The 57,671-nt window shown below is 62.4% G+C and carries 49 protein-coding genes (2 of these 49 cut by a window edge); 26 read left to right on the top strand and 23 right to left on the bottom strand.

The annotated features are described in order from the left end of the window. Window positions 1–1,530, top strand: partial view of an ABC-F family ATPase gene (locus ACZ445_RS13810; RefSeq protein ID WP_028616043.1) — the 3' portion only. The gene continues 57 nt to the left of window position 1, outside the view; 1,530 of the gene's 1,587 nt are visible here — the last part of the coding sequence; its start codon lies off the left edge, out of view; the stop codon is at window positions 1,528–1,530. 314 nt (window positions 1,531–1,844) lie between these two features. Next, a complete protein-coding gene (locus tag ACZ445_RS13805; RefSeq protein WP_058426152.1) occupies window positions 1,845–3,020 on the top strand; it encodes an MFS transporter in 1,176 nt (391 codons plus the stop codon). Here ACZ445_RS13805 and ACZ445_RS13800 read toward each other — a convergent pair. Together ACZ445_RS13800 and ACZ445_RS13795 are read right to left on the bottom strand one after the other, a co-directional pair. Beyond that, window positions 3,014–4,051, bottom strand: coding sequence for an alpha/beta hydrolase family protein (locus ACZ445_RS13800; RefSeq protein ID WP_058426151.1), 1,038 nt, complete (start codon window positions 4,049–4,051; stop codon window positions 3,014–3,016). The genes ACZ445_RS13805 and ACZ445_RS13800 overlap by 7 nt on opposite strands. Before the next feature lie 206 nt (window positions 4,052–4,257). After that, on the bottom strand, window positions 4,258–4,869 hold the full coding sequence (locus ACZ445_RS13795; RefSeq protein WP_464708463.1) for an FMN-dependent NADH-azoreductase: 612 nt from the start codon (window positions 4,867–4,869) through the stop codon (window positions 4,258–4,260). Window positions 4,870–5,071: 202 nt separating this feature from the next. Here ACZ445_RS13795 and ACZ445_RS13790 point away from each other — a divergent pair, with 202 nt between their 5' ends. Both ACZ445_RS13790 and ACZ445_RS13785 read left to right on the top strand, forming a co-directional pair. Beyond that, entirely contained in the window at window positions 5,072–5,980 is a 909-nt protein-coding gene (locus ACZ445_RS13790) for a LysR substrate-binding domain-containing protein (protein WP_179028650.1), read from the top strand. Continuing rightward, window positions 5,977–6,333, top strand: a complete 357-nt coding sequence (locus ACZ445_RS13785) for an MmcQ/YjbR family DNA-binding protein (RefSeq protein WP_179028651.1) — start codon at window positions 5,977–5,979, stop codon at window positions 6,331–6,333. Before ACZ445_RS13790 ends, ACZ445_RS13785 begins: the two co-directional genes overlap by 4 nt. Here the strand turns inward: ACZ445_RS13785 and ACZ445_RS13780 are convergent. After that, window positions 6,322–6,705: a DUF1294 domain-containing protein gene (locus tag ACZ445_RS13780; protein ID WP_058426147.1), complete on the bottom strand. Its 384-nt coding sequence runs from the start codon at window positions 6,703–6,705 to the stop codon at window positions 6,322–6,324. The two genes, ACZ445_RS13785 and ACZ445_RS13780, sit on opposite strands and share 12 nt — an antisense overlap. Then, window positions 6,702–7,532, bottom strand: coding sequence for an undecaprenyl-diphosphate phosphatase (locus tag ACZ445_RS13775; RefSeq protein ID WP_071495794.1), 831 nt, complete (start codon window positions 7,530–7,532; stop codon window positions 6,702–6,704). Before ACZ445_RS13775 ends, ACZ445_RS13780 begins: the two co-directional genes overlap by 4 nt. 219 nt (window positions 7,533–7,751) lie before the next feature. On the opposite strand from ACZ445_RS13775, the gene ACZ445_RS13770 reads away from it, so the two are divergent. The 3 genes from ACZ445_RS13770 (at window position 7,752) to ACZ445_RS13760 (ending at window position 10,655) form a co-directional block, all read left to right on the top strand. Continuing rightward, the gene (locus tag ACZ445_RS13770; RefSeq protein ID WP_058426145.1) at window positions 7,752–9,386 is read left to right on the top strand and encodes a methyl-accepting chemotaxis protein; all 1,635 of its coding nucleotides are present in this window, start codon (window positions 7,752–7,754) and stop codon (window positions 9,384–9,386) included. 160 nt (window positions 9,387–9,546) lie between these two features. Beyond that, window positions 9,547–10,110, top strand: coding sequence for a nicotinamide riboside transporter PnuC (gene pnuC, locus ACZ445_RS13765; protein WP_010210641.1), 564 nt, complete (start codon window positions 9,547–9,549; stop codon window positions 10,108–10,110). Next, window positions 10,107–10,655 carry an AAA family ATPase gene (locus tag ACZ445_RS13760; protein ID WP_464708610.1) on the top strand — a complete coding sequence of 183 codons (549 nt, stop codon included), beginning with the start codon at window positions 10,107–10,109 and terminating at the stop codon, window positions 10,653–10,655. The genes pnuC and ACZ445_RS13760 overlap by 4 nt, the downstream gene beginning before the upstream one ends. Here the strand turns inward: ACZ445_RS13760 and ACZ445_RS13755 are convergent. Next, complete coding sequence (locus ACZ445_RS13755) at window positions 10,617–11,057, bottom strand: MarR family winged helix-turn-helix transcriptional regulator (protein ID WP_464708462.1); 441 nt, start codon at window positions 11,055–11,057, stop codon at window positions 10,617–10,619. The two genes, ACZ445_RS13760 and ACZ445_RS13755, sit on opposite strands and share 39 nt — an antisense overlap. A gap of 74 nt (window positions 11,058–11,131) precedes the next feature. On the opposite strand from ACZ445_RS13755, the gene ACZ445_RS13750 reads away from it, so the two are divergent. Further along, the gene (locus ACZ445_RS13750) at window positions 11,132–12,253 is read left to right on the top strand and encodes an FAD-dependent oxidoreductase (protein WP_310863106.1); all 1,122 of its coding nucleotides are present in this window, start codon (window positions 11,132–11,134) and stop codon (window positions 12,251–12,253) included. On the opposite strand, the gene ggt is transcribed toward ACZ445_RS13750, so the two are convergent. Continuing rightward, window positions 12,247–13,971 (bottom strand): gamma-glutamyltransferase, encoded by a 1,725-nt coding sequence (gene ggt, locus ACZ445_RS13745; RefSeq protein ID WP_464708460.1) that lies wholly within the window; start codon window positions 13,969–13,971, stop codon window positions 12,247–12,249. The genes ACZ445_RS13750 and ggt overlap by 7 nt on opposite strands. Window positions 13,972–14,131: 160 nt before the next feature. Between ggt and ACZ445_RS13740 the strand changes: the two genes are divergently transcribed. Next, on the top strand, window positions 14,132–14,779 hold the full coding sequence (locus ACZ445_RS13740; protein WP_179028656.1) for a TetR/AcrR family transcriptional regulator: 648 nt from the start codon (window positions 14,132–14,134) through the stop codon (window positions 14,777–14,779). Window positions 14,780–14,899: 120 nt separating this feature from the next. On the opposite strand, the gene ACZ445_RS13735 is transcribed toward ACZ445_RS13740, so the two are convergent. The 4 genes from ACZ445_RS13735 to ACZ445_RS13720 all read right to left on the bottom strand — a co-directional run bounded on the left by ACZ445_RS13735 (window position 14,900) and on the right by ACZ445_RS13720 (window position 20,733). Then, on the bottom strand, window positions 14,900–18,433 hold the full coding sequence (locus ACZ445_RS13735; RefSeq protein ID WP_464708459.1) for a molybdopterin cofactor-binding domain-containing protein: 3,534 nt from the start codon (window positions 18,431–18,433) through the stop codon (window positions 14,900–14,902). Beyond that, a complete protein-coding gene (locus tag ACZ445_RS13730) occupies window positions 18,433–18,915 on the bottom strand; it encodes a (2Fe-2S)-binding protein (RefSeq protein ID WP_058426138.1) in 483 nt (160 codons plus the stop codon). Before ACZ445_RS13730 ends, ACZ445_RS13735 begins: the two co-directional genes overlap by 1 nt. Before the next feature lie 142 nt (window positions 18,916–19,057). Next, window positions 19,058–19,492 carry a MarR family winged helix-turn-helix transcriptional regulator gene (locus tag ACZ445_RS13725; protein WP_179040838.1) on the bottom strand — a complete coding sequence of 145 codons (435 nt, stop codon included), beginning with the start codon at window positions 19,490–19,492 and terminating at the stop codon, window positions 19,058–19,060. A gap of 188 nt (window positions 19,493–19,680) precedes the next feature. Further along, window positions 19,681–20,733, bottom strand: a complete 1,053-nt coding sequence (locus ACZ445_RS13720) for a 2,5-dihydroxypyridine 5,6-dioxygenase (RefSeq protein WP_179040744.1) — start codon at window positions 20,731–20,733, stop codon at window positions 19,681–19,683. Between the two features lie 307 nt (window positions 20,734–21,040). Between ACZ445_RS13720 and ACZ445_RS13715 the strand changes: the two genes are divergently transcribed. The 6 genes from ACZ445_RS13715 to ACZ445_RS13690 all read left to right on the top strand — a co-directional run bounded on the left by ACZ445_RS13715 (window position 21,041) and on the right by ACZ445_RS13690 (window position 27,105). Then, window positions 21,041–22,174, top strand: a complete 1,134-nt coding sequence (locus tag ACZ445_RS13715) for an FAD-dependent monooxygenase (RefSeq protein WP_179029500.1) — start codon at window positions 21,041–21,043, stop codon at window positions 22,172–22,174. Beyond that, window positions 22,171–22,968 carry an alpha/beta fold hydrolase gene (locus tag ACZ445_RS13710; RefSeq protein ID WP_310863111.1) on the top strand — a complete coding sequence of 266 codons (798 nt, stop codon included), beginning with the start codon at window positions 22,171–22,173 and terminating at the stop codon, window positions 22,966–22,968. Before ACZ445_RS13715 ends, ACZ445_RS13710 begins: the two co-directional genes overlap by 4 nt. Window positions 22,969–22,982: 14 nt before the next feature. Further along, window positions 22,983–23,735 (top strand): maleate cis-trans isomerase family protein, encoded by a 753-nt coding sequence (locus ACZ445_RS13705; RefSeq protein WP_016977977.1) that lies wholly within the window; start codon window positions 22,983–22,985, stop codon window positions 23,733–23,735. A 160-nt stretch (window positions 23,736–23,895) separates the two neighbouring features. Continuing rightward, entirely contained in the window at window positions 23,896–24,528 is a 633-nt protein-coding gene (locus ACZ445_RS13700; protein WP_179040941.1) for an N-carbamoylsarcosine amidohydrolase, read from the top strand. Between the two features lie 161 nt (window positions 24,529–24,689). Continuing rightward, window positions 24,690–26,000, top strand: a complete 1,311-nt coding sequence (locus ACZ445_RS13695) for an MFS transporter (RefSeq protein WP_464708457.1) — start codon at window positions 24,690–24,692, stop codon at window positions 25,998–26,000. Between the two features lie 28 nt (window positions 26,001–26,028). Further along, complete coding sequence (locus ACZ445_RS13690) at window positions 26,029–27,105, top strand: nucleoside hydrolase (protein ID WP_310863113.1); 1,077 nt, start codon at window positions 26,029–26,031, stop codon at window positions 27,103–27,105. Window positions 27,106–27,343: 238 nt separating this feature from the next. Here ACZ445_RS13690 and pdxR read toward each other — a convergent pair whose 3' ends face one another. Continuing rightward, window positions 27,344–28,717, bottom strand: a complete 1,374-nt coding sequence (gene pdxR / locus ACZ445_RS13685; RefSeq protein ID WP_179040843.1) for a MocR-like pyridoxine biosynthesis transcription factor PdxR — start codon at window positions 28,715–28,717, stop codon at window positions 27,344–27,346. Window positions 28,718–28,848: 131 nt separating this feature from the next. Between pdxR and ACZ445_RS13680 the strand changes: the two genes are divergently transcribed. From ACZ445_RS13680 to ACZ445_RS13660, 5 genes are all read left to right on the top strand, one after another. Beyond that, entirely contained in the window at window positions 28,849–29,325 is a 477-nt protein-coding gene (locus ACZ445_RS13680) for a carboxymuconolactone decarboxylase family protein (RefSeq protein WP_179029624.1), read from the top strand. Then, complete coding sequence (locus tag ACZ445_RS13675; protein ID WP_179029623.1) at window positions 29,318–29,758, top strand: GNAT family N-acetyltransferase; 441 nt, start codon at window positions 29,318–29,320, stop codon at window positions 29,756–29,758. The genes ACZ445_RS13680 and ACZ445_RS13675 overlap by 8 nt, the downstream gene beginning before the upstream one ends. Further along, window positions 29,755–30,348 carry an FMN-dependent NADH-azoreductase gene (locus tag ACZ445_RS13670; protein WP_179029622.1) on the top strand — a complete coding sequence of 198 codons (594 nt, stop codon included), beginning with the start codon at window positions 29,755–29,757 and terminating at the stop codon, window positions 30,346–30,348. Before ACZ445_RS13675 ends, ACZ445_RS13670 begins: the two co-directional genes overlap by 4 nt. Window positions 30,349–30,408: 60 nt before the next feature. Beyond that, window positions 30,409–31,560, top strand: a complete 1,152-nt coding sequence (locus ACZ445_RS13665; RefSeq protein ID WP_310863114.1) for a MalY/PatB family protein — start codon at window positions 30,409–30,411, stop codon at window positions 31,558–31,560. Between the two features lie 87 nt (window positions 31,561–31,647). Beyond that, a complete protein-coding gene (locus tag ACZ445_RS13660; RefSeq protein ID WP_179029621.1) occupies window positions 31,648–34,998 on the top strand; it encodes a hypothetical protein in 3,351 nt (1,116 codons plus the stop codon). 37 nt (window positions 34,999–35,035) lie between these two features. On the opposite strand, the gene ACZ445_RS13655 is transcribed toward ACZ445_RS13660, so the two are convergent. From ACZ445_RS13655 to ACZ445_RS13640, 4 genes are all read right to left on the bottom strand, one after another. Next, entirely contained in the window at window positions 35,036–35,251 is a 216-nt protein-coding gene (locus ACZ445_RS13655) for a TOBE domain-containing protein (protein WP_003173733.1), read from the bottom strand. A 138-nt stretch (window positions 35,252–35,389) separates the two neighbouring features. Beyond that, the gene (locus tag ACZ445_RS13650; protein WP_179029620.1) at window positions 35,390–36,316 is read right to left on the bottom strand and encodes a FecR domain-containing protein; all 927 of its coding nucleotides are present in this window, start codon (window positions 36,314–36,316) and stop codon (window positions 35,390–35,392) included. Continuing rightward, window positions 36,313–36,831, bottom strand: coding sequence for a sigma-70 family RNA polymerase sigma factor (locus ACZ445_RS13645; protein ID WP_092250260.1), 519 nt, complete (start codon window positions 36,829–36,831; stop codon window positions 36,313–36,315). The genes ACZ445_RS13650 and ACZ445_RS13645 overlap by 4 nt, the downstream gene beginning before the upstream one ends. Before the next feature lie 92 nt (window positions 36,832–36,923). Continuing rightward, window positions 36,924–37,541 (bottom strand): LbetaH domain-containing protein, encoded by a 618-nt coding sequence (locus ACZ445_RS13640; protein WP_464708455.1) that lies wholly within the window; start codon window positions 37,539–37,541, stop codon window positions 36,924–36,926. 113 nt (window positions 37,542–37,654) lie between these two features. Here ACZ445_RS13640 and ACZ445_RS13635 point away from each other — a divergent pair, with 113 nt between their 5' ends. After that, a complete protein-coding gene (locus tag ACZ445_RS13635) occupies window positions 37,655–38,620 on the top strand; it encodes a threo-3-hydroxy-L-aspartate ammonia-lyase (RefSeq protein ID WP_058426909.1) in 966 nt (321 codons plus the stop codon). Next, window positions 38,617–38,997, top strand: a complete 381-nt coding sequence (locus tag ACZ445_RS13630; RefSeq protein WP_464708454.1) for a RidA family protein — start codon at window positions 38,617–38,619, stop codon at window positions 38,995–38,997. The genes ACZ445_RS13635 and ACZ445_RS13630 overlap by 4 nt, the downstream gene beginning before the upstream one ends. Here the strand turns inward: ACZ445_RS13630 and ACZ445_RS13625 are convergent. Further along, window positions 38,985–39,611 (bottom strand): helix-turn-helix transcriptional regulator, encoded by a 627-nt coding sequence (locus tag ACZ445_RS13625; RefSeq protein WP_058426907.1) that lies wholly within the window; start codon window positions 39,609–39,611, stop codon window positions 38,985–38,987. The genes ACZ445_RS13630 and ACZ445_RS13625 overlap by 13 nt on opposite strands. 70 nt (window positions 39,612–39,681) lie before the next feature. Here ACZ445_RS13625 and ACZ445_RS13620 point away from each other — a divergent pair, with 70 nt between their 5' ends. After that, window positions 39,682–40,785: a DSD1 family PLP-dependent enzyme gene (locus tag ACZ445_RS13620; RefSeq protein WP_464708453.1), complete on the top strand. Its 1,104-nt coding sequence runs from the start codon at window positions 39,682–39,684 to the stop codon at window positions 40,783–40,785. 42 nt (window positions 40,786–40,827) lie between these two features. On the opposite strand, the gene ACZ445_RS13615 is transcribed toward ACZ445_RS13620, so the two are convergent. The 7 genes from ACZ445_RS13615 to ACZ445_RS13585 all read right to left on the bottom strand — a co-directional run bounded on the left by ACZ445_RS13615 (window position 40,828) and on the right by ACZ445_RS13585 (window position 50,278). Beyond that, window positions 40,828–42,441 (bottom strand): GMC family oxidoreductase, encoded by a 1,614-nt coding sequence (locus ACZ445_RS13615; RefSeq protein WP_464708452.1) that lies wholly within the window; start codon window positions 42,439–42,441, stop codon window positions 40,828–40,830. 27 nt (window positions 42,442–42,468) lie between these two features. Further along, window positions 42,469–43,686, bottom strand: coding sequence for a mandelate racemase/muconate lactonizing enzyme family protein (locus tag ACZ445_RS13610; protein WP_464708450.1), 1,218 nt, complete (start codon window positions 43,684–43,686; stop codon window positions 42,469–42,471). Between the two features lies 1 nt (window position 43,687). Next, window positions 43,688–44,998 (bottom strand): MFS transporter, encoded by a 1,311-nt coding sequence (locus ACZ445_RS13605; protein WP_464708449.1) that lies wholly within the window; start codon window positions 44,996–44,998, stop codon window positions 43,688–43,690. 76 nt (window positions 44,999–45,074) lie between these two features. Then, the gene (gene aldA / locus ACZ445_RS13600) at window positions 45,075–46,499 is read right to left on the bottom strand and encodes an aldehyde dehydrogenase (RefSeq protein WP_179029617.1); all 1,425 of its coding nucleotides are present in this window, start codon (window positions 46,497–46,499) and stop codon (window positions 45,075–45,077) included. A 122-nt stretch (window positions 46,500–46,621) separates the two neighbouring features. Continuing rightward, complete coding sequence (locus tag ACZ445_RS13595) at window positions 46,622–48,067, bottom strand: mechanosensitive ion channel family protein (protein WP_058426901.1); 1,446 nt, start codon at window positions 48,065–48,067, stop codon at window positions 46,622–46,624. Window positions 48,068–48,135: 68 nt separating this feature from the next. Continuing rightward, entirely contained in the window at window positions 48,136–48,996 is an 861-nt protein-coding gene (locus tag ACZ445_RS13590) for a pirin family protein (RefSeq protein WP_058426900.1), read from the bottom strand. 76 nt (window positions 48,997–49,072) lie between these two features. Next, on the bottom strand, window positions 49,073–50,278 hold the full coding sequence (locus ACZ445_RS13585; RefSeq protein WP_464708448.1) for a multidrug effflux MFS transporter: 1,206 nt from the start codon (window positions 50,276–50,278) through the stop codon (window positions 49,073–49,075). Between the two features lie 101 nt (window positions 50,279–50,379). On the opposite strand from ACZ445_RS13585, the gene ACZ445_RS13580 reads away from it, so the two are divergent. The 3 genes from ACZ445_RS13580 to ACZ445_RS13570 all read left to right on the top strand — a co-directional run. Beyond that, window positions 50,380–51,486, top strand: coding sequence for an efflux RND transporter periplasmic adaptor subunit (locus ACZ445_RS13580; RefSeq protein WP_179029616.1), 1,107 nt, complete (start codon window positions 50,380–50,382; stop codon window positions 51,484–51,486). Window positions 51,487–51,488: 2 nt separating this feature from the next. Continuing rightward, the gene (locus ACZ445_RS13575) at window positions 51,489–54,572 is read left to right on the top strand and encodes an efflux RND transporter permease subunit (RefSeq protein ID WP_464708447.1); all 3,084 of its coding nucleotides are present in this window, start codon (window positions 51,489–51,491) and stop codon (window positions 54,570–54,572) included. Window positions 54,573–54,706: 134 nt separating this feature from the next. Then, window positions 54,707–57,671, top strand: the 5' portion of a protein-coding gene (locus tag ACZ445_RS13570) for an RHS repeat-associated core domain-containing protein (protein WP_464708608.1). Its footprint extends 1,676 nt past the window's final position; 2,965 of the gene's 4,641 nt are visible here — the first part of the coding sequence; it begins with the start codon at window positions 54,707–54,709; its stop codon lies off the right edge, out of view.

The following is a 57,671-nucleotide window of genomic DNA, read 5'->3' as shown; positions in this document are numbered from 1 at the left end:
GTCTCGGTCAAGTTCGGCGCTGGCAACCGTTATGGTTTGATCGGTGCCAACGGTTGCGGCAAGTCGACCTTCATGAAAATCCTCGGTGGCGACCTCGACCCGTCCGGCGGCCAGGTCATGCTGGAGCCGAACGTACGCCTGGGTAAACTGCGCCAGGACCAGTTCGCCTACGAAGAATTCACTGTGCTCGACACCGTGATCATGGGTCATGAAGAGCTGTGGAAGGTCAAGGCCGAGCGCGACCGCATCTACTCGTTGCCGGAAATGAGCGAAGAAGACGGCATGGCCGTGGCCGAGCTGGAAACCGAGTTCGCCGAGATGGACGGCTACACCGCCGAATCCCGCGCCGGTGAACTGCTGCTGGGCCTGGGCATTCCCCTGGAACAGCATTTCGGCCCGATGAGCGAAGTGTCTCCAGGCTGGAAACTGCGCGTATTGCTGGCCCAGGCGCTGTTCTCCGACCCGGAAGTACTGTTGCTCGACGAACCGACCAACCACCTGGACATCAACACCATCCGCTGGCTGGAAAACATCCTGACCCAGCGCTCCAGCCTGATGATCATCATCTCTCACGACCGTCACTTCCTGAACAGCGTGTGCACCCACATGGCTGACCTGGACTACGGCGAGCTGCGCCTGTTCCCGGGCAACTACGACGAGTACATGACCGTGGCGACCCAGTCCCGCGAGCAACTGCTGTCGGACAACGCCAAGAAGAAGGCGCAGATCTCCGAACTGCAATCCTTCGTCAGCCGCTTCTCGGCCAACGCCTCGAAAGCCAAGCAGGCCACCTCCCGTGCCAAGGCGATCGACAAGATCCAGCTGGCCGAAGTCAAGCCGTCGAGCCGGGTGAGCCCGTTCATCCGTTTCGAGCAGAACAAGAAGCTGCACCGCCAGGCCGTCATGGTCGAAAAAATGGCCAAAGGCTTCGACGGCAAACCGCTGTTCAAGGACTTCAGCTTCCAGGTCGAAGCGGGCGAGCGCGTGGCGATCATCGGCCCGAACGGTATCGGCAAGACCACCCTGCTGCGCACCCTGGTCAACGAACTGACCCCGGACGCCGGCAGCATCAAGTGGACCGACGCCGCGGAACTGGGCTACTACGCCCAGGACCATGCGCATGACTTCGAAGACGACGTGACCCTGTTCGACTGGATGGGCCAGTGGACCCAAGGCGAGCAAATGATCCGTGGCACCCTGGGTCGCATGCTGTTCTCCAACGACGAGATCCAGAAGTCGGTCAAGGTGATTTCCGGTGGTGAGCAGGGCCGCATGCTGTTCGGCAAGCTGATCCTGCAAAAGCCGAACGTGCTGATCATGGACGAACCGACCAACCACTTGGACATGGAATCCATCGAAGCGCTGAACCTGGCGCTGGAGAACTACCCGGGCACGCTGATCTTCGTCAGCCACGACCGTGAATTCGTTTCGTCCCTGGCCACCCGCATCATCGAGTTGAGCGCCACCGGCGTGATCGACTTCAGCGGCACCTATGACGATTACCTGCGTAGCCAGGGTGTGGTGTTCTAAAACACTCGATTTATTGTAGTGAACGAGCCTGTTGTGACGAGCGGGCTTGTTGTGGCGAGCGGGCTTGCCCCGCGTTGGGGCGCGAAGCGGCCCTAAAAAAACACCGCGCTCTGTCTGACAGAACGCGGTGTTTTCTATTGGGGCTGCTTCGCAGCCCAACGCGGGGCAAGCCCGCTCGCCACAATAAGCCCGCTCACCACAACAGCATCGTTTACCGCACAAAGCCTGTTCATCAGACAAAGTAGTTAGCCAGCTTCCTTTTCCCCCGCGCCCTTGCCATCATGCCCGCACCGCCCGCCCGCGAACGAGTGCCCATGTCTGCCGCCGCCCCCAGTTCGATATCGATCACCCTGCAGATCGTCTCCATCGTCTTCTACACCTTCATAGCATTTATCTGCATCGGCCTGCCGATTGCGGTCATCCCTGGCTATGTGCACGAGCAACTGGGTTTCAGCGCAGTGGTGGCCGGGATCACCATCGGTTCGCAGTACCTGGCGACGCTACTCAGCCGCCCCATGGCCGGGCGCATGTCAGACAACGTCGGCACCAAGCGTGCGATCGTGCTGGGCCTGGCCGGGATTCTGCTGAGTGGCGTACTGACGTTCTTCGCCACGCTGGTGGCAAGCCTGCCAACGTTGAGCCTGGGTATCCTGATCGTCGCGCGACTGCTACTAGGTGTGGCCCAAGGGCTGATCGGCGTGGGCACCATCAGTTGGTGCATGGGCGCGGTGGGTGCGGAACACACCGCACGATCGATCTCGTGGAATGGCATCGCCTCCTACGGTGCCATCGCCATCGGCGCGCCGCTTGGTGTGGTGATGGTCGCGGAATATGGCTACAACAGCCTCGGCATCGCACTGACAGTATTGTCCGCACTCGGGTTGCTGCTGATCCGCAATAAACCCTCGGTGCCAGTGGTGCGCGGCGAGCGCCTGCCGTTCTGGGCGGTGTTCGGACGTATCGCGCCGTTTGGCGCCAGCCTGTGCCTGGCCTCGATTGGCTACGGCACCCTCACTACCTTTATCACCCTGTACTACCTCAATCGCGGCTGGGCCGGCGCAGCGTACTGCCTCACGGTATTCGGCGTGTGCTTTATCCTTTCGCGACTGGTGTTTATCTCTGCCATCAGCCGTTTCGGCGGTTTCCGCGCAGCCATTGCGTGCATGACCATCGAGACCCTCGGCCTGACCCTGCTGTGGCTGGCGCCGTCTACCGGTGTAGCATTGATTGGCGCCGGCCTGACCGGCTTCGGCTTGTCGCTGGTGTACCCGGCGCTGGGTGTGGAAGCCATCAAGCAGGTGCCCAATAGCAGCCGTGGCGCGGGACTGAGTGCGTATGCGGTGTTTTTTGACCTGGCCCTGGCGATTGCCGGGCCGTTGATGGGTGCCGTGGCGCTGAACCTCGGCTACGGCTGGATTTTCTTCTGCGCGGCGCTGTTGTCGGTCACCGCCCTGGGCGTGGCCCTGCTGCTCATGCGCCGCGCTTACTGATCAGCCGTCTGCAAGCCTGCGCGGGTGGATTGGCCGAGGGTGTGACTGAAGAACCGTCCCGCCTCGGAGATCAGGTCGCGGTGAATGCCTTCGCGGTCGACCCCGTCGGCATCGGTGCAAATCGCCGGCATCGTTGCCAACTGATCGCTGTCACACGGTGCCATGAACACGAAGTGCCCTGCCCCGGCCAAGAGTTTGAAGTCCGGTGGTTCCGGCAGTTTGCGCGCCAGTGCAGCCGCGTTCTTATCCACCGCCACCAACTTGTCGCCATCGCCACTGTAAAGCAGCACCGGCACATGCACATCGGCCAGGGTGTGGCGACCGAACATCAGGCTCAGCGGTGCCATCAACATCAGGGCATGGATGCGCGGGTCGGATTGCGGTTGCAGGTCATCACGGTCTACCACCAGTTCGCCCTTGGTAGTGCAGGCGTCGCGATCTTCCGGACGTTCCTGGCAATACCGGCGCAGGCGGTCGAAATCCGGCTTGGCGCCGGCCAGAATCAATGCGGTCTCGCCCCCGGCTGAGTAACCAATGACACCCACCTGGTCCACGTTGACGAACGGCGACAGCATCGGGTCGCCGAGGGTGGCGGTGATCGCTTCGGAAATCTGGATCGGCCGACCATACAGGTTGCTCACTGTGCCCAGGCGGCTGTGATCCTTGTAGTTGTCACCCGGGTGCAGCACCGCCACCACCACAAAGCCTTTGCGCGCCAGTGACGTGGCCAGGTCATGCAACGCAAGTGGCGTACCGGTGTTGCCGTGGGACAGCATCAGCATCGGGAAACGGCCGATGGCGATCTTGGAATCTTCGGTGGCGGCGACGTGATAGGCACCCACCTGTGTGGTGTGTTCTAGATCGGTAGAGGGATAGAAGGCGATTGCCTTCATGGGTTGCAGGTCCAGCGGATCGAGAAACGTCATGCGATGAAAGCCCACACTCCAATGCGGGTGCGGCGCGGGTGCGGCGTGCACTGAAATCAGGCCGCCGAGCAGGGAAAGAACCATAACAGCACAAAGACGCATCATGGGGATGTCCACCTTTGCTGCGTGAGAACAAACATATCGAAAAAAGTCCAGGGTGTTAAACCCATGCTTGCACAACCTGGGCCAAAGTAATGACAGCGGCTAAACGAAAAAACTCCGTACTCCGTTCGTTTTGAGGCGAGCAGAATACAGAGTTTAGGCGCCCGGCTTCAGAATGAAACCGAGCAAAGGCGGAATTTACACAAGCCTTACGCGGCGGTGAACAATTGTTCGTTGATGACTACGTTGGCGTCGTTCAGGGACTTGCTGCGCACTTCATCACCATAGGCCAGGCCTTCTGCACGCACGATTTCGATATCAGTAATACCCAGGAAGCCAAACAGCAGCTTCAGGTAGCCTTCGTGGGCAGCGCCCGAGGCCTGGCCGGCATGCAGGCCGCCTGCAGTGGATACGATGATGACTTTTTTGTTGCCGCACAGGCCTTCAGGGCCGGCTTCGCTGTAGCGGAAAGTCTGGCCGGCGACGGCGATACGGTCGATCCAGGCTTTCAACTGGGTCGGAATGGTGAAGTTGTACATCGGTGCGCCAACCACTACCGCGTCGGCGGCGAGGAATTCAGCCAACGACGAAGCGCTCAGGTCAGCTTCATGCTTCTGCGCGGCATCGCGCAGCTCAGCGGCAGTGCCCAGGGCACCCAGGGTTGCGCCGGAAAAGTGGTTGATGCCTTCGCTGGCCAGGTCACGGTAGGTCACTTCGACACCCGGTTCAGCCGCTTGCCACGCCTTGACCACGCCCGCGCTGAGCTGACGGGACGCCGAGTTGTCGCCGAGGATGCTGGAATCGATATGCAACAGTTTCATGCGGGATCTCCAAGTGAGGATCGCGGTGGGGCGATCAAGTGAGGTTGATCCTACAGATGATCCGAATAAAGGATTAGACCGTTGAAACGCGACTGTTTGTCCCGCCAGTGAGACAATCCGAACACAAACCCGGTGCGCTGCGTTATCGTTGACGTTTTTCGCGAGCCAGCTCGCTCCTACAGTTTCCCCCCCGAGGCGGATCATGCAAGACCTCAACGACCTCTACTATTTCGCCAAAGTCGTCGAAGCCGGCGGTTTCGCCGCCGCCGGCCGGCTGCTGGGGATTCCCAAGTCGCGGCTGTCGCGGCGCATCGCCGAGCTGGAAGAGCGCCTCGGCGCACGCCTGCTGCAACGTACCACCCGCCAACTTACCCTCACCGCCGTTGGCGAGCGCTACCTGCGCCATTGCCAGGCCATGCTGCTGGAGGCGGAAATGGCCGATGAGGCCGTGGCCAGCATGTCCAGCGAGCCCCGTGGACGACTGAGGGTGAGCTGCCCGGTGGGCATGGCCCAGCACATCCTGCCGGAGGTGGTCGCCGGTTTCCTCGCCGCCCACCCTCAGGTGCAGTTGGAGATGACCCTGGTCAACCGTCGCGTCGACCTGGTGGCCGAAGGCATTGATGTGGCCTTGCGCGTGCGCGAACTCGGCGATGAAGACCCGCTGTTGGTGACCAAACGCCTGCGCCAGGCCCAGACCGTGCTGGTGGCCAGCCCCGCGCTGATGCTCGGGCGTCAGGTCACGACCCTAGACGACCTCAAGCAGTTGCCGATTCTCGGTGCGCTGGAGGCGGACCGCCTGGTACATCAACGCATTCTCGACCCTCAGGGCAACGCTCACGACCTGGCGATGGAAGCCCGCCTGGGTATCGACGACTTTATCGTGCGCAAAGCCAGCGCCATCATGGGCCTGGGCTTTACCGTACTGCCGATGATGTACTGCGAAGAGGAATTGGCGAACGGCCGATTGGTGCAACTGCTGCCCGAATGGTCGTTGCCGGGCGGTTGGCTACAGGCGGTCTACCCGCATCGGCGCGGCGTGCTGCCGGCGATCCGGGCCTGGATCGACTACCTTGAAGAAGGCTTCAAAGGCTGTGGAGACCGCTTGCTATGAAGATGACCGAAGCACAAGTCGCGGCGTTCTGCCTGGCACTGCCCGGCGCGCGCGAAGACTACAAATGGGGCGGCGTGCGGGTGTTCTCGATTGCCGGCAACAAGATGTTCGCCCTGCAAAACCTGCGTGGTGACTCGCTGGCGTTCAAGGTCGACAAGGAACTGTTCCTCGGCCATGTGGACCGCCCGGGCATCCACCCGGCGCCGTACCTGGCGCGTGCGCAGTGGGTCATCATGAACACGCCCTACCCGCTGGGTGCCGAAGAACTGCGCGGCTTGTTGCACCGCTCCCACCAGTTGGTGGTGAGCAAGTTGCCCAAGCGCACTCAGGTCGGGTTGCTGCTAGAGGACTGAGAGCAAGGTGCCGCCGAGGAACAACTGGTCCAGCCAGAACACCTCATGCAGCAACACGATCACCCAGAACAGCACCTGGTAAGACACTTTGCGCGTCTTGTGGCGAAACACCTGCTGGGCAATCAACGCTCCCGGCCAGCCGCCCGCCAGCTCCACGGCGTGCAGGATGTTTTCCGGGGTGCGCCAGCGCTCGGTCTGCGCCTTGCGCTTGTCGCTCCAGTACAGGAAAAACGCGATCACGCTGACCACGCCATAAGCCGCCAGCGGGATCAGCGTCTCGCCGCGATACCAGACCAGCGCGGCCCCTATCAATGGCGGCGCGCACAACAGCGCAAAGATCGCTGCCTTCAAACGCGGATATTGGATGTTCAAGGCTTGACCGCCGTCCAGTCGATCCAGCCGAACTGCCAGGTCGCCAGGATCAGCAGGCCGAACGCAATCCGGTACCAGGCAAATGCCGCGTAGCTGTGGCTGGCGATGAACTTGAGCAAGCCCTTGACCGCAATCATCGCGAAGATGAACGAGGTCACGAAGCCGATGGCGAACACCGGGAAATCCGCCGGCTGGAACAGGTCACGGTACTTGTAGCCCGAATACAGCGCGGCACCGACCATGGTCGGCATGGCCAGGAAGAACGAAAACTCGGTCGCGGTCTTGCGCGACAGACCGAACAGCAGGCCGCCAATGATGGTTGCACCGGAGCGCGACGTGCCGGGGATCATGGCCAGGCACTGGGCGAAGCCGATCTTGATCGCATCTTTCCAGGTGATCTCGTCGACGCTCTCGGCATGGGTCCGGTGCTGGCGCCGCTCGGCCCACAACATGATGATGCCGCCTACTACCAGGGCGGTCGCCACGGTGATCGGGTTGAACAGGTAGTGCTTGATCAGGTCGGCGAAGATCACCCCCAATACCACTGCCGGCAACACGGCAATGATCAGGTTGACCGTAAAGCGCTGGGCATTGCGCTGGCTTGGCAAACCGATGACCACGTCGAGGATCTTGCGGCGAAACTCCCAGACCACGGCGAGGATCGCACCCAGCTGGATGATGATGTTGAAGGCCTCGAAACGCTCGCCACCGAAGCCGATCAAGTCGGCGACGATGATCTGGTGGCCCGTGCTGGAAATCGGCAGGAACTCGGTCAGCCCCTCCACAACGCCAAGAATCAATGCCTGTATGGCGGTCCAAAAATCCATGCTTCCCCCAAAGGTCTTGCTCTATGGCAAGCCTTGTTGATCTTTTTAATGGTTCACTGACGACAAGACCCGGGGCTGATTCTCAACCCCGGCACGCAAAAATCTTGTGAAAAATCAGACAGTATTCAGGTTTTCCGAATACAGGCCGAAAGCCTATCAGACAAGGCGGAAAAGTCGATGCAACGCCCACAATTATAAAAAGCACGGAGTGACAGGACGATGAACAGTTTGCGCAATATGTCGATCAGCCGGCGTCTCTGGCTGATCCTGATAGTCGCCGTGCTGATGCTGTTGGCCCTGGGTTTGCTGATGCTCAAGCAGATCCACGGCGACCTTTACCAGGCCAAGCGCCAACAGACCCAACACGTGGTCCAGACCGCCAGCGGGATCCTGACGTTTTATCACGGCCTCGAAACCACTGGCGTGATGACCCGTGAAGCGGCCCAGAAACAGGCCCTGAGTGCCGTGCGCGGCTTGCGCTACGACCATGACGACTACTTCTGGATCAACGACCTCACGCCCGTGATGATCATGCATCCGGCCAACCCCAAGCTCGACGGCCAGAACCTCTCGGCCATCCGCGACCCCGACGGGTTTGCGGTGTTCAACGAATTCGTGAGCCTGGCCAAGGCCAAGGGCGCGGGCATCGTCAACTATCGCTGGCCGAAACCGGGCGCCGAAGCGCCGGTGGCCAAGACCTCGTACATCCAACTGTTCGAGCCGTGGGGCTGGATCATCGGTTCCGGGGTGTACGTGGACGATGTGCAGGCCGAGTTCAGCGGCCAGGTGTGGAAAGCCTCGTTTATCGGCCTGGGTATCGCGGTGCTCATGGCGTTGCTGGTAGCGCTGATCGCCCGCAGCATCGTGCGGCCGTTGCAGGACGCGGTGAACGCCATGGGCAATATCGCCAGCGGCGAAAGCGACCTGACCCGCAGCCTCGACACCCACGGCCAGGACGAAGTCACCCAACTGGCCCGGCACTTCAACAGCTTCACCGCCAAGCTGCGCCAGGTGGTCAGCCAGTTGCAGGAATGCGCCAACGCCCTGGGCCAGTCGTCCCAGGAACTGGGCACCAATGCGACCCAGGCCCATGATCGCAGCCAGCAGCAATCCCAGCAGATGGAACTGGTGGCCACCGCCATCAACGAAGTCACCTACGGTGTGCAGGACGTGGCCAAGAACGCCGAACACGCCGCCAGCGAAATGCGCGACGCCCAGGCCCAGGCGCAGCAAGGCCAGGTCAATATCGACGGCAGCCTGCAGCAGATCGACCAGCTCTCCGGCACCATCAGCCAGGCGGTGGAGGTGATCCGCACCCTGTCCGCCGAAAGCACCCAGATCGGCAGCGTGCTCGAAGTGATCCGCTCCATCGCCGACCAGACCAACCTCCTAGCCCTCAACGCCGCGATTGAAGCAGCCCGCGCCGGCGAACAAGGCCGTGGCTTTGCGGTGGTGGCCGATGAAGTGCGGCTGCTGGCCCAGCGCACACAAAAGTCCACCGCCGAGATCCAGGGCATGATCGAACGCCTGCAAGGCCACTCGGAAGCCGCGGTCAAGGTAATCAGCGACAGCCACAGCGCCTCGCAACTGACCATCGAACAAGCCGGCCAGGCCGGGGCCAGCCTGACCGCCATCGGCCAGGCGCTGCGCAACCTCAACGGCCTCAACGCCTCGATTGCCAGCGCGACGCTGCAACAGGCCCATGTGGTGGAAGACATCAACCAGAACGTCACCCAGGCGGCGGGCTTGTCCCACAGCACGGCACTGGCGGCGGAGCAGTCGAGCGTGGCGAGTGGACAGTTGCGTGGCCTGAGTGAACAGCTCGACGGCCTGCTGCGCCAATTCAAAATCTGATGCTGCTTGTAGCGAACCCACTTGTTGTGGTGAGCGGGTTTGTTGTGGTGAGCGGGCTTGCCCCGCTCGCCACAACAAGCCCGCTCACTACAGAGATAATGCCTACGCCAATCTTCTTTGGTTACAATCCCGCCCTCTCCCACTCCCCCAAGGAACCACCATGTCCGGGCTTGAACTGTTCGCCGCCGCCCTCGGGGTGATCGCGGTGTGGCTGACCGTCAAGCAAAACCCCTGGTGCTGGCCCATCGGCCTGGTCATGGTGCTGCTCTACACCTGGGTGTTCTTCGATGTGAAGCTCTATTCCGACATGCTCTTGCAGGTGGTCTACGCCGCGCTGCAGGTCTACGGGTGGTGGCAGTGGACCCGCGCCGGCGAAGTCAAGCAAGGGCGACAGGTCACCAGCCTGGGAGTGCCGGCGATCATGGCCAGCCTGGCCGTGGGCGCAGTGGGCAGCCTGTTGCTCGGCGCCGCCATGGCGCACTGGACCGATGCCGCCCAGCCCTGGCTGGACGCCGCCCTCACCGGCTTCAGCCTGGTGGCGCAGATGTGGATGGCGCAGAAACGCGTGCAGTGCTGGCCACTGTGGATCGCAGTGGATGTGATCTTCGTCGGGCTGTTCCTCTACAAAGGCCTGTACCTTACCGCCGCGCTCTATGCACTGTTCACCGTGATCGCCGTGCAAGGCTGGCGTGAATGGCGCGCCGATCCGGCGTTGCACGCATGAAGGTGGTGGTACTGGCCGGCCCGGAATCCAGCGGCAAAAGCTGGCTGGCCGCAGAGTTGCAGGCGCATTTCGGCGGGTTGATGGTCGGTGAATACGTGCGCCATTTCATCGATCACCATCAGCGCGACACCACCCTGGCCGATATCCCGGCCATTGCCCGTGGTCAACTGGCCTGGGAAGACGCCGCCCGCGCCCAACAGCCTGCGCTGTTGATCCTCGACACGCACTTGCTGACCAACAAGCTCTGGAGCCAGACCCTGTTCGGCGACTACCCCGCCTGGCTCGACAGCGAACTGCTGGCCCGCCACTACGACCTGCACCTACTGCTCTCGCCGGACGATGTGGAATGGACCGCCGACGGCCAGCGCTGCCAGCCGGAGCTGGCGGATCGCCAAGCGTTTTTCCAGGGCAGCCTGGAGTGGATCGAGCACCATCAGCAGCCCGCCCTGGTGATTCGTGGTCATTGGGCACAGCGCCGCGCCAGCGCATTTGCTGCGGTTGAACAGCTACTCGCCGGCACGCTCCAGGTTGGCATTCACCCTTAGCAGCAACGCCAGCAAGGTCGCCTCCTCCTCTTCACTGAACCCCTCCAGCGCCTGCGCGCTGCCTTGCAGCATGATCGCGCGGGCGGCGGGCATGCGTTCGCGCGCCGCGTCGGTCAGGGTAATCAAGCGGCTGCGTTTGTCAGCCGGGTCAGCCACCCGTTCGATCATGCCGTCACGCTCCATACGGCCCAGCAACTGGGCCATGCTCGATTGCTCGACACGGGCGATGCGCACCAGTTCGGCCTGGGGCAACCCCCCGCTGCGCTTGAGTGCCACCAGCACCGGAATCTGCGCGATAGCAAAGCCCAGCGCTCTCAGGCGACCTTCGTAGAGGCGGATGAACCCCCGGTTCGCCATGCCGATCTGTTGCATGGGGTTTGGAGCAGGCGTTTGCGTCTTCATGAGGGCGTTGACTTTCCATAGGATCCTATGAACTAAATGTATAGGATCCTATAAACATCGCCAAGGACAATTCCATGAATACCTCATTGCGCATCGCCATCGTCGGCGCCGGCCCCGGCGGGTTGACCTTGGCGCGAATCCTTTATCGCCATGGTGTCACTGCCAGCGTGTTTGAACGTGAACGTAGCCCGTTGGAGCGCCCACAAGGTGGCACGCTTGACCTGCATGCCGAATCCGGCCAACTCGCCTTGCAGCGTGCCGGCCTGGAGGACGCGTTCAAACGCATCGCCCGTTACGAAGACCAAGGCTCGCGCTTGATGGATCAGCACGGTCGCTTGTTGTTCGAAGCCCCCAACCCGGGCGCAGGCGACCGCCCTGAAGTCGACCGCACCGCCTTGCGCCAGGCGCTGCTGGATTCACTGCCGCAAGACTGTGTGAGCTGGGGTGTCAGCGTCACCGACGTGCGTCCGACCGGCGATGGACGCTGGGCACTTCATCAAGGCGCGCTCACCCACGGCCCCTTCGACCTGGTGGTGGGTGCCGACGGCGCCTGGTCGAAAATACGCCCGCTGCTGTCGACCTATCAGCCGCAATACAGCGGATTGACCTTTATCGAATTCGGCATCGACGATGCAGACTGTCAGCACCCGCATCTCGCCGGACTGGTCGGCCGAGGCACCCTGCAGGTTGCCGGCGAAGCCAAGGCGATCATCGTGCAGCGCAACGCCAACGCGCATTTGCGCGGCTATGCGATCTTCCGTGTACCGTCCGACTGGGCAGCCGATCACCTCAGCCTGCCCGCACTGAAAGCCCAGTTCCATGGCTGGCACCCGCAGGTATTGGCATTGTTTGATGCGGCGAACGAGACGGTACTGGCGAGACCGATCTACGCCCTGCCCGTCGGCCATCGCTGGTCCCATCGCCAGGGGTTGACGCTGATCGGCGATGCGGCCCATCTGATGTCGCCGTTTGGCGGCGAAGGGGTGAACGCGGCGATGCTGGATGCGGCCGAACTGGCGCAGCACCTGCTGGAGACACCCGACTGCTCATCCGCAGTGCAGGCCTATGAAAACCACATGTTCGAACGAGTGATACCGGTGGCCCAGGGCAGCGCCGAAGGCGCCGCCATCCAGTTATCCCACGACAGCCTGGCGCTGTCCCTGGCCCACCTGCATCACCACCTCACGCCTCAGTAGCCCAACGACAGCCCCGTATTGCGACGCGGGTCATTCGCCCCATAGAAGCGGTTGTTACCCACCGGTTTGCCATCCAGCGACGGTGCACCCACCAAAATCGCCGCCAAGTGGTTGGCATCCTGCGGCCCGGCAAACTTGTGACCCCAGCTTTCGAGGATCTTCTGGGTGTCCGGGCTCACTGCAAACCGCTCAAGGTTAGTGGTTTCCGGCATCCATTGCTGGTGGAAACGCGGCGCGTCCACGGCTTCCTGGATATTCATCTTGTAGTCGATGACATTCAGGATAGTCAGCAAGGTCGCGGTAATGATGCGGCTGCCACCTGGCGTACCCACCACCATCACCGCCTTGCCATCCTTGGTCACGATGGTCGGGCTCATCGACGACAGCGGCGCCTTGCCCGGTGCGATGGCGTTGGCTTCACCCTGGACCAGGCCGTACATGTTCGGCACGCCGACCTTGACGGTGAAGTCGTCCATTTCATCGTTGAGGATCACCCCGGTCTTGCTCGCCATTACGCCCGCACCGAACCAGTCGTTGAGGGTGTAGGTAACCGACACCGCGTTGCCCCACTTGTCGACGATGGAGTAGTGAGTGGTGTTGTTGCCTTCATGGGGCGACACGCCCGGCTTGATCGCCTGGGAATCGCCGGCCTTCTGCGGTTCGATGGCGTCGCGCAGTTTGGCCGCGTAGTTTTTGTCCAGCAGGTGCTCGATCGGGTTCTTCACGAAGTCCGGGTCGCCGAGGTAGCTGTTGCGGTCCACATAGGCGTGGCGCATGGCTTCGATCTGGTAGTGCAGGCCCTGGGCCGAGTGATAGCCCAGGTCAGCCATCGGGTAGCCTTCGAGGATGTTCATGATCTGGCAGATCACTACGCCACCCGAGCTGGGAGGCGGTGCCGAGACCACGTGGTAGCCACGGTAGTCGCACTCGATGGGCGCCAGTTCGCGGGTCTTGTACTTGTCGAGGTCCGCCTGGGTGATGATGCCCTTGCCGGCCTGGCTGGAATCCACCAGCGCCTTGGCCACCCAGCCTTTATAGAAACCGTCGCTGCCCTTGGCCGAGATTTCTTTGAGGGTCTTGGCCAGGTCTTTCTGCACCAGTTTCTGACCGACCTGCATCGGCTGGCCGTTGTGCAGGAAGATTGCGCGCATGTCCTTGTCTTTTTCAAACTCGCCGGTGGCGGTGTGCAGCAGATCAATGTCGCCCTGCTCCAGCGCAAAGCCGTTTTCCGCCAGCTTGATCGCCGGGGCGATGACCTGGGCGCGCTTGAGGGTGCCGTATTTGCTCAGCGCCAGTTCCATGCCCGACACGGTGCCGGGTACGCCGACAGCCAGGTGGCCCTTGGAGCTGAGGCCTTCGATGACATTGCCGTCCTTGTCCAGGTACATGTCGGCGGTGGCCGCCAACGGGGCTTTTTCGCGGAAGTCTAGGAAGGTCTTGCGCCCGTCCGCCAGTTGCACGGTCATGAAACCGCCGCCGCCCAGGTTGCCCGCCGCCGGGTACACCACGGCCAGCGCATAGCCCACGGCCACGGCAGCGTCGACCGCATTACCGCCGGCCTTGAGCACGTCTACACCCACATGAGTTGCCAAATGCTGGGCCGTTACCACCATGCCGTTTTCACCGGCCACCGGGGCCTGGGAAGCGGCTTGCACACCACTGACGGTCAACACCAGGGCTGTGGCAATCAAGGTACGGCTGAAAGGTTGGTATTTCATCCATGGCTACTCTAGTTATTGAGACGCACCAAAATAGCCCGTTGCGGATTCAATCCCCAGCGCAATGGCGTTTTTATTACAGAACTTGTCGGTCACAGAACGGACCTGAAAACGCCCATGCTATATTTCGCGCCCTGACTGTCCTGCAAGGCGCTCTGACATGGTGATCAAGAAGACCGGCATTCGCGCCCAACAAGCCGACCAGACCCGCGCGCGCATCCTCCAGGCGGCGGTCAAGGTGTTCACCCGTGACGGTTATTCCGGCGGGCGTGTCGACACCATTTCCAAGGAGGCCGACTCCAACGACCGCATGCTTTATTACTATTTCGGCAGCAAGGAACACCTGTTCGTCTGCGTGCTGGAACACATCTATGAGCAGTTCAACAAAGCCGAAAGCAAGCTCAAGCTGGACCTGGACGCACCGGAGCAGGCCCTGCGCGACCTGGTGGCGTTTATCTGGAATTACTACGTCAAGCACCCGGAATTCGTGGCGATCCTGAGCATCGAGAACCTGCACCAGGGCAAACATGCCCAGCAGTCCGGCGAGATGCGCAGGTTATCCGGGGAAGCCGTGGGCGTCTTGAAGCCGATCATCGAAGCCGGCCAGGCCCAGGGCGTGTTTCGCCAGGATGTGGACCTCAAGCACGTGTACTTGATGATTGCTTCGCTGTGCTACTTCTATAACTCCAACCGGCATACCCTCAGCTCATTCCTCGGTGAAGACCTGGCAAGCAAAGGGCAGCAGCAGGATTGGCTGGGGTTTATCAGTGATTTGGTGATACGTGGCGTCACCCCGCCCTCCCTGTAAACACCCTATCAAAATGTGGGAGGGGGCTTGCCCCCGATACAGGTACATCAGCCAGCCTATGTTTAGCTGACCCACCGCCATCGGGGGCAAGCCCCCTCCCACCTGTTTTACCCCATTGCGTCAATGGGTGCCGGGGTTGGCACGCAGATGCGCTACCTTCTGCTCCAGCCCCTTCCACTGCGGCGCATTCGGCGCAAATTGCCCGCGCAGATACGCTGCCAGATCCGCTACCTGGCTGTTCGACAAACTGTCCTTGAACCCCGGCATATACCCCAGGTCCTGGGTCGCCGGGTGGCTGATACCTTGCAGAATCACCTTGATCAGGTTATCCGGCTGGTCGCTGTGCACATTGGTATTGGTCGCCAGCGATGGGCTCACCCCAAACAGCTTCGGTCCCAGGCCGTCGGCATGGCAGGCCTTGCATGAACCTTCAAATACGCGTCGGCCATTCGGATTTGGCACGCTGACGGCGGCCGCCACCTGGGCCTCGGCTGCGGCTTCGCCATTGAGCGACGCCAGGTACACCGCCATCGCACGGATATCCACCTTGGGCAGCTTGGACAATTCACTCACCACCGGCCCCATCGGGCCTGCGGCCACGCCGTGGGCGTCGGAATAGCCGGTGCTCAGGTAGGTAAACAATTGGTCTTCGGTCCACGGCGTCGGCGCCTTCGACAGCCCTGTCAACGCTGGCGCCTCCCAGCCATCGACCATGCCGCCCGCCAGGAACGCCTTACCACCCTTCTCCGCCCCCATCAGGTTGCGCGGCGAATGGCAGGCCCCACAATGCCCCAGGCCATTGACCAGGTAATTGCCGCGATTCCATTGCTCGCCGCGCTCAGGCTGCGGGGTGATTTCGCCACGTCGCAGGTTCAACGCGTTCCACCCCGCCATCAACGGCCGGATATTGAACGGAAAACGCATGGCATTCGGCGTCGGCGCCTGGCTCACCGGCGCCTGGGACATCAGGTAGGCATACAGCGCCTGCATGTCCGCATCGTTGATATTGCGGAACGCCGTGTAGGGAAACGCCGGGTACAGGTTGCGCCCGTCACGGCCAATCCCATCGCGCATCGCGCGCTCGAACGCCGGGTACGACCAGGCACCGATGCCGGTCTTCACGTCCGGGGTGATGTTGCTGCTGTACAGCGTGCCGAAGGGGGTTTGCATCGCCAGCCCACCGGCGTTGGTCGCACCGCCCGGCGCCGTATGGCACACCGCGCAATCACCGACTGCCGCGAGCAGGCGCCCACGTTCCAGGGTGGCCTTGGACCAGGTGCCGGCGCTGGGCGGCGCAATCGGTGCGATTTCATTGTGGAAGGGCCAGGCCGTCGCCAACACCGCGCCCAAGGTGGCGAACAACGCGCCGAACCACCATTTGCGCCGTTTCTCCGGCGACTTGTCCGGCTCGCCCAAGGTGCCGGCATTCAGCGCCGCCAATACCCGCTCCGGGGTGATCGGCAGCTCACGAAACCGAATGCCGGTGGCGTCGTAGATCGCATTGGCAATCGCCGCCGCGCTGGGCACCGAGGCCGACTCACCGGCGCCCATCGGCGGCTGGTCCTGGCGCGGCATCATCATCACGTCGATCTGCGGTACCTCAGGGAAGGTCAGGATCGGATAGCCGCCCCACTCCTTGCTCGCCACCGTCGACTCCTCAAAGGTCACGCGCTCCTTCAGCACACGGCTGGTGGACTGGATCACATTGCCGTGGATCTGGTGCTGCACCCCAGCCGGGTTGATCATCATCCCCGAGTCATGGCCGATCACCACGCGGGTCACCGACACATCACCGGTCTGCTTGTCGATGGCTACGTCCGCGACCCATGCCGCCCAGGCCGCGCCGAAACCAGGAAACTTGCTGTGGATGTAGCGCGCGTAGGCAAAGCCCCGACCACGCAGCAGGTGGTCCTCGTTGGCGGTTTGCATCGGCGCGGTGCGCGGCGTCCAGTTGGCGCGCTCGGCGGTGGATTTGACCAGGTCGATGGCGCGTTCGTCCTTGAGGTAGCGCAGACGGTATTCCACCGGGTCGACACCGGCGGCGAAGGCCAATTCATCGATATAGGATTCGTGGGCGAAGGTGTTGGGCAGCGCCGACACACCGCGCATCCACGACGCACGCACGATGGGCGCCATGTCGTTGATGGTCACGCGCATGTTGTCGATGTCGTAGGGCGGGATCGAGGTGCGGTCGCCCATCTCGAACATCGCCGCCACCGGTTCCACGCGGCCGGTCAGCAACAACGCCAGGGTTGGCGCGCCGTTGGAGGGGTAACTGGTTTCAAAGTCGTAGGCGGCAATGCTGCCATCGGCGTTGAGGCCGCCATCCACATCCATCAACTGCGCAGTGCCCTTGGGCTCCCACAGGTGTTCCTGTTCGCGGGTCAATTGCACGCGCACCGGTTTGCCGACTGCACGGGACAGCAGCAAGGCATCGGCACACACATCATCCGCACAATTGCGCCCATAACAGCCGGCGGCTTCCATGCGGATCACGTCGATCAGCGCCTCATCACACTCCAGCAGCCACGCCAGGTCGGCGCGCAGCAGGTGCGGGTTCTGGCTGCCCGACCACACCCGGCTGCCGGCCGGCGAGTAATCCGCCACGCCACAGGAAGGGCCGATCGAGCCGTGCATCTGGTACGGCCACAGGTAACTGCGCGGCATGCGCTGGCTGGCGTTGGCCAGGGCTTCATCGACATGGCCCTGGTCAAGCACGGTGCGGCGCACGCGAGGGTTGTCGCGGATGGCCTGCTCGACATCACTCATGTCCGGCAAGGCGTGGTTCCAGGGCTTCCAGTGCACCTGCAAGGTGCTGGCGGCCTTGATCGCCTGCTCTTCACGCAACGCGACCACGCCGACAAAATCGCGGATGACCACCACCGCAACGATGCCAGGAACGTGGGCGATGGAGGACTCATCCACGCTCAACAGGCTGTTGCCGACAAAATCGCCGCAATCCAACCCGGCATAGGGCGGGCGGATCACCCGGCCATGAAGCATGCCTGGCACGCGCATGTCGTGCACGTAGGTCAGTTCACCGGTGGCCTTGCCGGGGATATCCACCCGTGCGGCGCCCTTGCCCACCAGGCGATAGTCCTCAGTGGCCTTTAGCGGCGCGTCGCCGCTGATGCGCAGCTGGTCGTGCTGGCCGCTGACCAGTTCGCTATAGGTGGTGGTGCGGCCATCCGGCGCCTGAATAACGCCAGCCTCCACGTTCAGGCTGGCGGTACTCACGCCCCAGCGTCCCGCTGCCCGCGCCAACAGAAAACGTCGGGCTTCGGCGGCCGCGTTGCGCAGGGGGACTGCCGATATCTGCAATGTAGCGCTGGCAATGGTCGCGCCCTGGTTGGGCACGCGCTCGGTATCCCCAAGCACCATCTGCACCTGGTCCATCGCCAGGTCCAGTTCCTCGGCCACGATCTGCGCCAGCGACGTACGGATGCCGGTGCCCAGGTCCACATGGCCGTTGAACGCATACACCAGGCCGTCATCGTTGACCGCAATAAACAGCCCAAGCTCCTTGGGCTTGACCGTAGGCGTGCCGCCCTTGGCCACCGGCCCCGAAGGTGGCAGCACCTCATCGACGATCAACAAAACGCCGGCCTTGGCCAGCCATTGGTCACGGGAAAGCGGAATGTTCGGCATGGTCATCAATCCACGGTCATCAGGCGGGCCGCACGCAACACGGCGCGCAGGATTTCGATATGGGTGCCGCAGCGGCAGAGGTTGCCCGACAGCTCGTTGCGCACTTGGGCTTCGCTGGGGTTGGGGTTACGGTCGAGCAAGGCCTTGGCGGTCATGATCATGCCGTTGAGGCAGTAGCCACATTGCGCGGCCTGCTCATCGATAAAGGCTTGTTGCACCGGGTGCGGCGCCTGGCGCGTGCCCAGGCCTTCGAGGGTGACAATCGCGCGTCCCACGGCCCCCGACAACGGAAACACACAGGCACGCGCCGCCACCCCATCGATGATCACGGTGCAGGCACCGCACTCCCCCAGGCCACAGCCATATTTGGGACCATTGAGTTCCAGGTCATTGCGCAGCACCAGCAACAGCGGCGTGTCCGCCATGGCGCTGACTTCGCGTGTTTGCCCGTTGACCTCAAGCGCTACTGTGATGTGCTGGCTGATCATGTGCTTCGCCCGTAACAGTTGATGAAGTACTCACTACATGAAACAGTCAAAAAAAAGCGTCGCGGACCTGGGGCCTCGCGACACACTTGACTGGTGAAGTGGTTACTACATGAACTCAGAGCAAGATCGGTGCCAGCAGGGACTACTCCTGGGGATCGTCGATCATCTTGCGCAACAGGAACAGCACCGCCACCCGTTCGGCCGGGTTGAGATTGCTCATGGTCAATTCACTGATCTGCGCAGCACGCGGCGCGGTCTGGGCGACCAGTTCGGCGCCTGCCGGGGACAGGTCCACCACCACTTTGCGTTTGTCCTGCGGGTCCGGTTCCAGGCTGATCAGTGCCTTGGCCTTGAGTCGCTCGACGATCCCGCGGATGGTCGCCTGGTCCACGGCGGTAGCCTTGACCAGTTCAGTCAACGAACTTGCACCGTGATCGCGCAGTGCGCACAGCGTCACGAACTGCACGGCGGTGAGCTGGGAGTCGCCGACATTCTGCTGGAAGATCGCCAGGTGGCGCTGGTAGGCCTTGCGCAGCAGGTGGCCAACTTGTTCAGAAAAGACATAGGAATCAGGCACGGCGGGGCTCGGTGGATGGCTGGCGATGGGGAAGCATGATGGCTTCGTTGTTGGATGCACTCAAGTTTCTCATGCTCGAATGTAGTCTACATGTGGGAGGGGGCTTGCCCCCGATGGCGGTGTATCAGCAAGCTAATTTCCAGCTGCTCCTCCGCCATCGGGGGCAAGCCCCCTCCCACACGGGTTAATCAGCGGGCCAGGGAAGCTGTCGGGGCGACAACATCACCGGCAATGACCACCGCTTCGTCATCCAGGTACACATCGCAATTGCGCAGCGGGATATCCATATGGCACGGCGTCTTGCGTGTCCCACCCACCTCGGTGTTCGGCCCGGTGGAGAACAGGAAATTACCGTAGAACGCCCGCGCATCCATGCACATGCCGTCGTTCTTGTCGTGCAGGCCCATGGCCGTCCACTGCGCCCGTGGTTGCAGGCCCCAGCCGATATGGGAGATGCCGTATACCTCGGGGTCGTCGAAGTACTTCATGTAGTCACGCAGGTATGCGGCCTCGAACCCCCCATGGATTTTAGTGATGAAGCCCTTCTCGATTTCCAGGGTGATCTTCTCGCGGGTGTAGGTCTTGAAGGGCAGCAGGATGTCGCCAATGTCCAGCACCAGCACGCCCTCGGCGGTTTCTTCGTTGGGCCAGGAAAACAGGAAGCCGCTGGGCCAGTGGTCCCAGCGCCCCGGTTCATCGGCAAAACCGTACTCGGTCACGGAGGGGTATTGCCCCAGGGCGGCACGGAAATCACTGCCGGCGCGGGATTTGACGTGGATCGAACGCGCCTTCTTCAACAGCTGTTCGGCGGCCAGCACCCGCACCTTGTCTTCCTCGGTGGGCAGCATGCGCGCCAGCACTTCCGGCGGCTCCACGGCCAGCAGGATACGCGTGCCGGTCTTGAGGATCTGCTCCTGCTCCGGCGAGTGCAGCAGCATCATGGTGTCGACGATCAGGTCCGCCGCCTCCAGGGCGCGCTGCGCGGCGATATTGCCGGTGAGCGCGGTGTCGCCGCAGTAGGCGGTCATGTCGTTGCCCATCGCCTTGGGATGGTTGAACGAAGGCAACTCCACCGCATACACCTTGGCCCCCAGGCGCTGCGCAGCGTCCATCGCGGCACGCACGGTGCGCGGGTCCGAGTAATGGCTCTTGAGCACGGCGACGCTCTGGGTCGGGTCGACCTTGGACAGTTTCAACACGTGCTCGAACATCTGGGTCAATTCGCAATCGCTTACCGGCATTTTCCTGTCTCCTGTGGGCCTGCACCAAGTTCAGGCACTGCGCTTCAGACTAGTGCATTTTTATAGCGTATACGCCATTTAATAACGATAAGACCCGAATTGCGAACAGACTGCAAGCGGCGCACCAAAACGTTACCTATCGAAACATTACCAGTATTTTATAGCCACAAAGCGTTACACAGGATAAATATGGCCAGAAAATAAATTTGCCAAGACAGGCTTCCCATTTCAAAAAATGAGCGTATACACTTTAAAAACCTTGCGGACAGTCACCGCCAACAATCACAACGAAAGAGGAACACGCCCCATGGGAAGCACGCAAAAAATCGCCATCGTCGGCGCCGGCCTCGGCGGTGCCGCCGCTGCCACCCTGTTGCAGCAAGCCGGCTTCGACGTCGATGTGTATGAGCAGGCGCCGGAGTTTTCCCGGTTGGGCGCAGGGATCCACATGGGCCCCAACATCATGAAAATCTTCCGTCGCATGGGCATCGAAAAGCAGCTGGACTTGATGGGCTCGCACCCCGAGCACTGGTTCAGCCGTTGCGGCGAAACCGGCGACTACCTCTCGCGCATCCCGCTCACCGGCTACGGCGCCTCCTACATCACCGTGCACCGTGGCGACCTGCATGCGCTGCAGATGTCCACCCTCAAGCCCGGCACCCTGCACTTCAACAAACGCTTGGAAAGCCTCGAAGAAACCGACACCCAGGTGCGCCTGACCTTCGCTGACGGCCAGGTGACCTACGCTGACATCGTGATCGGTGCCGACGGCATCAATTCCAAGATCCGCGAAGAACTGCTGGGCGTGGAAAAACCGCTGTACAGCGGCTGGGTCGCGCACCGCGCACTGATCCGTGGCGACCAGCTCGCCAAGTACAACCACAAGTTCGAAGACTGCATCAAGTGGTGGACCGAGGACCGCCACATGATGGTCTACTACACCACCGGCAAGCGCGACGAGTACTACTACGTGACCGGCGTCCCCCACCCCGAATGGGACTTCCAGGGCGCGTTCGTCGACAGCAGCCGCGAGGAGATGTTTGACGCCTTCAAGGGCTACCACCCCACCGTGCAAGCCTTGATCGAATCCACCGACAGCGTGACCAAATGGCCGCTGCGCAACCGCAACCCACTGCCACTGTGGAGCCGGGGTCGCCTGGTACTGCTCGGCGACGCCTGCCACCCAATGAAGCCGCACATGGCCCAGGGTGCTGGCATGGCCATCGAAGACGCCGCCATGCTCACCCGCTGCCTACAGGAAACCGGCATCAGCGACTACCGCACCGCCTTCGAGCTGTACGAAGCCAACCGCAAGGAACGTGCCTCCCGGGTGCAGGCAGTGTCCAACGCCAACACCTGGCTGCGCACTCAGGAAGACCCGGCCTGGGTCTACGGCTATGACCTGTACGCCCAGGAACTGAAATCGGGGGTAGCCGCGTGAGCACCTTCCTCTACGGCGGCAACGTGCAGGCCAACGGCATTCGCCAGCATTACTTGCGTTACGGCGGCAAAGGCCCGGCGTTGATCCTGATCCCGGGCATCACCAGCCCGGCGATCACCTGGGGGTTCGTAGCGGAGCGCCTGGGCGCACAGTTCGACACCTATGTGCTGGACGTGCGCGGTCGCGGGCTGTCTTCCACCGGCCCCGAACTCGACTACAGCGCGGACACCTGCGCCGACGACATCGGTGCCTTTGCCGATGCGCTGAATCTGGACAGCTACCACCTGATGGGCCATTCCATGGGCGCACGTTTTGCCTTGCGCAGTGCGGTCATGCATCCCCGGGGCGTGAAGCGCGTGGTGCTGATCGACCCGCCGGTGTCTGGCCCGGGTCGGCGTGAGTACCCGAGCAAACTGCCGTGGTACGTGGATTCGATCCGCCAATCCCTGGTTGGCATGGACGCCGAGGCAATGCGCGCCTTCTGCGCCACCTGGACCGACGAACAACTGCAACTGCGTGCCGAATGGCTGCACACCTGTTTTGAGCCCGCCATCGTGCGCGCCTTCAATGATTTCCACACCGTGGATTTCCACCAGGACCTGCCCCACCTCAAGGCCCCGGGCCTGCTGATGGTGGCCGGTCGCGGCGGGGTGATCCTCGACGAAGACGTTGCCGAAATCCAGGGCCTGCAACCGCGCATCCAGGTCGGCCACGTACCCAACGCCGGGCACATGATTCCGTGGGATGACTTCGACGGTTTCTTCCACGCCCTCGGCGACTTCCTCACACAATAAAAACGGAGACCACCATGCAGAAGCCTTACCGCATCGGCCAGATCGTGCCGAGCTCCAACACCACCATGGAAACCGAGATCCCGGCGATGCTCACCGCGCGCCAGGCGATCCGTCCCGAGCGTTTTACCTTTCACTCCAGCCGCATGCGCATGAAGCAGGTGCGCAAGGAAGAACTGGCGGCCATGGACGGCGAGTCCGACCGTTGCGCCGTCGAACTGTCCGACGCCAAGGTAGACGTGCTGGGTTACGCGTGCCTGGTGGCGATCATGGCCATGGGGCTGGGGTATCACCGCAACTCCGAACAACGCCTGCGCAAGGCCACGGCCGACAACGACGCCAACGCCCCGGTCATCACCAGCGCCGGCGCCTTGATCGAGGGCCTGAAAGTGATGGGCGCCAAGCGCATTGCCATCGTCGCGCCGTACATGAAGCCGCTGACCGAACTGGTGGTGAACTACATCCGCGAAGAAGGTTTTGACGTGGTGGACTGGCGCGCCCTGGAGATCCCCGACAACCTTGAAGTGGCCCGCCACGACCCGGCCAACCTGCCGGCTATCGTCGCCGGCATGAACCTGGAAGGCGTCGACGTGATCGTGCTATCCGCCTGCGTGCAGATGCAGTCGCTGCCGGTGGTGGCCAAGGTCGAGGCGCAAACCGGCAAGCCGGTGCTCACCGCCGCTATCGCGACCACCTACGCCATGCTCAAGGCCCTGGACCTGGAGCCCATCGTGCCTGGTGCGGGTGCCCTGCTCTCCGGCGCCTATTAACGTGTGGCAAGCGGGCTTGTTGTGGCGAGCGGGCTTCTGTGGCGAGCGGGCTTGCCCCGCGTTGGAGTGCGTAGCGCTCCCGCTTTTTTTGGGGCCGCTTCGCAGCCCAACGCGGGGCAAGCCCGCTCGCCACAGCAAACATGAATGAGGAGTTGAGAAGATGAGCGAACAATCCGCCGACGCCAACTACCAGGGCGTATGGGGCAACCGCATCGGCTTTGGCAAAAAGGCCGCGCTGCTGATGATCGACTTCATGCAGGGCTACACCACCGAAGGCGCGCCGCTGTTCGCGCCGGGTGTGGTCACGGCCGTGGCTGAAAGCGTGGAGCTGCTGGCCAGCGCGCGCCAGCACGGGATTGCAGTCGTCCACACCAATATCCGCTACCATCCCGGCCATTTCCTGGATGGAGGCATATGGGTCAAGAAGGCCCCGGTGATGAAAGACATGGTCGAAGGCAACCCACTGGCCGCGTTCTGCCCCGAAGTATTGCCCCAGGCCGATGAAGTGGTGATCACCAAGCAGTACGCCAGTGCGTTCTTCGGCAGCAGCCTGGCGCCGATGCTGCATGCACAGGGCGTCGACACCGTGGTACTGGCCGGTTGTTCCACCAGCGGCTGCATCCGCGCCACGGCGGTGGATGCCGTGCAACACGGGTTTCGCACCATCGTCGTGCGCGAATGCGTCGGCGACCGGCACCCGGCCCCCCATGAAGCCAACCTGTTTGATATCGACAGCAAGTATGGCGACGTGGTGAGCAAGCAGGAGGCGATGCGCACGTTCAGGGAGCAATAAACGGTACTGAGAACCGCGCCATAGAGTGCGGTCTCGCTTAAAACTGGGGCACGCGCCCCAGTCTTCTGACACTGCCTTTGGACGTCGCTTCTACAGCACTCCGAAGTGCTGGAATAAAAGCGGCTGTATAAAAACCATAAGTCACCGCCAGGAGACACCCAATGCCCATTGCGAATGCAGCGCCCGCGACCTCTGTCGCCGATCCCGTCAACACGCTCTACCACAAGATCACCTGGAAGCTGATTCCGTTCCTGTGCTTCTGTTATCTGGCCGCCTACCTGGACCGCATCAACATCGGCTTCGCCAAGTTGCAGATGCTCGACCAGTTGCAGTTCAGCGAAACCGCGTTCGGCCTCGGCGCCGGCCTGTTCTTTGTCGGCTACATCCTCTTTGAAGTGCCGAGCAACCTGGTGCTGGAACGGGTCGGCGCGAAGATCTGGATCGCGCGCATCATGATCACCTGGGGCCTGCTCTCGGCCTGCACCATGCTGGTCACCTCCACCACCCAGTTCTACATCCTGCGCTTTCTGCTCGGCGCGGCCGAAGCGGGCTTTCTGCCAGGCGTGCTGTACTACCTGACCACCTGGTTCCCCACCCACCGGCGCGGGCGCATCATTGCGCTGTTCATGATCGGCCTGCCGCTGTCCAGCGTGATCGGCGGCCCGCTGTCCGGCTGGATCATGGGCCACTTCGACCACATGGGCGGCCTGCGCGGCTGGCAGTGGCTGTTCCTGATCGAGGCAGTGCCCAGCGTATTGCTCGGCGTGCTGACCTTCTGGGCGCTACCCAACACCTACCAGCAAGCCAAATGGCTGTCGGACGAGGAAAAGACCCTGCTGGAAACCGAGCTGCGCAAGGACGACGCCGACGGCGCCGCCAGCAAGCACAGCTTTCGCGACGGGTTCTTCAACCTCAAGGTGTGGATGCTCGGCGGTATCGACTTCTCGATCCTGCTCAGCGCCTATGCCATGGGTTTCTGGATGCCGACCTTCATCCGCAACGCCGGGGTCACCGACACCTTCCATATCGGTGTGCTCACCGCCTTGCCGAGCGTCGCCGCCCTGCTCGGCATGCTGTTGATCGGCGCCAGCTCCGACAAACACCGCGAACGCCGCTGGCACATCATCGTGCCGTTTTTCATCGGCGCGGCGGCGATGGCCACCAGCACGTTCTTCACCCATAACGTAGCGGCCACCGTGGCGCTGTTCGCGATTGCCTCGGCGGCGATCATCGGTGCGGTGCCGGTATTTTTCAGCCTGCCGGCGACCTTCCTCAAAGGCACCGCGGCGGCCACCGGCTTTGCCCTGGCCTGTTCGGTGGCGAATATCGCCGGCCTGGTGAGCAACTCGCTGATGGGCGTTGCGATCGACGTCACAGGCAGCAGCGCCGGCGCCTTGTGGTTTTTCGCCGGCTGCCTGATTCTCAGCAGCTTCCTGGTCATCGCCTTGCCGGCGAAACTGGTCAACCGCTGATAACACCATTTTTTTCGGATGAATCACCATGCAAGGCTTCTTGAAACGCTGTGCGTTGCTTGTCGCGGTCGGCCTGTGTGCCGGCACCGCTCAGGCGGCGGAAAAGGTCATCTTCGACACCGACTTCAATGTGCTCAACGATGACGGCCAAGCCTTCATCATGCTCGCCCAGCTGCATGCGCAAAAACGCATCGAGCTGCTGGGCATGACCCTGGTCAGCGGCAATGCCTGGGTGGACCAGGAACAGGTCGACGCCCTCAAGGCCGTGGAACGCATGGGCGTGGAGAAAGAGGTCGGCGTCTACTCCGGCGCCGCCTACCCGCTGCTGCATGACTACGCCACTTACGAGGCGGAAAAGGCGCTGTTCGGTGCCGGTTGGCCGGGGGCGTTCAAACACCCTCGGCCGACGTCTCCTTCGCAATTAGTCGCACCACCGGATGGCCTGGCCACTCACACCCAACTGCGCAAAGAAACCGCCGCGCAGTTCATCGTCGACAGCGTGCGCGCCAATCCACACCAGGTGACGATCCTCGCCGTCGGCCCGCTGACCAACGTCGCCCTGGCAATTCGCTCGGCACCGGACATCGTGCCGCTGATCAAGCGCATCGTGTACATGGGTGGCGCCCTGGAGATTCCGGGCAACACCACGCCGGCGGCGGAGTTCAACTGGTGGTTCGACCCGGAGGCAGCAAGGATCGTATTGCGCTCGCCCATCGAGCACGTGATTTTCCCCAACGATGTGTGCGAGAAAGTCACCTTCGACAAGACGGTGTACCAGCGCGTGATCGCCGGCAAAGGCGCGATTGCCGACCTGTACAAGCATGAGTTCGGCCCGCTGTTCGACAAGGACCCTAGCTACCACAGCTTCACCTGGGACAGCCTGCCGGCGCTGTACCTGGTCAACCCCGGGATCGTCACCGAATCCCGCGACCTGTGGGTGGATGTGGACGCCACCTTCGGCGCCGACTACGGCCGCGCACTGGGTTATCAGAAAGGCGCCCCGGCGGGCACGCAGAAGGCCAAGGTGGTGTTCGGCGTGGACCAGAAGCAATTCTGGGATGGCTACGTCAACCTCGTGACCCTGCCGACGCCGGTCAAGCACTGACCGGCCAGCGCAAACCCGAACACTGCACCCGTGGCGAGCGGGCTTGCCCCGCGTTGGGTTGCGAAGCGACCCTGGAAGAAGCAATGCGGTGAGTCAGGCACTCTTCAGACGCGAGTTTCAGGGCTGCTTCGCAGCCCAACGCGGGACAAGCCCGCTCACCACAGGGTACTTATCGCCTGTTCTACCTAAAGACCTTGAAAGAGCTGGCCGTAAGGGCGGAACCAATAGTCGCCGTGACCTAAATAACGGATACACACCCCCCAATCACATCACGCAAAACCACCGCAATCCCCACCGCATCCGACATAGAAGCCACATTGGTAAACCCCATCAACACCCCCTGCCCCCGCCCAGCCTCAAGCGTCCAGGAAGACAACGCCTGCACCGCCAACCCCGCCCCACCGGCAGCCTCAGCCACGACAAGGTCCGGCACATCCACCACCAACCGCGCCAGCAAATTGATCCCCCCCGCCTGCTCATCCACCCGCAGATACCCCGCGCAATGCACGCGCAGCGCCTCCACCAGATACCCCCTGCGCTGCGCATACAACTGGCGCATCTTCTTCAAATGCCGCGTGAAATGCCCCTGCTCCAGAAAATCCGCCGCCGTCAACTGCAACAACTGCGCCCCACGCTGCTGCAATGCCTCGGCCGCCCCAGCAAACGCCGACACCAACGACACAGGCACCACCAGATACCCCAAGCGTAACCCTGGAAACAGCATCTTGCTGAAGCTCCCTGCGTAGATCACCCGATCATCCCCATCCTGGCTCTTGAGCGCCGCCAACGGCTGGCCGCGATAGCGGAATTCACTGTCATAGTCATCCTCCACCACCCAGCTGCCCTGCTCCCGCGCCCATTCCAGCAAGGCCTGCCGCCGCGCAGGGCTCAGCGCCACACCCAAGGGGCTCTGGTGCGCCGGGGTGACGATCGCCAGTCGCGCCTCCCGCCCCCGTGCAATGCCCTGCGCCACATCCAGCCCATCACGATCCACCGGCACCGGCACCAACTCCACACCGCGATGCCTCAACAACTGCCGCGCATGCAAGTACCCGGGGTCTTCAAACCAGCAGCGCTGCCCCGCCATCGCCAGCGCTTCGCAGACCAGGGTGAGGCCGCCCGCATACCCGGCACACACAAACACCTGCTGCGGCGCGCACTCCACGCCGCGATACAACGCCAGGTAGCTGGCAATCGCCACGCGCAGCGCCTGGGTGCCGCGCACATCGCCCATCGCCAGGCTGTCCGCATCGGTGCGGCGTACTTGCTGGGTGACCAGCCGTGCCCACAGTTTGCGGGGGAACGCATCCAGGGCAGGCAGGCCCATTTGCAAGGGCCGCGGGCCTGACGTCACCGGCAGCGCAACCGGCATGGGTTTCACCGAGACCTGCGGCAACGCCTCGGCAATCACAGTCCCGGCCTGCCCACGCGCTTCGAAGAACCCTTCGCTGACCAACAGTTGATACGCCGCCTCCACCGTACCCCGCGCCACCTTGAGTTCCTGGGCCAGCGCCCGCACCGAGGGCACGCGCTCGCCGGAGCGCAACTGGCCCTGGTCGATGGCCTGGCGAAAACGCCGGTAGATTTCCTGGTATTTGGGCAGTGACGACATCGCAAGTGGCTCGGCGGGAAGACAGGGCGAAGTCTGAGCATGTCCCAACCGACTTGTCCAATCATGCCCCTGTCAGCCCATCCGGCCAGCCACGAAAATGGCGCATCTTTTCACCGCCACAAGGATCGCCCATGAAACATCGTCTCGACTACGCCCTGGCCGCCCCCGCCGGTTATAAAGCCCTGGGTTCGGTGCACAGCTATATCCACGGTTGCGGCCTGGAAAAAGAACTGATCGACCTGGTGTACCTGCGGGTCTCGCAACTCAACGGCTGCGCCTATTGCCTGGACAGCCACTCCCGCGACCTGCTCAAGCTGGGCGTGAGCCTGGAAAAGATCATGCTGCTGGCCGCCTGGCGCGAGGGACTGCCGCTGTACACCCCACGTGAGCAGGCCGCCCTGGCCTGGGCCGAAGTGGTCACGCCGGTTGCGCAAACCCAGGTGCCGGATGCGGACTACGCGCAGGTCGCGGCGGTGTTCAGCGACAAGGAAGTCGCCGACCTGACCTTGGCCATCAGCTTGATGAACGCCCTTAATCGTGTCGCCATCAGCTTTCGCAAAGTACCGGCGGCGGTCAAGGCCCACCTGGTGAACCACAGCCATGAATGAACACGTCGAATTCGTCCAGATGGAAACCGAGGCCGATTGCCTCGCCAGCTTTGCGGTGATGCAGCAACTGCGCCCACACCTCAGCGACGCCACGGCATTCGCCGAGCAAGTCCAGCGCCAACGGCAGAACGGCTATCGCCTGCTTGCCGCACGGGAGAACGGCCAGGTGATCGGCCTGGCCGGCTACCGGCTGACCGAAAACACCCTGTACGGCCGCTTCATCTACGTGGATGACCTGGTGGTAGACGCCACATTGCAGCGGCGCCGTCTCGGTGAGCAACTGCTCGACCGCGTGCGTGAAGAAACCCGCGCCCGTGGCTATCGCTGGCTGGTGCTGGACACCGGCATGCACATGGCCCTGGCCCAGCGCTTCTATTTCCGCCAGGGCCTGCTGCCCCTGGGCATGCACTTCTCCCAGGACCTCAGCCAATGACCCGTGCCCTGCTCCTCGGTTTCAGCCCCCACGGCAAAGCCGCGCAGACCTTCAAACTGGCCCGTGCCCTGCTGCGCGACCTGGTGCCGCACGCCGCGGTGACCGAGCGTGACTACGGTGGCCAGGCACTGCCGCCGCTGACCCGTGAATATGCCAACGCACTCACCACACCCGGGGGCCTGAGCGGCAGTGCCACGGCGCTCTCGGAACAGTTGATCGTGGAACTGGAAGCCTGCGACCTGCTGATCCTGTGCACCCCGGTGCACAATTTCACCGTGCCGGCGGCGCTCAAGGCCTGGATCGACCATGTGGTACGCATCCAGCGCAGCTTTACGGTGAATGCGCAATTCGCCAAGGTCGGCTTGCTGGAGGACCGGCGCACCTTTGTGCTGGTCAGTTCCGGTAACGCCCGCAAGGGGCATGAGCCGGACTTCCTCACGCCGTACATGACCGCCATCCTGGCGACCGTGGGCATTGCGTCGGTGGATTTCGTGTACCTGCCGGCCATGGTGCGCGGTGAAGAAGCGGTCAATCGCGCGCTGGAACAGGCGCATCGGCAACTGTCGCTCGCAATCAGCTCTGGCCTATAAAAATTATGGCGCTAGAATCAGCGCCATTCCTGCGCCTGACGCCCTGATACGAGCCACCCCATGAGCTTTGATTTCGACACGATCCACTCCCGCCTCGGCACCGGCAGTACCAAGTGGAACCGCTACCCGCAAGACGTTCTGCCGATGTGGATCGCCGACATGGACATCGCCGCCCCGCCCGCCGTGCTGAAGGCCCTGCACGCACGCCTCGACCAACAGGTGCTGGGCTACAGCGTCGCCGGTCCGGATGTGCGCGAGGCGATCATCGCCGACCTGTGGGCCAAGTACGCCTGGCGCGTGCAGCCGGATGAGCTGCTGTTTTTGCCGGGTGTGGAGCCGGGTTTCAATATGGCGCTGCATGCATTTGTAGAGCCGGGTCAGCCGGTGGTGCTGCAAACCCCCAACTACCGGCCGATCCGCCTGGCGCCGGGGCATTGGAACCTGCCGCGCATCGAAGTGCCGTTCGAGTTGGTCAACGGCGAATACCTCACGCCACTGCCAGCGATGCGCCAGGCGCTCACCGGCGCCGGCGCGCTATTGTTGAGCAACCCGCACAACCCCATGGGCAAAGTCTTCCCCCGCGAAGAACTGCTGGCCGTGGCCAACGTCTGCATGGAACACGGCGCGTTGATCATCTCCGACGAAATCCACGCCGAGCTGTGCTTCGACGGTCGCCGCCATATCCCCACCGCCAGCCTCAGCCCCGAGATCGCCCAGCGCACCATCACGCTGATGTCGGCGAGCAAGGCGTATAACGTCGCCGGCCTCAAGACTTGCTTCGCCGTGGTGCAGAACGCCGAGATCCGCGAACGCTTCAACCACGCCCGTTGCGGCATGGTCGACAGCGTCAGCCCCCTGGGCCTGGAGGCCACTCGCGCCGCCTACAGCGAATGCGCCGACTGGCTCGAGGCCTTGGTGCAGTACCTGCAAGCCAACCGCGACTACCTGCTCAACGCCGTGCAGACCCGCCTGCCCGGCGTGGTCATGCATGCGCCACAAGGCACCTACCTGGCCTGGCTGGATTGCAGCGCTTTGGGCCTGGATGACCCACAGCAGTTCTTCCTGGAACAGGCCAAGGTCGGCTTGAGCGCCGGCATCGAATTCGGTGATGACAGCCAGCAATTCGTGCGCCTGAACTTCGGCTGCCCACGGGCGATGCTGGAAGAAGGCTTGCAGCGTATGGAGCGCGCCCTGCGCCACCACCAGGTCTAATTCACAACTTTTCGCAACGCGTGCCGAACCCCTGCTGTTACTGTTTTTGCCGATACGTCCCACCGGTAACAGTAGGAGTTCCATGGCATGACGACCCAGCCCCTCGATCGCTCGTCCGACCCCAAAGCCTTTCCCCGCACGCCGCCCAAATCCGGCGCGCAGTTCCATGTGCTGCTCAAGCAAAGCGCCAATAACAAAAAGGTTGAGGCCCAGGACAAGACGCCATCGGGGCTGGATGCAAGTAAAAAAGACGGCTACGAACTCGCCGCCAAGGATGCCACGCCGCCCAAGGCATTGGCCGACTACAAGGCCATCGGCCCGCCCGATGAAGTCGGCCCTGGGTTGATCCGTTATGAAACCCAGGACGGCAAGAAAGTCATTGTCAGCGAACAGGACAGCCCCGAGCTGTTCAAGCAGGTGAGCCAGGACTTCAAGTCCCTCTCCGGCGTGGTCGCCAGCCAGAATGCCGGCTACCAGAGCCTCGGTGCCGACGGCACTGCCCCAGGCAAACTCGCCGATTACAAATCCCTCGGCCCACCGGATGAAACCGGCCCGGGCGTGATCCGCTATGAGACCCAGGACGGCACCAAGGTCGTCGTCAGCCAGCGCGACAACCCTGAAGCCTTCCAGAAAGCCAAGGACGCCTACGCCAGTTTCACCGGACTCGCCACCAGTGAAGACGCCGGCTACAAGCGCGCCAGCGACAATGAAGTGTGGCCGCCCTATGCCGGTACCACGGTGGGCCCTGTGGATGAAGTCGGCCCGGGCCTGATCCGCTTTGAAAGCAATGGCCAGAAAATGGTGGTGGCCCGCGACGATAACCCCAAGCTGTTCGACTACCTGGCCGGCCTGCACACGGTCTACACCGACCCTGGTAAAAAAGCCGTGGTGGAAGCTGGACTGAATAACGGCGCAATACTGGCCGATGCCAACACCCCGGTGCCGGGCCTGAACGACTACAAGAACTTCAATTGGAACAACGACCAGAAAGACCACATCCTCACCTACGAGCTGCATGACGGCACCAAGGTGGTGGTGTCCTCCGACGTCAGCCCCGAGCTGTTCAAGAGCGTCGCCACCGCCAATGACACCTGGGCCAAGATCCACACCAGCGAAGGCGAAGGCTATAAATTGGCCGGGCCGAATGACTTCCTGAAAAACACCGACATCACCTTCGGCTCCCCGGATGAACTGGGCGACGGCCTGATCCGCTACGAAACCAGCGAAGGCAAGGTGATCGTCTCCAAGGAACTCAGCCCGCAGCTCTACGACGACGTGGCCGCCAAGTGGGAAGCCTGGAGCGCCAGCTCGGTGGACGACACACGTGCCAAGCACAACCTGCCCAAGTCCGGTGAGCTGGATGTGCTGAATATGGACACCGGCGTGCACGCCGATGAAAAGGACGACAAGTCGCCGACCCTCAGCGTCAGCGAACTGGCCACCACGCAACTGATCGACACTTACCGCGAAGGCGTGAAGAATGGCTCGATTGCCAAGGACGATCCCCGCGCCAAGCTGGTTCGTGCCCTCGAAGCGCAAGCCGCGTACCAGAACGGCCATGGCATCACTGGCTACGAAGAAGCCAAGCGCCCGTTCAACACCACCTGGCGCGAGTTCGATGACAAGCAGACCCAACTGACCTCGGCCGATATGCACGACATCGTCGACGGCAAAGCCGTGCAAAAGCAGATCGGTGAACTGTTTAACGACCCCACCGTGCAGGCCGACTACAAGTCGAAGATGGACGAGGCCATCAACAAACTGCCGAACAAGGACGAGATCAAACAGAAACTGCTCGACCTCACCTCCAACCCGGACTACGTGCTGTACCTCAAGGACCTGCAGAGCCAGGGCAAGACCTATGAGGCGCAGAAAGACCTCAGCGATACCCTGACGTCGCTGTCGCTGTTCGACCCGGCGGCCGCGAGCAAAGCCGCGCAGAACATCCAGGCTGACGGCCTGACCACCGACCTCAATGCGATCCTGTCGGACCCGAGCAAGATCTCCGACGAGAACAAGGAACTGGCGACCAAGGACCTGTTCGGCCTGCTTAAAGGCGTGCTCAAGGGCAACGTGCTGGACTTGCCGCGCCGCACCCAGGAAACCCTGGAGAAATTCCTCAACGAAGGCCTGCAAGGCAAGGAAAAATCCGCCGCCGTCACCAAGGCCCTGGAAGAGCTGGGCGCCGTGTATCAGAAAAACGGCGTGATCAGCGAAGCCGACCTGAAAACCGCCCTGAGCAAACCCTACATCCCGGTGGCCGATCGCGGCATGCTCGGCGAGGTGTTCAACACCCTCAACAGCAAGGGCATTCTCGGTTCCCTGGGCGCCGGTGTGAGCCTGTTTTCCGGGATTTACCAGCTGGTGGGCAAAGGCGGCAAGCTGGGCGAAACTCCGGCGCAACGCATGACCATCGCCAAGGACTTCCTGAGTTTTGCCGGCGGCTCCAGCCACTTCGTGCGCCTGGGTGACAAGATCGGTGAAAGCCTGGGCAAAGGTGGCCTGGTGGATTTCCTCGGGCTGGACAAGACCCTGCCGGAGATCTGGGGCAAGACCGGCATGCAGGAGCCGAACTTCGAGTTCCGCGTCAGCGAACTGCCCTCGGATGTCAAAGCCAAGATCGCCACCGCCCTTGATGCGGTGCCGGACAGCCAATACGACGGCATCGCCAAGCTGTTCGGCGAGGGCGACAAGGCGGTCACCGAAGCCACCGAAGGCCTGGCCACCCATCTGGATGACGGCCTGGCCGCTGCGGGTGCGGCCAAGCTGGGTGCGTCCAAATCGGCGAAGATCGCCGGCTCTGTGATCAAGGTGCTAGGCCCGGCCACGGACATTGCCGGCGGTTTTGCCGACATCGTACTGGGTGCATTGGCGATCAAGAGCGGCGTGAAGGACAAGGACCCCTTGGCCCAGGCGGCCGGTGGCCTGCAGGTGGCCGGCGGTGCGTTCGGCGCATCGGCCGGTGTACTCGGCGCAGCCGCGTTGTTTGGTGCAGGCACGGCGGCCGCATTGACCGGGCCACTGTTCCTGGTGGGCGTGGTGCTGGCCGTGGTGGGCGGGATCATTGGCTACTTTGTCGACCACAACAAAAAGCAGAAGGCCACCGAGAAGGAAAACGACTGGTACCGCGACTTGGCAGGCGACGGTCTGTTGCAGGACAACTGGGCCGACAAGGTCGAATACGCCCACTACGAAATCCACCATTACGGTGGCCGTGACGCGCCGACCGACGACAGCATCTTCCGTTTCCAGCAATCGGAATGGGAGCACTTCGACGAGACCCCGCAGAAAGGTGGCTCGTCGAGCAATCGGCTGGATGGGGGCTTGCACAAGGGCTATAAGGACCCGAACGAGAAACCCACGAGCCTGCCGACGGATGCACCGCCGGAGAGGCCGCAGCCCCATCCACCGGGTGGCAGTGGACCGAAGATCGCTTGAGTCATGACTGCCCCCGCCTGAGTGCGGGGGCAGTCATTTACAACTTGGCGATGGACACTTCGGTGGACTTCACAAAGGCAATCACTTCACTGCCCACTTTCAATTCGAGGTCACGCACCGAACGGGTGGTGATCACCGAAGTCACAATGCCGGACGCGGTCTGCACGTCGATTTCCGACACCACTTCCCCCAGCAAAATTTCCTTGATCACGCCCTTGAACTGGTTGCGCACGTTGATCGCTTTAATGGTCATGTCGGCTTTCCTTTTGGCTGTTGGGTCAATCCGCACGAATGCGCAGGCCCTCAAAATGCGCCATCGACCAAAACATTAAAAGGAATATATAACTCTTTATTTATTCCATTAGGACATATAAGGATTATTGCACCCGCATCAAGTGAGCGATTTGCGCGGTGTCAGGGTGACCCAATAGCGTGTGCGTGCGTGCAGTTCCAGCCCCAGGGTCTGGGCCAGCAGGTTAAGGATGCGGTCGGTGTCGTCCAGGCGAAAACTGCCGGTCACTCGCAACGTTTCCAGGCGCGGATCCCAGCGCAACACACCGGGACGATAACGTTCCAGCTCGCGCAAAAAGTCGCCCAGCGCCTGGTTCTGTGCGGTCAGCACGCCGTCGCGCCAACCCAGTTGCAACGCATCGAACGGGACCCAGGCGCCGAGCCCGCCGGCTTGCAGCGAGGCTTGCTGACCACCCGGCAACGTCGCCATTTGCCCGTTCAGGTCGCGTACCTGGACCGAGCCCTTGAGCACCGACACCAGACAACCCGTGGCCAGCCGCCGGACACACACCTCGGCCTGGCTGACCCGCAATTCGCCATAGCGGGTCTGCACCGTCATCGCCGCCGCCCCGGGTACATTCAGCGCCAGCTCACCGTCCACCAGCGTGATGCGCCGCTGTGCAAGGTCCATGTCCACCGCTGTCGCCGTATTGAGCTGCAAGCTGCCACCATCGGCCAAGGACATGCGCTTGCGCTCGCCGGTGGCGGTGTGCAGGTCGGCGCGCCAGGCCTCGATGGGCAACTGACGGCTGACCAGCCAGGCCGTCGGCACCAAGGCCGCGATACCCAATGCACGCTTGAGCACCGCGCGCCGCCCCGGTTGCGGACGGTCGAGGCTGGCCATCGCCAGGGCCTGGGGCAAGTCGCTGAAACGCTGGCGCAGGGTCTGGGCTTTTTGCCAGGTCTGCTCGTGCTGGGGGTGGCTGTCTCGCCAGTGCTGCAACGCGGCGTGGTCACGCTCGGTGGCCGCGCCGGATTCGAGCAGCGCCAACCACTGGGCAGCGGCACGCGCAACGTCACGGCTCACAGGTCCACCAGCAGGCAATGCTCGTAGGCCTGGGCCATGTAGCGTTTGACCGTGCGTTCAGACACCTCAAGCCGCTCGGCGATGTCCCGATAGCCCAGGCCTTCGAGCTGGCTCCACAGAAAGGCGCGGCGGACCAGCACCGGCAAGCCATCGAGCAACTCGTCCAGGGCTTGCAGGGTCTCCAGGACCAGCCAGCGCTGCTCGGGCGATGGCACACAGGTCTCCGGGAGACTCGCCAACGCATTCAGATAGGCCTGTTCAAGGCTGCGCCGCTGATGGAAATTCACCAGCAGGCGTTTGCCGACGGTCACCAGATAAGCACGCGGCTCCTGCATCTGCGCAATCGGCTGGGCGCTGGCAAGTACGCGCAGGAACGTATCCTGGCTCAGGTCGGCCGCATCCCAGGCGTTGCCCAGGCGCCGGCGCAGCCAGCTTTCTAGCCAACTGCGGTGGTCGCGGTACAGGCTCGACAAGGTCAGTTCGGGGGCGTGGGTCGGAACAACAGCATCATTCATGGCAAGCGACCTGCGCGGCGCGAGTGAGTCTCAAATGAGATTCATTCTATTTAATATCGTGCCGACTGACCATGATCTTTTCAACGCGGTGTTTATAGGGAGGCTTCAGCATCAAACACCTGCCCGCGTCCCACCACGCTGGCAGGCTTGAGCACCGCCCCCGGCGCCAACACCGCATTGGCGCCGATACGGCACTGGTCGCCGAGCAGCGCGCCAAACTTGTCGCAACCGGTGCGCTGCAAGGTACCGTCGACCCGCACTCGCACCTCCTTGTCATCACGCTCGTTACGGTAGTTGGCGACGATGCTCCCCGCCTCCAGGTTGATGCCGTGCCCCAGCACCGAATCACCGACGAAATTGAAGTGCGCCAGCTTGCTGCCGCTGAACATGAACGAGGTCTTCAACTCAGCGCCCGGGCCGATGATGCAATGTTCATCCAGCCAGCACCCTCCACGCAGCAGCGAACCACTGGCGATGAAGCAGTGGGGGCCGATGATCAGGGGCGGCTTGAGCAGCGCGCCGGGTTCGACTGTGGCGGTACGGTGGATGGCGATCTCATCCTGGATGACGTAGTGGTCTGCCGGCAGCTCGGCCAACAATTGGCGAACGACAGCAGGCGCCTGAGCGGCGAGAACCCAGGGCGAGAGGTCCGCCCACGGTGCCAGGGCAGATCGAGAAAAGTCGGCGATATAGTCGGTGAGGCGGATCAATGTTGAATCCTCCAGCGGTCAGAGAAGTGCAAAACGCTAACATGCACTCAGCGACCTTTACTATTTGTCTTGTTATGGATATTTTATCCATATCAGCCAGTGAGGTTCGCCCCATGCCATTGCCGACTTACCACGACGTCATCGCCGCCGCCCAACGCCTGGATGGCGTTGCCCATCACACCCCAGTGCTCACCTCACGCACCCTCGACGCACTGACCGGCGCCCAAGTGTTCATCAAGTGCGAAAACCTGCAACGCACCGGTTCCTTCAAGTTCCGGGGTGCGTTCAATGCGCTGTCGCAGTTCGATGCACAGCAGCACAAGGCCGGGGTGGTGGCGTTCTCGTCTGGCAACCACGCCCAGGGCATTGCCCTGGCGGCGCAGTTATTGGGCATGCCGGCAACCATCGTGATGCCCGGCGATGCGCCGGCGGCCAAGGTCGCGGCGACCCGTGGCTACGGCGCCAGTGTGGTGATGTATGACCGCTTCACCGAGGACCGCGAACAGATTGGCCACGACCTGGCCACCGAGCAGGGCCTGACGCTGATCCCGCCCTACGACCACCCGCATATCCTCGCCGGGCAAGGCACCGCCGCCAAGGAATTGCTGGAATTCACCGGCCCGCTGGATGGATTGTTCGTTGGCCTGGGTGGTGGCGGCATGCTCTCGGGCACGGCGTTGTCGACCCGTGCCCTGGCGCCGGATTGCCAGTTGTATGGTGTGGAACCCGAAGCCGGCAATGACGGCCAGCGCTCGTTCCGCAGTGGCAGCATCGTGCACATCGACACGCCGGCGACCATTGCCGATGGTGCGCAGACCCAGCACCTGGGCAACTGCACCTTCCCGATCATCCGCGACCAGGTCAACGACATCCTCACCGTGTCGGATGCCGAGTTGGTCGGCGCCATGAAGTTCTTTATGCAACGCATGAAAATGGTGGTCGAGCCCACCGGCTGCCTGGGGTTGGCCGCGTTGCTCAACCAGGGTGAACGCTTCAAGGGCCAGCGCGTGGGCATTATCGTCACCGGTGGCAACGTCGATATCGAGAAGTACGCCGCCCTGCTGTGCGAGGCCTCATGAACATCATCCAGACCGCTCATGCAGCCCAGCCCGCCGGCCATTACTCGCAAGCCATCCACCACGGCGACACGCTGTACATCTCCGGGCAATTGCCGGTGAGCCCGGATGGGCGGCACAACCTGACGGCGCCGTTTGCCGAACAGGCGCGGATTGCCCTGGATAATCTATTGGCCATCCTCAACGCCGCCGGCGGAACAGCGCAGGACCTGGTGAAGGTCACCGTGTACGTAGCCGGCGTCGAGCATTGGCCGGCCTTCGATGGCCTCTATGCCGCCGCGCTGGGCGAGCACCGCCCTGCCCGCGCGGTGGTGCCGGTGCCGGAGTTGCACCACGGTTACCTGATCGAGATCGAGGCTGTGGCGCGCTACTTGGCGTAGGTGTAGACCGCCGCACGCGACACGCCCAGATGGGACGCCACCGTCTCCATCGCCCGGCGGATGTCCAGGCAGCCCGAGTCCTTGAGTTCCTGCATCAGCACACGCCGATCGGCTGTCTTCAGCGCACGCGGGGTGGTGGCCAGGCGGGCGGCGAACTGGTCGATACGCGCACGGATCACGTCGGCGCCGGAAGGGTCCAGGGACTCGATGAGCTTGTCGCCACTGACCGAGCCGAATTGTTCGAGCATGCCTTGCAAGCCACGGAACAACGAGAGGTCGACGTTCATGCACAAGGCCGCGACGTACTCGCCGCCGGCGCCCTTGATGCCGATGGAGGTGCTCTTGACCTGGCGGCCGTCGCTGAACTGGTTCTGGTAGTTGGCGATGACTTGCGGGTAGTCGGGGTCGGCAATCCGCGCCAGGCCCAGCTCGGTGGTCGGGTCGCCGGGCGCACGCCCGGACAGGTTGTTGTGGATGGCCAGGATCGAGTGCCGGGGGTCGCGCAAGTCGTGCAGCACCACTTCGCAGAAGGGGCTGAAGGTCTTGCTCAAGCCTTCGGCGATCTGTTCGAGCTGGCTGATCAGGTGAGTATCGTTGGGAGAGGTGTTTTTCATGCAAGACAACATATCCAGTCCTGGACAGGGCGTCAATTTACTCCCTGCCCCTCATTGTGGAGCCCGCACCATGGACACCCCCGCTGCATTGATCGACACGCTGAAAATGCACCGCAATATCCAGCGCATGCAACAGCGTGCCAATGCCCTCGGCGTGCACCTGCGCCCCCATGTCAAAACCCATAAGTGCGCTGAAGTGGTCGCCGCGCAAGTCGCAGCAGGCGCCCGCGGCATCACCGTTTCGACGCAGAAGGAAGCCGAGTATTTCTTCGACCTGGGCATCCACGACATCCTCTACGCGGTAGCCATGGCCCCGCACAAATTGCCTCAGGCCCTCGCCTTGCGTCGCCGGGGTTGCGCGTTGACGCTGATCACCGACAGCCTTGCCGGTGCCCAGGCCATCATCGACTTCGGCCGTGAGCATGGCGAAACCTTTGCAGTGATGATCGAGATCGATTGCGACGGCCACCGCTCCGGGGTCAAGCCGCAGGACCCGCGCTTGCTGGAGATTGCCCGGCTGCTCGGCGACAGCCTGGTCGGCGTGCTGACCCATGCCGGCGAAAGCTACGGGCTGGACACGCCCGAAGCCCTACGGGCCATCGCCGAACTGGAACGCGCACGGTGCGTGGAAGCGGCCGAGCAAATTCGTGCGGCCGGGATGCCGTGCGCACAGGTGAGTGTCGGCTCCACCCCCACCGCGCTGTCGGCGGTGAGCCTGGAAGGCGTCACCGAATTGCGCGCTGGCGTGTATGCGTTTTTCGATCTGGTGATGCACAACATTGGCGTGTGCCGCATCGACGAACTGGCCTTGAGCGTGTTGACCACGGTGATCGGGCATCAACCGGAAAAAGGCTGGGTCATCACGGACTCGGGCTGGATGGCGATGAGTCGGGACCGCGGCACGCAATCGCAGAAACAGGACTTTGGTTACGGCCAGGTCTGCGATGAACGCGGTGAGCCGATTGAGGGGCTACTGTTGAGCAGCGCCAATCAGGAGCATGGGGTGGTGCAATTCCAGGGTGGCACTGTGGATGTGGCGGCGCAGTTCCCGTTGGGCACGCGTCTGCGCATTTTGCCCAATCACGCCTGCGCCACAGGAACCCAATTCGGCAGCTATCACGTATTGCTGGACAATGGCGACAGACAGGTGTGGGAACGCCTACGCGGCTGGTAACCGATACCCTTGTAGTGAGCGAGCTTGCTCGCTCACTACAGGTCAGGAGGCATCCTCGAGGATCAGGTCGGCGCCCTTCTCTGCCACCATCAACACCGCCGCATGGGTGTTGCCCGACGTCACGTTGGGGAAGATCGACGCATCGACAATGCGCAGCCCTTCCAGCCCATGCACCTTCAAGCGCTTGTCCACCACTGATACCTGCGGGTCCGAGCCCATGGCGCAGGAGCCACACAGGTGGTAGATCGAGCCACTGTTTTCGCGGAAGTATTGCAGCATCTGCTCGTCGGTCTGCACCGCCGCGCCGGGCAGCACTTCAGCCACGGTGATGCCCTTGAGGGCCGGCGCCTGCATGATCTTGCGCATCAACCGGCTGCCCTGGATCACCTCGTCGATGTCTTTCTGGGTACTCAAGTAGTTAGGGTCGATCAGCGCCGCGTCCCGTGGGTTCTTCGAGGCAATGCGGATGGTGCCACGGCTGGTCGGACGGCACGGGTTGAAGCACAGCAGGAAGCCGGAATACGGCTCGGGCTTGAGGCTGGCCTTGTTGTTTTTCGGGATCTGGTACGACAGCGGGTTGAAGTACAGCTGCAGATTCGGGTCCTTCTGTTCCTCGTTACCACGAAAGAAGCCCCCGGCCTGGTTGACGCTCATTGCCAGCGCACCCTTGCGCGTGAACAGGTACTTGAGGCCGAGTTTCAATTGGCCGAACAGCGAACTGAGTTCGTCATTCAATGTGGGGATATTGGCCTTGTAGTAGTAGCTGGCGCACAAATGGTCCTGCAGGTTCTCGCCCACGGCCGGCAAATGCCTGACCAGCGGAATGTTGTGTTCGGCCAACAATCGCTGGTCGGCCACGCCGGACAATTGCAGGATCTTCGGCGTGTCCACCGCGCCCGCACACAGGATCACTTCCTTGCGTGCGGTGAAGGTGCGCGCAACGCCGTGTTGGGTCACGGCAATACCGGTGGCGCGCTGCTGGTCGTCGAACAGCACCCGATCGACCAGGGCATGCAGCTCAACGGTGAGGTTCGGTCGCCCCAGCGCCGGATGCAGGTGGGCAAAGCTGCTGGAGCAGCGCTCGCCGTTGCGGGTGTTGACGTCATACAGCCCCGCACCTTCGAAGTTCGGGCCGTTGAAGTCGTCGCTGTGGGCATAGCCCAGCTGTTCGCAGCCCTTGAGGAACACGTCGCAGATCGGGTGGGTCTGGCCCTTCATCGGCGTGATGCTGATCGGGCCGCTGCCACCGTGGTATTCGGTGTCGCCCAGCGGGTGGTTTTCCAGCTTGCGAAAGTACGGCAGCACGTCCGCAAAACCCCAGCCGTCGTTGCCGTTGGCCGCCCAGTCATTGAAGTCGTGGGCCTGGCCGCGCACGTAGATCATCGCGTTGATCGAGCCCGAGCCGCCCTGCACCTTGCCCCGTGGCGCGTAGATTTCACGCCCGGCCAGCTGCTTTTGCGGTTGGCTGTAGTACATCCAGTTGAAGGTCGGGTTGTAATACATCTTGGCGAAACCGACCGGGATCTTGAACCACCAGGAACTGTCCTTGCCGCCGGCTTCCAGCAGCAACACGGAGTGTTCGCCCGAGGCGGACAGCCGGTTGGCGAGGATGCAGCCTGCGGCGCCAGCGCCGGCGATAATGTAGTCATATGTCATTCACGGTTACCGCATCAGTCGTTTTTTTTAGCCCTTGGCGGGCGAAGTGTCTTTCACGTCAGCCGGGGTCGGCGCCATTTGCAGGTGCAGGCGTTCACCGGTGTACGGCGTGTGCTTGCGCACCACGTCCATGTTCAGCTCGACGCCCAGGCCCGGCTCGGTGGACGGAATGATGTAGCCGTCCTCCCATTGCAACGGCTTGGTCAGTACTTCAGCGTGAAAGCCGCCCCAGGTCATGATGCTTTCCTGGATCAGGAAGTTCGGCGTGCACGTGGCCAGCTGGAAACTCGCCGCCGCGCCAATCGGCCCGTTGTACAGGTGCGGGGCGATCTGCGCGTAGTAAGCCTCGGCCATGCTCGCGATCTTCTTCGCTTCCAGCAGCCCGCCGCAGCGCGCCACGTTCATCTGCAGGATCGACGCACCGCCGGCTTGCAGCAGCTTGAAGAATTCGTACTTGGTGGTCAGGCGCTCGCCGGTGGCAATCGGGATGCTGGTCTTGGCCGCGACCTGGGCCATGGCCTCTTCCTGGCCAGGCGGCACCGGTTCTTCGAACCACAGCGGGTCGTACTTCTCCAGGCGCTTGGCCAGGCGGATCGCCGAGGACGGCACCATCTGCCCGTGGGTGCCGAAGAGCAGGTCGCACTTGTCGCCCACCGCTTCGCGGACCTTGCGGCAGAAGGTCTCGCAGCGCTCCAGCACTTCCAGCGAAATCTGATGGCCGGAGTACGCGGTGTAGGGGCCGGCCGGATCGAACTTCACGGCGGTGAAGCCCTTGTTCATGTTCTCGATAGCGCACTCGGCAGCCAGGTCCGGGTCGTCGTAGTCGTACTCGCCTTTGCTGTTGACCGGGTACAAGTAGGTGTAGGAACGCAGGCGCTCGTTGACCTTGCCGCCGAGCAACTCGTAGACCGGCTTGTTGGCGGCCTTGCCGATGATGTCCCAGCAGGCCATTTCCAGGCCGCTGACCACGCCCATCATGGTCAGGTCCGGACGCTGGGTGAAGCCGCTCGAATAGGCCTGGCGGAAGAACCGCTCGATATGGTGCGGGTCATGGTTGAGCAGATAGCGCTCGAACACGTCCTCGATGATCGGCAGCATGGCCTTGGGGCCGAACGTGGCGGCGTAGATCTCGCCGACGCCTTCGATGCCGCAGTCGGTCTTGAGCTTGACGAACAGCCAGTACATGCCGCCGATGTGCGGCGGTGGGACGGCAACAATATGGGTTTCAAGGGCGACGATTTTCATCTCAGGCACCTGTCTGGTTGAATTTTTTGCGGTTGATTCGGGCGCGCAGGGTCAAGGCCGCGAGGGTGCCGAGCACGCCGATGAAGGCGATGTAGCCGAAGTACAGGTTGTAACCGGCCTTGCCTGGGTAGGTGTCGGTCAGGTAGCCGTTGATCAACGGGATAAAGGTATCGGGCAGGTAACCCACCACCGAGACGATGCCGATGGCCAGGCCGGTGATGCGCAGCGGGATGTCGCAGCTGTCGAGGATCGCCCAGTACAGGCCGCGAATCGCGTAGGTCATCAGGCCGATAAAGATCACCGTGCCGATCAGCAGGCCCAGGCTGTTGAAGGCAGGGAACACAATCAACCCGACCATCGCCAGGGTCACCAGGGCCAGCGCGACGATCAGCACCGCGATATTCGAGAACTTGTCTCCCAGCCAGCCGCCGCCGATACCGCCGATAGGGCGCATCCACAGCTTGATGGTGGTGATGGTGCCGGCCATCACGGCGGTCATGCCGCTGCCTTGCAGGTAGTCGGAGAAACTGTAGGTGGCCCAGAACATGTGGTAGCCGCAGAACACGATGGCGGTGACCAGCCACAGCTCGGGGATTTTCACCAGGGTGGCCAGGTCGGCGAACAGGTTGAACCTGCCCTTCTCTACCGCCGCTGTTTCGGCCAGGGATTTCGGGTCTTTGAGCAGCACCAGCACGCAACCGATGCCGATACAGGTGAAGGAATACAGGTACACCACATGCTTGAAGCCTTCGGCCGCCGACTGGCTGCGCGTCTCGGTGGCGTAGGCGAAGAGGCCCAGGGCCACGGTCGCCAGCAGCGCTTCGACCAGCCCACGCCCGCCATCGAGGATGCCGAAGAACCGGCCTTGCTCGCTGTGATGGGCAATCATCTTCACGCGCTTGAGCACCGAGGCCCAGAACGTCAGGCCGGTGGTCAGGCCCCAGCAGCCGAAGATGATCATCAAGCCGGTCATCGACGGCACGCTGGAGTACCACAGGCCCAACGCACCGGTGGCGACCAGGGAGAAGAAGATCAGGAAGCGCGGCGGCAAACGGTCCGCGAGCCAACCACTGGGCAAATAGCTGAGCAAAAAGATCGTGCCGAGCATGGAGTACAGGTAGCCCAGCTCACTGTGGTTGATGTGGAACACCTCAAGCATGGTGGTCTGGTAGACCTGACGCAGATAGAGGATCGGGTAGATCGCCCCGGCGGCGAGCACCAACAACATCAATTGGAAGTAGCGACTGGCGGTGTCGCTGTTTGCCGCGGACACGGCAACGGAAACCTGGGCAGCGGGTGCAGGCTTGGACATCGTGTAGACCTCAGGCGCCCGATGCGCGGGCGCCCTGATAATTGTTTTTATTAAAGGTACGGCGGGTATTCGTGGATCAGTACTTCATGACCACCAGGCGGGTCTGGGTGAACTCAAGCATCCCGTGCTTACCGTCATCGCCGCCCAGCCCTGAGCGTTTCCAGCCGGCGTGGAAACCCTGGTACGGGTCCGCCGGGGTGCGATTGACGTACAACTCGCCGGCTTCGATGGCATTCGCCACTTTCATCGCCGTGCGGTAGTTCTCGGTGTAGAGCACCGACGACAGGCCGAATTGGTGGTCGTTGGCCAGGGCCAGGGCTTCATCGATGTCGCGGTACTTGAGCACCGGCAACACCGGGCCGAAGATTTCTTCCCTGATGATTTCCATGTCCTGGCGGCAACCGCTGAGCAGGGTCGGCGGGTAGAAATGGCCGGGACCTGCTGGCAGCACGCCGCCCACTTCCAGTACAGCACCGGCGGCGACGGCGCGCTCGACCATGGCGTGGATATTCTGTTGCGAACTGGCGTTGACCAGTGGGCCCATCAGGCTGGCGTCGATTGAGCGATCACCGAACTTCACCGCACTGATCTTTGTTTTCAGCAGGGCCAGGAACGGGTCGTAGACAGCCTCGTGCACGTAGACACGTTCCACCGCCGTACACAGTTGGCCGCAATGGGTAGTCTTGGACGCGACGATGGCGCTGGCCGCCTGTTCCAGGTCGGCATCGGCTTCGATGATCGCCGGTGTCTTGCCGCCCAATTCCAGGGACGGCTTGGCGATATTGGCTTTGCAGTAATCCAGCACGATGCGCCCGGCGTTCACGCTACCGGTAAGCGTAATCAGGCCGACGGCTTTGTGGGTGCAGACGCTGGCGGCCGTGGCGTGGTCCATGGTCAGGATGTTGATGACACCGGCCGGAATCCCGGCCTTGACCACCGCCTTGGCGATTTCGAACGCTGACAGCGGTGTGTTGTTGCTCGGCCGCACCACCACGGTGTTGCCCGCGATCAGCGCCGGGGCGATCTTGCGCAACAGGGTGTAGACCGGGTAGTTGAACGGGATCAGGCAGGCCACGACGCCAATCGGCTCGCGTTGCAGGAACAGGTTTTCGTCCGGGGTATCGCTGGGGATGATCTCGCCTTCGATGCGCCGCGCCCATTCGGCGTGGTAACGGGTGATCTGCGCAGCGTAACGTGCTTCATTGCTGGCATCGCTGAGGCTCTTGCCGGACTCGCTGGCCAGGGCCGTGCCGATAGCGTCGGCGCAGGCATCCAGGGCATCGGCGAATGCACGCAGGTATTCAGCGCGTTCGATACTGGTGAGTTTGCCCCAGGTTTTCTGGGCAATGGCGGCAGCGTCGACAGCAGCAATCGCCTCATCGGCCGTGGCGGCGCTGACATGGCCGACCAGGGTTTCGGTGGCCGGGTTGTAGACGGCGATCAATGCATCGCTGGCAGGTTCGACAAAATGACCGTTGTAAAAATTGCGCTCGAGTTGCATGTGGTTTGCCCAACGTTGTTGTTATCCGAGTGACATGCAGTTTTGTCATCGGCCAGCCGTTGGACAAACGATTTATTGCGGGGAGTAATGTGCGAAAAACGCAAGTTAGTCGGTTTTTACCCTCACAGGCTGCGCTGGCGCAGCCACTGCAGGAAGCCCTTCTTCACCGGCACCACCGGTGCCTCCTGGGTCAAGGCCTGCGCGGCGTGCACGCGGAAGTCCAAGAGCGCCTTCATCGCCTCGCCGATGTCGTGGCGCGCATCCAGGCACGGCTTCAGGTATTCCTTCTCGATGCGGTACAGGGTGCAGAACGTCTTGGCCGAGAAATCCGCCAGCGTCGCCTCATCCGACAGGATCCCGGCCTCGCCGATCACCTCGCCCGGCCCCATGCGCCCGGCTTCGAATTTGTGCCCGCCCTTGGTCAGCATCACCGAGACCACACCCGACTCAACGATGAACAAATGATCGCTGACCTCCCCGGCCGGCAGGATCATCTCGCCGGCGCGGTAGGTGTGCAGGGTCATGTTCTGGCTGAAGGTGTCTTTCTCTTCCTGGCGCAGGGTGGAAAAAATCGACGAACGCTCCAGTAACGCGCGCGCCGCAGACATCGCCGGTGGTGCGCTGTTTTCAGTGGCCGACAGCAAGCCGACGCCCGCCGCCTGCAAATGCCGGAAGGCCAGATCGTACAGCTGGTTGCGCACTTCGCGCTTGAGGGCCATGGCCGGCACGAATCCGCTGATTTCATATTCGACGCCACCGCTGGCCGACGTCTTGAACGCCACACTCGGCGCCGGCTTGCCCAGCAGCGGCCGACACCCTTGCATCGCCCGCTCCAGCGCTTCGATCACCGTTTGTGGGCGCGCATGCGGGCTGACCTGCAGGCTGACCGCCAGGCCGAACATGTCCGCCGGACGCGAAAAGTTGATGATCTTGGCCTTGGCCGCCAGGGAGTTGGGAATCACCGCCAGGCTGCCCTGGGAGGTTTGCAGGCGCGTGGCGCGCCAGTCGATGTCCGTCACCCGGCCTTCGGTGCCGTCGATGGAGATCCAGTCATCGATTTGATAAGGCTTAGTGGTGTTGAGGACGATCCCGGAGAACACATCGCTCAAGGTGCTTTGCAGCGCCAGGCCGACAATGATTGCTACAGCGCCAGAGGTGGCGAGTACGCCCTTGACCGGCAGGTCGAGCACGTAGGCCATGGCGGCAATGATCGCGATCAGGAAGATCACCGCCCCCATCAGGTCCTGCAACAGGCGGCCGGTATGCCCGACCCGCTGCATCATGAGCGTGCCGAGCAACACCGTCAGCGTGCGCGCCGCAAACAGCCACCAACCGATCTGCAATGCCGTGGCGGCCAGGTGCAAGGCGGTGTTGTCCGCATAGGGCGCCAGTTGCATGGGGTTCATGCCGTCGTTGAACAGCACGGCGCTGAACACCGCAAAGATCACCAACCGCGCCGCCAGCTTCCAGTTGGCGAGGTTGGCGGAAATCAGGCGCCACACGGCGATGTCGATCAAGATCAGCGCCAGGGCGCACAGCATCGGGTGATCAGCGATAAATGAGGGCATCCAGGCGACTCCAGGGCGAATGCCGTGAAGATCGCATGAAATGCCGCGCCAGGGTATAGCGGGTGTGCTTACATCTGCCCGAAACGACCCGACTGAAAGTCCACGAACGCCTGGTGAATCTCCTGCTCGGTATTCATCACAAACGGCCCGTGCCCGACGATCGGCTCGTCAATCGGCTCACCGCTGAGCAGCAGCACCTTGGCGTCGTCATTGGACTCCAGCGTGAGCTGGCTGCCATCGCGCTCGAACAACGCCAATTGCCCCTGGCGCGCGACCTCCTCGCCATTGACCAGCACCGTGCCGCGCAGGATCACCAGCGCGGTGTTGCGCCCTTCGTGCAGGTCCAGGGTGACCGGCTTGCCGGGGTTGAGGCGCAGGTCCCACACGTCAATCGGCGTAAAGGTCCGGGCCGGGCCTCGGGTGCCGGCGAACTCACCGGCAATCAGGCGCAGTTGCCCGGCGTCGTTGGCCAGGGGCAATACCGGGATATCGCCGTCCACAAGGGTCTGGTAGCCGGCATCGGCCATTTTGTCCTTGGCCGGCAGGTTGACCCACAGTTGCACCATCTCCAACGCACCGCCTTGGCGGGCGAAGGCGGCGGAGTGGAACTCTTCGTGGAGGATGCCTTTGGCGGCGGTCATCCATTGCACGTCGCCGGGGCCGATGGTGCCGCCGGCGCCGGTGGAGTCGCGGTGCTCGACTTCGCCGTCGTAGACGATGGTCACGGTTTCAAAACCGCGATGAGGGTGCTGGCCGACGCCGCGACGTTGCTCGGTCGGGGTGAAATTCGCCGGGCCGGCGTGGTCCAGCAACAGGAATGGGCTGATGTGCTTGCCCATGGCGTCGTAGGAAAACAGCGTGCGCACCGGAAAGCCGTCGCCGACCCAATGGGCGCGGGGGCTGGTGTAGATGCCAATAAGCTTTTTCATGGTGTACCTCCAAAGTGCCTACACCATAAGGCCGCTGGCTGCTGCGCACTAGCCGGCAAAAGCAGCCCTGATCGTCCTACGTATAGGACAATCCCTTGACCTGACGTTGGCGCAGCAGGTGAAACGCCACGAAGGCCGTCAGCGCAAAGCTGGCCTGGATGATGATCATTGGCGCGGCACTGCCGTCACGCAGCTGGCTGAGCAGGATGCCGCTGCAGGTGGCGCCGAACATCTGCGCGAACCCCATCAGCCCTGCCGCCAGGCCTGCACGATGTGCGTTGGGCATGACCCCGCCGGTAACCGCGCCCGGCAACACCAGGCCACCGCCCAGGGTGACCAGGGCAATCGGGATGTCCAGGCCGAGCACCGACAGGCCGAACAGTTCGTAAATCACCACCGCCGACACCCCGCCGACGGCGACCATCGTCACGCCCATCGCCACAATCCGCTGCGGACCCAGGCGCATGATGTTGCGGCGGGTATAGGTGGACCCCAGGATCAGCATCGACACGATCAGGCCGAAATTGATGCCGTATTCCAGGCTGCTGAAGCCCAGCAGGTTGATGAACACCGCCGACGAACCGGCGATCACCGCAAACATGGCGCCATAGGTACACGCCAGCGCCACGGCGAACGCTCGGTACTGGCGGCCCTTGAGCAAGTCCAGGTATTGCCCGCCGAGGGTGCGCCAGTGAGCGGCCTTGGGATCGAAGGAATGGTTGCTCTCGCGAAAGAACAGCAACGCCAGCAACAGCACCACGCTGCCAATCGCCAGCGCCAGCAGGATCGGCGCGTGCCAGCCGAACAGTTTGATCAGCAGGCCACCGACCATCGGCGCCACCACGATGGCGTAGAGCATGCCGATCATGGTCAACGCCAGGGCCGGCCCGGCTTCGGCCTTCCACACATCCCGCACCACCGTGCGCGCCAGCACCAGCGCAGCACAGGCGCCCAGGCCTTGCAGCACGCGGGCGGCAATGAACGGGTGGATGTCGTGCACCAGCAGCATCGACAAGGTCGCCAGCACGTACAGCGCCAGGCCGCCGATCAGCACCGGGCGCCGGCCGATACGGTCCGACAACGGGCCGAACAACAGTTGCCCAAGGCCGAAAGCGGCGACAAATGCCGAGAGCGCCATCAGTGCCGAACCGACTGGCGCAGCCAATGCCTGCTCGATGGCGCCAAGGCCGGGAATGATCAATTGGGTCGAGACCTCACCCAGTGCCGTCAGGGCCACCAGTAGAAACAGCAAGCGTCGCGATGGGACCGGGGCGTTTGTCATGGAGAACATCCGGGGGGCTGGATTAATTTATATTTCGACCATAATATGCGTAAAAAATTATGTCCATAATTTTTTGCCCAATGGTTACCCCGGAGCCCGCCATGCACCCTCTCCCCCTGCGTCTTCTCACGCCCCTGGCCCTGTTGATCGTCCTCAATGGCTGCAACAGCAAGGCCGACACCGCCGCCGAACTTCCTCAACCTCGCCCGGTCCTGGCTGCCAAAGTCGAAGCGGCCGGCACCCAGCAAAGCGCCTATACCGGCGTGGTCGCGGCACGTACCGAAAGCGACCTGGGCTTCCGCGTCGGCGGCAAGGTCATCGAACGCAAGGTCGACCCCGGCCAGCATGTGTCCCGTGGCGATACCCTGCTGGTGCTGGACATCGGCGACTTCGAACTGGCCCTGCGCTCGGCGAAGAATCGCGTCAACGCTGCCCAGGCCCAACTGCGCCAACGCCGTGACGACGAAAACCGCTACCAGCGCCTGGCCAGCACCGGCGCCGTGTCGCGGCAGATCTTCGATCAATCGGCGACCAACCTGCGCGTGGCCGAAGCCGAACTGGCCGCGGCGCAATCCGACGCCAGCCAGATCGAAAACCGCCGCACCTACTCGGTGCTCAAGGCCGATGGCGACGGCATCATCACCGACGTGCGGGTGGACCGCGGCCAAGTGGTCGCCGAAGGACAGATCGTCGCGCGCCTGGCCCACGACGGTGCCCGTGAAGCCATCGTCAACCTGCCGGAAAACCAGCGCGACCAAGCTTCGCAGAAAGCCCTGGCCTTCCCCTTCGGCGCCCCGGACCAGGCAGTGACCGCCACCCTGCGCGAACTGTCCGCCAGCGCCGACCCGACCACCCGCACCTACCGCGCTCGCTACGTGTTGCATGGCACCATCGAGCGTTTCGCCCTTGGCTCGACCATCACCGTGCGCCTGCAAGGCAACGGCCAGGCCGCGCAAACCCGCGTGCCCATCGGCGCCTTGCAGGACGCCGGGCAAGGCACCGGCGTGTGGGTTATCGGCGCCGACGACAAGATCAGTTTCGCCCCGGTGAACGTCGCCAGTCTTGGCCAGGAAGACGCGCTGCTCGACAGCGGCGTAACGCCCGGCCAAATCGTCGTCGCCCTCGGCGCGCACCTGCTGCACGACGGTGACCCCGTACGCCTGCTGCCCGCCCAGGCATTGGCCCTCAACCGCAAACAGGACAACTGAGCATGCGCGGTATCAACCTCTCTGAACTGGCGGTCAAGCACCGTGCGGTCACATTGTTCCTGATCATTGCAATCCTCGCCGCCGGAGTGTTTTCGTTCGGCAAACTGGGGCGCGCCGAAGACCCCTCCTTCACCGTCAAGGTGATGACCATCACCGCCGCCTGGCCCGGCGCCACCGCCCAGGAAATGCAGGAGCAAGTGGCCGACCGCCTGGAAAAACGCCTGCAGGAACTGGACTACTACGACCGCGTCGAGACCATCGCCCAGCCGGGTTTCGTGTCGATGCGCATGACCTACAAGGAATCGACACGGCCCGGCGAAATCCAGGACCTGTTCTACCAGACCCGTAAAAAACTCAGCGATGAAGCCGCCAAGCTGCCCAAGGGTGTGATCGGGCCGTTCTTCAACGATGAATATTCCGATGTGTACTTCGCGTTGTACGCCCTGGAGGCCGAGCACCTGCCCCATCGGCAACAGGTGCAGATGGCCGAAGAATTGCGCCAGGGTTTCCTCAACCTGCCAGGGGTGAAGAAGGTCAATATCCTTGGCGAGCAGGCGCAACGCGTGTTCGTGGAGTTTTCCTATGAGCGCCTGGCGACCCTGGGCATCAAGCCGGAGCAGATTTTTTCGGCGTTGGCTGCGCAAAACGCCGTGGCGCCGTCGGGCTTTGTCGAGACCGCTGGCGCCCGCGCCTACATCCGTATCGACGGCGCGTTCGACAGCCTGTCACTGATCGAAAACGTGCCGCTGGAAGTCAACGGCCGCGTGCTGCGCATCGCCGATGTGGCCACCGTCAGCCGAGGTTATGAAGACCCGCCCAGTTACCGCATCCGCCACCAGGGCGACCCGGCGCTGATGCTCGGCGTAATCATGGAGAAACACTGGAACGGCCTGGAGCTGGACAAGAGCCTCAAGGCCCAGGAAGCCAGGATCCAGGCCGACCTGCCGCTGGGGGTGAACTTCGCCAAGGTCTCCGACCAGGCGAAAAACATCAGCCTGGCGGTGAATGAATTCATGCTGAAATTCTTCGTCGCCCTGGCGGTGGTGATGATCATCAGTCTGCTGGCGCTGGGCTTTCGCGTGGGGCTGGTGGTGGCCGCTGCGGTGCCACTGACCCTGTCGGTGGTGTTTGTGATCATGCTGCTCACCGGGCGTGAATTCGACCGCATCACCCTGGGCGCGCTGATCATATCCCTGGGGCTGCTGGTGGATGACGCGATCATCGCCATCGAGATGATGGTGGTGAAACTGGAGGAAGGTTTCGACCGCATCCACGCCGCCACCTTTGCCTGGAGCTCCACGGCGGCGCCGATGCTCACCGGCACGCTGGTGACGATCATCGGCTTTCTGCCGGTGGGTTTTGCGCGCTCCGGTGCCGGGGAATATGCCGGCAATATCTTCTGGATCGTCGGCTTTGCACTGATTTCATCGTGGCTGGTAGCGGTGGTGTTCACGCCATACCTGGGCGTGAAGCTGCTGCCGCAGATCAAGCCGGTGCCCGGCGGCCATGACGCGATCTACGCCGGGCGCTACTACCAGAAATTGCGCACGCTGGTGGAAGCCTGCGTGCGCGGGCGTTGGCTGGTGACCGGGCTGGTGGTGGCCGCGTTTGTACTGTGCGTACTGGGCATGGGCGTGGTGAAGAAGCAGTTCTTTCCCAACTCCGACCGTTCCGAGCTGATTCTTGAGGTGTACATGCCACCAGGCAGTGCCTTTAAAAGCACCGAAGCGGTGGCCGCACAGCTGGAAAAAGCCCTGCTGCAAGAGCCGCAAACCACGATGGTCGACACTTATGTAGGCGGCGGTGCGCCACGCTTTTTCCTGTCGCTGAACCCTGAACTGCCGGACCCGGCGTTTGCCAAACTGATCGTGCAGACCCCGGACTCCCATGCCCGCGATGCATTGAAACTGCGCATGCGCGAGCGGATTGCGGCCGGTGAGTTCCCGGCCGCACGGGTGCGCGTCACGCAACTGCTGTTCGGCCCGCCTGTGCCGTTCCCGGTGGTGTTCCGTGTCTCCGGCCCGAATCTGGATGTGCTGCGTGGCATCTCCGAAGACGTGCGCAAAGTCGTCGCCGCCAACAAGCTGACCAAGGATGCCTTCCTCGATTGGGGCGAGCGCACCAGCGGGTATCGTCTGGTGCTGGATCAAGACCGCCTGCGTCTGCTGGGCTTCACCCCCAACGAGGTCAAATCCCAGCTCAACGCGTTGCTCAGTGGCAACCCCATCACCGAGGTGCGCGAAGGCAACCGCACTGTGTCCGTGGTCGCCCGCGCCCAGGGCAGCCAGCGCGAAGACCTTGGCAACCTCAACAACATGACCCTCACCAACAGCGCCGGCACCTCCGTACCGCTGGCCCAGGTCGGGCATTTCCAGGCGGTGATGGAAGAACCGATCCTCAAGCGCCGCAACCGCGCAACCACCGTCGAAGTACGCGCCGACATCATCGACGGCGTGCAACCGCCCGACGTGGAAATGGCCGTGTACAAAGACCTGCAACCGCTGATCGCCAAGCTGCCGGCCGGGTACCAGATCGACATCGGCGGCCCGGTGGAAGAAAGCGCCAAGGCCAACGTCGCCCTGGCAGCGCTGTTCCCGATCATGATCCTGCTGACCCTCACAGTGATCATGTTCCAGGTGCGCTCGTTCGGCGTGATGTTCATGGTCTTCGCCACGGCGCCGCTGGGCTTGATCGGGGCGGTGCCGACCTTGCTGCTGTTCAACCAGCCGTTCGGGTTCAATGCAATCCTGGGCTTGATCGGGATTGGCGGGATCCTGATGCGCAACACGCTGATCTTCACCGACCAGATCCGCCAGAACCAGGACCACGGCATGCCGATTCGCGAGGCGATCGTCGAGGCCACCGTGCGGCGTGCACGGCCGGTGATCCTGACCGCGCTGGCGGCAGCGCTGGCGTTTATTCCACTGACGTTGTCGGTGTTCTGGTCGTCCCTGGCCTACGTGCTGATCGGCGGGGTGCTGGTGGGCACGGTGTTGACGCTATTGTTCTTGCCGGCACTGTGCAGCCTGGTGCTGAGGCGGGAGAAGACGAGAGTTGTCGAAACGTCCCACGTAACCGCCGGATAAGCTCTACTCCCCTCCCCTGAAAAGGTCCGCAAAGTCCCTCGCCTGACTACACAGTGCGAGGGATTGCAAATGGACTTTCTGGTTGTTGGAGCTGTTTCTTGAACCCGGCCATTGGCAGGCTGGCCCTGACCCCAATGGATGTGAAGACGGTCGATGTCGAAAGCGTCTTTCGCGATTTCCGGGAATGCCTGAATACCTTTGACGCGTGGGCTTCAAGCTTTTGGAGCTTGTCGGCGCTGAATGTCGAGCAAGTCTTCAAGGTCGGGGATGAAGTGGCGCTGGTCGCGCCGATCAATCGTTCTCTATACCCAAGCACCACCGTTGCGACTTGCCAGGCCAACGGCAAGTTGACCCTGGTGCACCTGTTCCAAAGCACGCAGTTCGTACCCATCGGCAACACGCCGGTGATGTTGCAGCGTGTCGACCCCAACGGCGGCCCACTGGGCGAGCCGATCCGCAAGACCATCGGCCCGAACGGCATTCTCGAAATCGACGAGTGTGAGCGCAACCAGCAATACCGGGTCAACTTCTATCCCAACGTTTCCAAGGACCACGTCAAGGCACTGTATGCGTCTTATCAATCGGTGATTGATGCATTGGACGCTCGCCTGCGCGAGGCGTGGAAAAACACCTTCGAAGCCCAGTGGAAAGACTACACAGACGCCAGCCCGCTTGATCAGCGCAGGCTGCTGGAGAAGGCCTTTCTTCATGGAATGGGTAAGGCGCTCTACAGCCTTTGGGACAATTTCACACAACTGCCCGAGCTGCTGGCGGACCTCCAGAGCAACAGCCAGAAGTTGCTGCAATACGTCTCACAAACCGAACTGGATGAGCTGCTGAAACTGGGCAAGGACGCCATCGCCCAGGGCCTGCTCGTGCTCAGCGATGAGCCGTTGATGTTTATCTACCTGTCGGCGATCTGCAGTTGGATACGGATGTTGCCGCCGCAAGCGATGAGCGAGGTGATGGGGGAAGTCACCGGCGAGGTGCTGATCAATCTGTTTCTGATCTGGGCCACGCGGGGCATGGGGGTTCAGCTTCGTTTGGGTATGCAGGTGCTGGGGCACATCAAGTCCGGACGCGTGCGTAGATGGTTGCAAATGCTGGCGGACCAGTTGGTCGGGCCTCGGTTGGACGCGCATGTCGAGGCGGCCAGGCCGGTGTTGCTGGGTAGCTCCGCTACGCCGATCAGGGTGATTCCAGATGCGCCGTTGAAGGCTGGGGATCAGGTGGTTGCCAACGCGGTGCCTGCGGTGCGCAGCAAGTCCCAGCGAACTGTGCTGGTTCAGCAACAGCATGTGGATGATGTGCCGGTTTCTGCTCGAAACCCGAATGGGGATGCTGCCGCCTCTTCGGACAAAACCGCCACCAACGGGTGCCCGGTGTCGATGGTTACCGGCGAGGAACTGCTGACCCTCACCGATGGGACACTCGACGGGATTCTGCCGTTTGAGTGGACCCGGTTATACCGCACCAGTGCGGTGGAACTGGATGGTGGGTTGGGGTTTGGCTGGAGCCACTCGCTGGCGCATCGGCTGGTGGTTGAGGGTGATTCGGTGGTGTGGACCGATCATGAAAACCGCTCCACCACCCTGCCCTTGCCTACGGCCTCTCGACCTGCGATCACCAATAGCCTGGCCGAAGCGGCGATCTATTTGGGTGCTCTGCCCGATGAACTGGTGCTGGCGCAGGCATCGCGTTTCTACCACTTCCGCGACGGTGTGCTGACAGCGATCAGCGACGCGTATGACAACCGGCTGCGCATTACCCGGGACTTTCTGGGGCGTGTTGAGCGGGTGGATAACGGCGTCGGGCGCTCGCTGTTCTTGCGGTATGCGTCGGGTCGGATTGTGGCGGTGGATTACCAGATTCATCGCGTTGTGGATGACGGGCCGTTTGTTTGGGTGACGGAGCAGACGGTTGTTTCCTACGCCTATGACGAGCTGGGACGACTGGTTTCGGCGACCAATGCCGTCGGTGAAAGCGAGGTTTATCGGTACGACGAACAGCACGTCATTCTTGAGCGCGGTTTGGCCGGTGGTGCGAGTTTCTTCTGGGAGTGGGAACGGGCTGGCAAGGCGGCGCGATGTGTGCGGCATTGGGCCAGTTTCTCGCAGATGGACACGCGCTATGCCTGGGATGACAACGGCCAGGTCACGGTGTTTAACGCCGATGGTAGCCAGGAAGTCTACGTACATGACCAGCGAGCGCGGCTGGTGCAGCGGGTGGACCCGGACGGTGCCGAGCATTTCAAATCCTACGATGAAAAAGGCCGGCTGACGGTTGAGCAGGACCCGCTCGGGGCGATCACCGCGTATCAGTACGACGAAGCTGGGCGTTTGGTGGCGGTGTTTCCGGGAGATGATGAGCCGACGACCTACGAGCATGACAACGGGTTCGTACGGGTGGTGCGGCGTGGTGAAGCCGTCTGGAAGTATGAGCGCAATGATCAGGGCGATGTAACGCGCAAGACCGATCCTGATGGCAACGCTACTGACTACAGCTACAACAAATATGGGCAACTGGTTGGGGTTTGGCACCCGGATCACAGCTGTCAGCGGCTGGTGTGGAATGAACGTGGGCAGTTGCTTGAAGAGCAGTTGCCGAATGGCGGGATCAAGCGTTATCGCTATAACGACCTTGGACGAAAGATATCCCAAGAAGATGAGCACGGAGCGCTCACACAATTTGAGTGGAACGACGTTGGGCGATTAGTCCAAGTCGTCTTGCCGAGCGGCGACACGCGTAAATATACCTACAACCCTTACGAAAAAATCACCGCTGAACGCGATGAGTTGGGGAACGTCACCCGCTACGAATACGCCGACGGCCTGCACCTGATCAGCCGCCGCATCAATGCCGATGGCAGCCAAGTCAAGTACCGCTACGACAACGCGCGGTTACTGCTGACCGAGATCGAAAACGAGGTGGGCGAGACCTACCGGCTCCAGTACCACAACAACGGCCTGATCCAGCAGGAAATCGGCTTTGACGGCCAGCGCACGGCGTACGTATACGACCTCAACGGCAACCTTCAGGAAAAGACCGAACACGGCGATGACGGCAGTCAGCTGGTTACCCGCTACGAGCGCGACCATG

The sequence above is a fragment of the Pseudomonas allii genome (genome assembly GCF_055380095.1).
This window is presented reverse-complemented; position numbering and strand designations above follow the sequence as displayed.

Excerpts from the sequence above, each read along its gene's own strand:
- ACZ445_RS13800 (WP_058426151.1), bottom strand. The coding sequence starts at position 4,051 with ATGATGCGTCTTTGTGCTGTTATGGTTCTTTCCCTGCTCGGCGGCCTG.
- ACZ445_RS13735 (WP_464708459.1), bottom strand. The coding sequence starts at position 18,433 with ATGACCATGCCGAACATTCCGCTTTCCCGTGACCAATGGCTGGCCAAG.
- ACZ445_RS13755 (WP_464708462.1), bottom strand. The coding sequence starts at position 11,057 with ATGAAGACGCAAACGCCTGCTCCAAACCCCATGCAACAGATCGGCATG.
- ACZ445_RS13785 (WP_179028651.1), top strand. The coding sequence starts at position 5,977 with ATGAAGATGACCGAAGCACAAGTCGCGGCGTTCTGCCTGGCACTGCCC.
- ggt (WP_464708460.1), bottom strand. The coding sequence starts at position 13,971 with ATGAAATACCAACCTTTCAGCCGTACCTTGATTGCCACAGCCCTGGTG.
- pnuC (WP_010210641.1), top strand. The coding sequence starts at position 9,547 with ATGTCCGGGCTTGAACTGTTCGCCGCCGCCCTCGGGGTGATCGCGGTG.
- ACZ445_RS13615 (WP_464708452.1), bottom strand. The coding sequence starts at position 42,441 with ATGACATATGACTACATTATCGCCGGCGCTGGCGCCGCAGGCTGCATC.
- ACZ445_RS13585 (WP_464708448.1), bottom strand. The coding sequence starts at position 50,278 with ATGACAAACGCCCCGGTCCCATCGCGACGCTTGCTGTTTCTACTGGTG.
- ACZ445_RS13680 (WP_179029624.1), top strand. The coding sequence starts at position 28,849 with ATGAAACATCGTCTCGACTACGCCCTGGCCGCCCCCGCCGGTTATAAA.
- ACZ445_RS13630 (WP_464708454.1), top strand. The coding sequence starts at position 38,617 with ATGAACATCATCCAGACCGCTCATGCAGCCCAGCCCGCCGGCCATTAC.
- ACZ445_RS13590 (WP_058426900.1), bottom strand. The coding sequence starts at position 48,996 with ATGAAAAAGCTTATTGGCATCTACACCAGCCCCCGCGCCCATTGGGTC.
- ACZ445_RS13715 (WP_179029500.1), top strand. The coding sequence starts at position 21,041 with ATGGGAAGCACGCAAAAAATCGCCATCGTCGGCGCCGGCCTCGGCGGT.
- ACZ445_RS13695 (WP_464708457.1), top strand. The coding sequence starts at position 24,690 with ATGCCCATTGCGAATGCAGCGCCCGCGACCTCTGTCGCCGATCCCGTC.
- ACZ445_RS13675 (WP_179029623.1), top strand. The coding sequence starts at position 29,318 with ATGAATGAACACGTCGAATTCGTCCAGATGGAAACCGAGGCCGATTGC.
- ACZ445_RS13760 (WP_464708610.1), top strand. The coding sequence starts at position 10,107 with ATGAAGGTGGTGGTACTGGCCGGCCCGGAATCCAGCGGCAAAAGCTGG.
- ACZ445_RS13750 (WP_310863106.1), top strand. The coding sequence starts at position 11,132 with ATGAATACCTCATTGCGCATCGCCATCGTCGGCGCCGGCCCCGGCGGG.
- ACZ445_RS13670 (WP_179029622.1), top strand. The coding sequence starts at position 29,755 with ATGACCCGTGCCCTGCTCCTCGGTTTCAGCCCCCACGGCAAAGCCGCG.
- ACZ445_RS13660 (WP_179029621.1), top strand. The coding sequence starts at position 31,648 with ATGACGACCCAGCCCCTCGATCGCTCGTCCGACCCCAAAGCCTTTCCC.
- ACZ445_RS13610 (WP_464708450.1), bottom strand. The coding sequence starts at position 43,686 with ATGAAAATCGTCGCCCTTGAAACCCATATTGTTGCCGTCCCACCGCCG.
- ACZ445_RS13805 (WP_058426152.1), top strand. The coding sequence starts at position 1,845 with ATGTCTGCCGCCGCCCCCAGTTCGATATCGATCACCCTGCAGATCGTC.
- ACZ445_RS13700 (WP_179040941.1), top strand. The coding sequence starts at position 23,896 with ATGAGCGAACAATCCGCCGACGCCAACTACCAGGGCGTATGGGGCAAC.
- ACZ445_RS13575 (WP_464708447.1), top strand. The coding sequence starts at position 51,489 with ATGCGCGGTATCAACCTCTCTGAACTGGCGGTCAAGCACCGTGCGGTC.
- ACZ445_RS13790 (WP_179028650.1), top strand. The coding sequence starts at position 5,072 with ATGCAAGACCTCAACGACCTCTACTATTTCGCCAAAGTCGTCGAAGCC.
- ACZ445_RS13580 (WP_179029616.1), top strand. The coding sequence starts at position 50,380 with ATGCACCCTCTCCCCCTGCGTCTTCTCACGCCCCTGGCCCTGTTGATC.
- ACZ445_RS13625 (WP_058426907.1), bottom strand. The coding sequence starts at position 39,611 with ATGAAAAACACCTCTCCCAACGATACTCACCTGATCAGCCAGCTCGAA.
- pdxR (WP_179040843.1), bottom strand. The coding sequence starts at position 28,717 with ATGTCGTCACTGCCCAAATACCAGGAAATCTACCGGCGTTTTCGCCAG.
- ACZ445_RS13620 (WP_464708453.1), top strand. The coding sequence starts at position 39,682 with ATGGACACCCCCGCTGCATTGATCGACACGCTGAAAATGCACCGCAAT.
- ACZ445_RS13595 (WP_058426901.1), bottom strand. The coding sequence starts at position 48,067 with ATGCCCTCATTTATCGCTGATCACCCGATGCTGTGCGCCCTGGCGCTG.
- aldA (WP_179029617.1), bottom strand. The coding sequence starts at position 46,499 with ATGCAACTCGAGCGCAATTTTTACAACGGTCATTTTGTCGAACCTGCC.
- ACZ445_RS13705 (WP_016977977.1), top strand. The coding sequence starts at position 22,983 with ATGCAGAAGCCTTACCGCATCGGCCAGATCGTGCCGAGCTCCAACACC.
- ACZ445_RS13775 (WP_071495794.1), bottom strand. The coding sequence starts at position 7,532 with ATGGATTTTTGGACCGCCATACAGGCATTGATTCTTGGCGTTGTGGAG.
- ACZ445_RS13635 (WP_058426909.1), top strand. The coding sequence starts at position 37,655 with ATGCCATTGCCGACTTACCACGACGTCATCGCCGCCGCCCAACGCCTG.
- ACZ445_RS13730 (WP_058426138.1), bottom strand. The coding sequence starts at position 18,915 with ATGATCAGCCAGCACATCACAGTAGCGCTTGAGGTCAACGGGCAAACA.
- ACZ445_RS13770 (WP_058426145.1), top strand. The coding sequence starts at position 7,752 with ATGAACAGTTTGCGCAATATGTCGATCAGCCGGCGTCTCTGGCTGATC.
- ACZ445_RS13740 (WP_179028656.1), top strand. The coding sequence starts at position 14,132 with ATGGTGATCAAGAAGACCGGCATTCGCGCCCAACAAGCCGACCAGACC.
- ACZ445_RS13605 (WP_464708449.1), bottom strand. The coding sequence starts at position 44,998 with ATGTCCAAGCCTGCACCCGCTGCCCAGGTTTCCGTTGCCGTGTCCGCG.
- ACZ445_RS13795 (WP_464708463.1), bottom strand. The coding sequence starts at position 4,869 with ATGAAACTGTTGCATATCGATTCCAGCATCCTCGGCGACAACTCGGCG.
- ACZ445_RS13665 (WP_310863114.1), top strand. The coding sequence starts at position 30,409 with ATGAGCTTTGATTTCGACACGATCCACTCCCGCCTCGGCACCGGCAGT.
- ACZ445_RS13720 (WP_179040744.1), bottom strand. The coding sequence starts at position 20,733 with ATGCCGGTAAGCGATTGCGAATTGACCCAGATGTTCGAGCACGTGTTG.
- ACZ445_RS13690 (WP_310863113.1), top strand. The coding sequence starts at position 26,029 with ATGCAAGGCTTCTTGAAACGCTGTGCGTTGCTTGTCGCGGTCGGCCTG.
- ACZ445_RS13655 (WP_003173733.1), bottom strand. The coding sequence starts at position 35,251 with ATGACCATTAAAGCGATCAACGTGCGCAACCAGTTCAAGGGCGTGATC.
- ACZ445_RS13645 (WP_092250260.1), bottom strand. The coding sequence starts at position 36,831 with ATGAATGATGCTGTTGTTCCGACCCACGCCCCCGAACTGACCTTGTCG.